Origin of the sequence: Enterococcus sp. DIV1767, from assembly GCF_050542585.1 — a bacterium.
In the GTDB taxonomy this organism is placed as follows: Bacteria; Bacillota; Bacilli; order Lactobacillales; family Enterococcaceae; genus Enterococcus_D; species Enterococcus_D innesii.
On sequence record NZ_CP172936.1, the window covers coordinates 2,591,281 to 2,648,951 of the forward strand.

The 57,671-nt window shown below is 44.1% G+C and carries 57 protein-coding genes (2 of these 57 only partly in view); 17 read left to right on the forward strand and 40 right to left on the reverse strand.

Translation table 11 applies throughout. From position 1 onward, the window contains the following. Together IGI78_RS12215 and yidA are read left to right on the forward strand one after the other, a co-directional pair. Positions 1 to 892, forward strand: the 3' portion of a protein-coding gene (locus IGI78_RS12215) for an HD domain-containing protein (protein WP_077451793.1). The gene continues 479 nt to the left of window position 1, outside the view; only the last 892 of its 1,371 coding nucleotides appear in the window; its start codon lies off the left edge, out of view; it ends in the stop codon at positions 890 to 892. A 9-nt stretch (positions 893 to 901) separates the two neighbouring features. After that, positions 902 to 1,720 carry a sugar-phosphatase gene (gene yidA / locus IGI78_RS12220; RefSeq protein ID WP_016619757.1) on the forward strand — a complete coding sequence of 273 codons (819 nt, stop codon included), beginning with the start codon at positions 902 to 904 and terminating at the stop codon, positions 1,718 to 1,720. A 45-nt stretch (positions 1,721 to 1,765) separates the two neighbouring features. Here the strand turns inward: yidA and IGI78_RS12225 are convergent, their stop codons facing one another. Beyond that, a complete protein-coding gene (locus IGI78_RS12225) occupies positions 1,766 to 2,209 on the reverse strand; it encodes an NUDIX hydrolase (RefSeq protein WP_005234342.1) in 444 nt (147 codons plus the stop codon). A gap of 147 nt (positions 2,210 to 2,356) precedes the next feature. Here IGI78_RS12225 and gloA point away from each other — a divergent pair, with 147 nt between their 5' ends. Then, complete coding sequence (gene gloA, locus IGI78_RS12230) at positions 2,357 to 2,731, forward strand: lactoylglutathione lyase (RefSeq protein ID WP_005234340.1); 375 nt, start codon at positions 2,357 to 2,359, stop codon at positions 2,729 to 2,731. Between the two features lie 87 nt (positions 2,732 to 2,818). Further along, complete coding sequence (locus tag IGI78_RS12235) at positions 2,819 to 3,532, forward strand: gamma-glutamyl-gamma-aminobutyrate hydrolase family protein (RefSeq protein WP_195266606.1); 714 nt, start codon at positions 2,819 to 2,821, stop codon at positions 3,530 to 3,532. A 72-nt stretch (positions 3,533 to 3,604) separates the two neighbouring features. On the opposite strand, the gene IGI78_RS12240 is transcribed toward IGI78_RS12235, so the two are convergent. From IGI78_RS12240 to zapA, 9 genes are all read right to left on the reverse strand, one after another. Then, the gene (locus tag IGI78_RS12240; protein ID WP_194195075.1) at positions 3,605 to 4,858 is read right to left on the reverse strand and encodes an ABC transporter permease; all 1,254 of its coding nucleotides are present in this window, start codon (positions 4,856 to 4,858) and stop codon (positions 3,605 to 3,607) included. After that, positions 4,851 to 5,750 carry an ABC transporter ATP-binding protein gene (locus tag IGI78_RS12245; protein ID WP_195266605.1) on the reverse strand — a complete coding sequence of 300 codons (900 nt, stop codon included), beginning with the start codon at positions 5,748 to 5,750 and terminating at the stop codon, positions 4,851 to 4,853. The genes IGI78_RS12240 and IGI78_RS12245 overlap by 8 nt, the downstream gene beginning before the upstream one ends. Before the next feature lie 17 nt (positions 5,751 to 5,767). Continuing rightward, a complete protein-coding gene (locus IGI78_RS12250; protein WP_077451803.1) occupies positions 5,768 to 6,448 on the reverse strand; it encodes a DUF2812 domain-containing protein in 681 nt (226 codons plus the stop codon). Further along, positions 6,435 to 6,761: a PadR family transcriptional regulator gene (locus tag IGI78_RS12255; protein WP_077451805.1), complete on the reverse strand. Its 327-nt coding sequence runs from the start codon at positions 6,759 to 6,761 to the stop codon at positions 6,435 to 6,437. The genes IGI78_RS12250 and IGI78_RS12255 overlap by 14 nt, the downstream gene beginning before the upstream one ends. A gap of 120 nt (positions 6,762 to 6,881) precedes the next feature. After that, a complete protein-coding gene (locus tag IGI78_RS12260) occupies positions 6,882 to 9,116 on the reverse strand; it encodes a L,D-transpeptidase (protein WP_195266604.1) in 2,235 nt (744 codons plus the stop codon). A 179-nt stretch (positions 9,117 to 9,295) separates the two neighbouring features. Beyond that, a complete protein-coding gene (trxA, locus tag IGI78_RS12265; protein WP_195266603.1) occupies positions 9,296 to 9,610 on the reverse strand; it encodes a thioredoxin in 315 nt (104 codons plus the stop codon). A 96-nt stretch (positions 9,611 to 9,706) separates the two neighbouring features. After that, positions 9,707 to 12,070, reverse strand: a complete 2,364-nt coding sequence (locus tag IGI78_RS12270) for an endonuclease MutS2 (protein ID WP_194195078.1) — start codon at positions 12,068 to 12,070, stop codon at positions 9,707 to 9,709. Positions 12,071 to 12,148: 78 nt separating this feature from the next. Further along, entirely contained in the window at positions 12,149 to 12,703 is a 555-nt protein-coding gene (locus tag IGI78_RS12275) for a CvpA family protein (protein WP_005234314.1), read from the reverse strand. A 23-nt stretch (positions 12,704 to 12,726) separates the two neighbouring features. Next, positions 12,727 to 13,167 (reverse strand): cell division protein ZapA, encoded by a 441-nt coding sequence (zapA, locus tag IGI78_RS12280; protein ID WP_005228634.1) that lies wholly within the window; start codon positions 13,165 to 13,167, stop codon positions 12,727 to 12,729. 216 nt (positions 13,168 to 13,383) lie between these two features. Between zapA and rnhC the strand changes: the two genes are divergently transcribed. After that, entirely contained in the window at positions 13,384 to 14,310 is a 927-nt protein-coding gene (gene rnhC, locus IGI78_RS12285) for a ribonuclease HIII (RefSeq protein ID WP_195266602.1), read from the forward strand. Between the two features lie 88 nt (positions 14,311 to 14,398). On the opposite strand, the gene IGI78_RS12290 is transcribed toward rnhC, so the two are convergent. Beyond that, positions 14,399 to 15,379, reverse strand: a complete 981-nt coding sequence (locus IGI78_RS12290; RefSeq protein WP_288362768.1) for an ROK family protein — start codon at positions 15,377 to 15,379, stop codon at positions 14,399 to 14,401. Between the two features lie 170 nt (positions 15,380 to 15,549). Here IGI78_RS12290 and IGI78_RS12295 point away from each other — a divergent pair, with 170 nt between their 5' ends. The 3 genes from IGI78_RS12295 to IGI78_RS12305 are packed head-to-tail and all read left to right on the forward strand — an operon-like array spanning position 15,550 to position 17,453. Then, complete coding sequence (locus IGI78_RS12295) at positions 15,550 to 15,942, forward strand: VOC family protein (protein WP_016619764.1); 393 nt, start codon at positions 15,550 to 15,552, stop codon at positions 15,940 to 15,942. A gap of 13 nt (positions 15,943 to 15,955) precedes the next feature. Further along, positions 15,956 to 16,597, forward strand: a complete 642-nt coding sequence (locus IGI78_RS12300; protein ID WP_195266601.1) for a sugar O-acetyltransferase — start codon at positions 15,956 to 15,958, stop codon at positions 16,595 to 16,597. A 19-nt stretch (positions 16,598 to 16,616) separates the two neighbouring features. Beyond that, on the forward strand, positions 16,617 to 17,453 hold the full coding sequence (locus tag IGI78_RS12305; protein ID WP_194195081.1) for a histidinol-phosphatase HisJ family protein: 837 nt from the start codon (positions 16,617 to 16,619) through the stop codon (positions 17,451 to 17,453). A 117-nt stretch (positions 17,454 to 17,570) separates the two neighbouring features. On the opposite strand, the gene IGI78_RS12310 is transcribed toward IGI78_RS12305, so the two are convergent. From IGI78_RS12310 to IGI78_RS12325, 4 genes are all read right to left on the reverse strand, one after another. Continuing rightward, positions 17,571 to 19,295, reverse strand: a complete 1,725-nt coding sequence (locus IGI78_RS12310) for an ABC transporter permease/substrate binding protein (RefSeq protein ID WP_005228611.1) — start codon at positions 19,293 to 19,295, stop codon at positions 17,571 to 17,573. Further along, the gene (locus tag IGI78_RS12315) at positions 19,288 to 20,502 is read right to left on the reverse strand and encodes a quaternary amine ABC transporter ATP-binding protein (protein ID WP_005228609.1); all 1,215 of its coding nucleotides are present in this window, start codon (positions 20,500 to 20,502) and stop codon (positions 19,288 to 19,290) included. Before IGI78_RS12315 ends, IGI78_RS12310 begins: the two co-directional genes overlap by 8 nt. Positions 20,503 to 20,637: 135 nt before the next feature. Next, positions 20,638 to 21,291, reverse strand: coding sequence for a GntR family transcriptional regulator (locus tag IGI78_RS12320; protein WP_005234303.1), 654 nt, complete (start codon positions 21,289 to 21,291; stop codon positions 20,638 to 20,640). Positions 21,292 to 21,345: 54 nt separating this feature from the next. After that, positions 21,346 to 22,539, reverse strand: a complete 1,194-nt coding sequence (locus tag IGI78_RS12325) for an NAD(P)-dependent oxidoreductase (RefSeq protein ID WP_142425569.1) — start codon at positions 22,537 to 22,539, stop codon at positions 21,346 to 21,348. A 94-nt stretch (positions 22,540 to 22,633) separates the two neighbouring features. On the opposite strand from IGI78_RS12325, the gene IGI78_RS12330 reads away from it, so the two are divergent. Together IGI78_RS12330 and IGI78_RS12335 are read left to right on the forward strand one after the other, a co-directional pair. After that, entirely contained in the window at positions 22,634 to 23,257 is a 624-nt protein-coding gene (locus IGI78_RS12330; protein WP_142425568.1) for a DapH/DapD/GlmU-related protein, read from the forward strand. A gap of 194 nt (positions 23,258 to 23,451) precedes the next feature. Next, positions 23,452 to 24,990, forward strand: a complete 1,539-nt coding sequence (locus IGI78_RS12335; protein ID WP_195266597.1) for an AMP-binding protein — start codon at positions 23,452 to 23,454, stop codon at positions 24,988 to 24,990. A 73-nt stretch (positions 24,991 to 25,063) separates the two neighbouring features. Here IGI78_RS12335 and menC read toward each other — a convergent pair whose 3' ends face one another. From menC to menB, 6 genes are read right to left on the reverse strand one after another with little or no spacing between them, the layout of a single operon-like run. Then, positions 25,064 to 26,191 (reverse strand): o-succinylbenzoate synthase, encoded by a 1,128-nt coding sequence (menC, locus tag IGI78_RS12340; RefSeq protein WP_195266595.1) that lies wholly within the window; start codon positions 26,189 to 26,191, stop codon positions 25,064 to 25,066. A gap of 15 nt (positions 26,192 to 26,206) precedes the next feature. After that, on the reverse strand, positions 26,207 to 27,046 hold the full coding sequence (gene menH, locus IGI78_RS12345; RefSeq protein ID WP_195266593.1) for a 2-succinyl-6-hydroxy-2,4-cyclohexadiene-1-carboxylate synthase: 840 nt from the start codon (positions 27,044 to 27,046) through the stop codon (positions 26,207 to 26,209). After that, positions 27,043 to 28,755, reverse strand: coding sequence for a 2-succinyl-5-enolpyruvyl-6-hydroxy-3-cyclohexene-1-carboxylic-acid synthase (gene menD / locus IGI78_RS12350; protein ID WP_195266592.1), 1,713 nt, complete (start codon positions 28,753 to 28,755; stop codon positions 27,043 to 27,045). The genes menH and menD overlap by 4 nt, the downstream gene beginning before the upstream one ends. Next, positions 28,748 to 30,112: an isochorismate synthase gene (locus tag IGI78_RS12355; RefSeq protein ID WP_096741570.1), complete on the reverse strand. Its 1,365-nt coding sequence runs from the start codon at positions 30,110 to 30,112 to the stop codon at positions 28,748 to 28,750. The genes menD and IGI78_RS12355 overlap by 8 nt, the downstream gene beginning before the upstream one ends. Then, on the reverse strand, positions 30,090 to 31,589 hold the full coding sequence (gene menE, locus IGI78_RS12360; protein WP_195266590.1) for an o-succinylbenzoate--CoA ligase: 1,500 nt from the start codon (positions 31,587 to 31,589) through the stop codon (positions 30,090 to 30,092). The genes IGI78_RS12355 and menE overlap by 23 nt, the downstream gene beginning before the upstream one ends. Beyond that, positions 31,589 to 32,404: a 1,4-dihydroxy-2-naphthoyl-CoA synthase gene (gene menB / locus IGI78_RS12365; RefSeq protein WP_010749830.1), complete on the reverse strand. Its 816-nt coding sequence runs from the start codon at positions 32,402 to 32,404 to the stop codon at positions 31,589 to 31,591. The genes menE and menB overlap by 1 nt, the downstream gene beginning before the upstream one ends. Before the next feature lie 188 nt (positions 32,405 to 32,592). Here menB and IGI78_RS12370 point away from each other — a divergent pair, with 188 nt between their 5' ends. Beyond that, complete coding sequence (locus IGI78_RS12370) at positions 32,593 to 32,961, forward strand: PaaI family thioesterase (protein ID WP_005234285.1); 369 nt, start codon at positions 32,593 to 32,595, stop codon at positions 32,959 to 32,961. 203 nt (positions 32,962 to 33,164) lie between these two features. Then, the gene (locus IGI78_RS12375; RefSeq protein WP_060792815.1) at positions 33,165 to 34,364 is read left to right on the forward strand and encodes an AI-2E family transporter; all 1,200 of its coding nucleotides are present in this window, start codon (positions 33,165 to 33,167) and stop codon (positions 34,362 to 34,364) included. A gap of 46 nt (positions 34,365 to 34,410) precedes the next feature. On the opposite strand, the gene IGI78_RS12380 is transcribed toward IGI78_RS12375, so the two are convergent. The 15 genes from IGI78_RS12380 to IGI78_RS12450 all read right to left on the reverse strand — a co-directional run bounded on the left by IGI78_RS12380 (position 34,411) and on the right by IGI78_RS12450 (position 46,651). Further along, positions 34,411 to 35,355, reverse strand: coding sequence for an ROK family protein (locus IGI78_RS12380; protein WP_195266588.1), 945 nt, complete (start codon positions 35,353 to 35,355; stop codon positions 34,411 to 34,413). After that, a complete protein-coding gene (locus IGI78_RS12385) occupies positions 35,352 to 35,990 on the reverse strand; it encodes a GyrI-like domain-containing protein (protein WP_081117521.1) in 639 nt (212 codons plus the stop codon). Before IGI78_RS12385 ends, IGI78_RS12380 begins: the two co-directional genes overlap by 4 nt. 276 nt (positions 35,991 to 36,266) lie before the next feature. Then, positions 36,267 to 36,947 (reverse strand): amino acid ABC transporter permease, encoded by a 681-nt coding sequence (locus tag IGI78_RS12390; RefSeq protein ID WP_086291881.1) that lies wholly within the window; start codon positions 36,945 to 36,947, stop codon positions 36,267 to 36,269. After that, a complete protein-coding gene (locus IGI78_RS12395) occupies positions 36,947 to 37,798 on the reverse strand; it encodes a transporter substrate-binding domain-containing protein (RefSeq protein ID WP_015510211.1) in 852 nt (283 codons plus the stop codon). Before IGI78_RS12395 ends, IGI78_RS12390 begins: the two co-directional genes overlap by 1 nt. Positions 37,799 to 37,810: 12 nt before the next feature. Further along, positions 37,811 to 39,262 (reverse strand): amidase, encoded by a 1,452-nt coding sequence (locus IGI78_RS12400; RefSeq protein WP_195266586.1) that lies wholly within the window; start codon positions 39,260 to 39,262, stop codon positions 37,811 to 37,813. 259 nt (positions 39,263 to 39,521) lie between these two features. Continuing rightward, positions 39,522 to 40,364, reverse strand: coding sequence for a DUF368 domain-containing protein (locus IGI78_RS12405; RefSeq protein WP_077451846.1), 843 nt, complete (start codon positions 40,362 to 40,364; stop codon positions 39,522 to 39,524). A 121-nt stretch (positions 40,365 to 40,485) separates the two neighbouring features. Then, positions 40,486 to 40,995, reverse strand: coding sequence for a GNAT family N-acetyltransferase (locus IGI78_RS12410; protein ID WP_430618047.1), 510 nt, complete (start codon positions 40,993 to 40,995; stop codon positions 40,486 to 40,488). 113 nt (positions 40,996 to 41,108) lie between these two features. Further along, positions 41,109 to 41,735, reverse strand: coding sequence for a glycosyltransferase family 32 protein (locus tag IGI78_RS12415; protein WP_010749841.1), 627 nt, complete (start codon positions 41,733 to 41,735; stop codon positions 41,109 to 41,111). A gap of 175 nt (positions 41,736 to 41,910) precedes the next feature. Then, on the reverse strand, positions 41,911 to 43,014 hold the full coding sequence (locus tag IGI78_RS12420; protein ID WP_010749842.1) for an alpha-hydroxy-acid oxidizing protein: 1,104 nt from the start codon (positions 43,012 to 43,014) through the stop codon (positions 41,911 to 41,913). A 146-nt stretch (positions 43,015 to 43,160) separates the two neighbouring features. After that, complete coding sequence (locus IGI78_RS12425; RefSeq protein WP_195266584.1) at positions 43,161 to 43,580, reverse strand: NUDIX hydrolase; 420 nt, start codon at positions 43,578 to 43,580, stop codon at positions 43,161 to 43,163. 106 nt (positions 43,581 to 43,686) lie between these two features. Continuing rightward, positions 43,687 to 44,004, reverse strand: a complete 318-nt coding sequence (locus IGI78_RS12430; protein WP_005228559.1) for a DUF1292 domain-containing protein — start codon at positions 44,002 to 44,004, stop codon at positions 43,687 to 43,689. 22 nt (positions 44,005 to 44,026) lie between these two features. Next, positions 44,027 to 44,458, reverse strand: coding sequence for a Holliday junction resolvase RuvX (ruvX, locus tag IGI78_RS12435; protein ID WP_005234242.1), 432 nt, complete (start codon positions 44,456 to 44,458; stop codon positions 44,027 to 44,029). Beyond that, positions 44,458 to 44,724 carry an IreB family regulatory phosphoprotein gene (locus IGI78_RS12440; protein ID WP_005228556.1) on the reverse strand — a complete coding sequence of 89 codons (267 nt, stop codon included), beginning with the start codon at positions 44,722 to 44,724 and terminating at the stop codon, positions 44,458 to 44,460. Before IGI78_RS12440 ends, ruvX begins: the two co-directional genes overlap by 1 nt. Positions 44,725 to 44,869: 145 nt before the next feature. Then, on the reverse strand, positions 44,870 to 45,700 hold the full coding sequence (locus tag IGI78_RS12445) for a TIGR03943 family putative permease subunit (RefSeq protein WP_195266582.1): 831 nt from the start codon (positions 45,698 to 45,700) through the stop codon (positions 44,870 to 44,872). A gap of 3 nt (positions 45,701 to 45,703) precedes the next feature. Continuing rightward, entirely contained in the window at positions 45,704 to 46,651 is a 948-nt protein-coding gene (locus IGI78_RS12450; protein ID WP_430618049.1) for a permease, read from the reverse strand. 220 nt (positions 46,652 to 46,871) lie between these two features. Between IGI78_RS12450 and IGI78_RS12455 the strand changes: the two genes are divergently transcribed. After that, the gene (locus IGI78_RS12455; RefSeq protein ID WP_096741580.1) at positions 46,872 to 47,234 is read left to right on the forward strand and encodes a thioredoxin family protein; all 363 of its coding nucleotides are present in this window, start codon (positions 46,872 to 46,874) and stop codon (positions 47,232 to 47,234) included. 92 nt (positions 47,235 to 47,326) lie between these two features. On the opposite strand, the gene IGI78_RS12460 is transcribed toward IGI78_RS12455, so the two are convergent. Further along, positions 47,327 to 48,001: a redox-sensing transcriptional repressor Rex gene (locus IGI78_RS12460; RefSeq protein WP_005228549.1), complete on the reverse strand. Its 675-nt coding sequence runs from the start codon at positions 47,999 to 48,001 to the stop codon at positions 47,327 to 47,329. 217 nt (positions 48,002 to 48,218) lie between these two features. Between IGI78_RS12460 and IGI78_RS12465 the strand changes: the two genes are divergently transcribed. The 4 genes from IGI78_RS12465 to add all read left to right on the forward strand — a co-directional run bounded on the left by IGI78_RS12465 (position 48,219) and on the right by add (position 53,396). Then, positions 48,219 to 50,150 carry an ABC-F family ATP-binding cassette domain-containing protein gene (locus IGI78_RS12465; protein WP_195266578.1) on the forward strand — a complete coding sequence of 644 codons (1,932 nt, stop codon included), beginning with the start codon at positions 48,219 to 48,221 and terminating at the stop codon, positions 50,148 to 50,150. A 100-nt stretch (positions 50,151 to 50,250) separates the two neighbouring features. Further along, a complete protein-coding gene (locus IGI78_RS12470) occupies positions 50,251 to 50,973 on the forward strand; it encodes a C39 family peptidase (RefSeq protein WP_077451881.1) in 723 nt (240 codons plus the stop codon). Between the two features lie 147 nt (positions 50,974 to 51,120). Then, complete coding sequence (ald, locus tag IGI78_RS12475; protein ID WP_195266576.1) at positions 51,121 to 52,227, forward strand: alanine dehydrogenase; 1,107 nt, start codon at positions 51,121 to 51,123, stop codon at positions 52,225 to 52,227. Between the two features lie 152 nt (positions 52,228 to 52,379). Then, positions 52,380 to 53,396, forward strand: a complete 1,017-nt coding sequence (gene add / locus IGI78_RS12480) for an adenosine deaminase (protein WP_195266574.1) — start codon at positions 52,380 to 52,382, stop codon at positions 53,394 to 53,396. Between the two features lie 279 nt (positions 53,397 to 53,675). Here the strand turns inward: add and IGI78_RS12485 are convergent, their stop codons facing one another. The 3 genes from IGI78_RS12485 to IGI78_RS12495 form a co-directional block, all read right to left on the reverse strand. Beyond that, positions 53,676 to 54,515 carry a sugar phosphate isomerase/epimerase family protein gene (locus IGI78_RS12485; protein WP_288362785.1) on the reverse strand — a complete coding sequence of 280 codons (840 nt, stop codon included), beginning with the start codon at positions 54,513 to 54,515 and terminating at the stop codon, positions 53,676 to 53,678. Continuing rightward, positions 54,487 to 57,159, reverse strand: a complete 2,673-nt coding sequence (locus IGI78_RS12490; protein WP_195266570.1) for a beta-galactosidase — start codon at positions 57,157 to 57,159, stop codon at positions 54,487 to 54,489. The genes IGI78_RS12485 and IGI78_RS12490 overlap by 29 nt, the downstream gene beginning before the upstream one ends. Positions 57,160 to 57,352: 193 nt before the next feature. Next, on the reverse strand, positions 57,353 to 57,671 hold the final stretch of the coding sequence (locus IGI78_RS12495) for a helix-turn-helix transcriptional regulator (protein WP_288362788.1). 1,892 nt of this gene lie beyond the right edge of the window; only the last 319 of its 2,211 coding nucleotides appear in the window; its start codon lies beyond the right edge, outside the window; it ends in the stop codon at positions 57,353 to 57,355.

Below are 57,671 nucleotides of genomic sequence, written 5' to 3' on the forward strand. Positions count from 1 at the left end.
AAGTGTTATCACTAAAACCTATCCCAATCCCCAAGTCGTTCAAATGATTTCCAGTCAAATCGATGCTGATCGGATGGACTACTTGCTGCGCGATGCTTATTTTACCGGCACTGAATACGGCACCTTTGATCTGACTCGCATTCTACGAGTGATTCGTCCTTATGAAGGCGGTATTGCTTTTTCTATGAATGGCATGCACGCTGTGGAGGACTACATCGTCAGTCGTTACCAAATGTATGTGCAAGTTTATTTTCATGCTAGTTCTCGAGGGATGGAAGTGATCTTAGCCCATTTGCTGGATCGAGCTGCAGAACTGTATCAAGTGGATTCAGAATTGTTTCAAGGCCATTCGCAGCTGCTTCTCCCATTTTTAAAACAAGAATTCACTTTAGATGAGTATTTGAAACTCGACGATGGCGTATTAAATACCTACTTTACCCAATGGACAGAAGAAAATGATCCGATCCTCAGCGATTTAGCCAAACGGTTCTTAAATCGTAAACCGTTGAAATCCGCCCGCTTTGACGATGAGACGCAGTTGCCGATGATCGAAGAAATGCAGGGACTGGTGGAAAAAGTCGGCTTCAATCCCCGCTATTATACTGCCATCAATTCAAGCTTCGATCTGCCTTATGATTTTTATCGGCCGACTTCAGGCAAACATCGGACACAGATCGAATTACAGGAAAAAGATGGTTCCCTTGTGGAATTATCCCAAGCCAGTCAGCTTGTTGCAGCCTTAGCAGGACAAACCCAAGGTGACCAGCGCTTTTATTTTCCAAAAGAAATGATTGACCCCAACATCCAAAATCACTATGATTTATTTGGAGAGACGTATCAAGAGTTTGCCAAGCACATTCGCAATGGTGCTTTGATCAAACCAAGCCACTAGGAGGAACTTATGAGTATCAAATTGATCGCCATCGATATCGATGGCACCCTGTTGAACAACGACCGCAAGATCACCCCAGCCGTTTACAAGGCATTGAAAGACGCTGAAAAGCAAGGTGTACGCATCGTTTTGTGTACGGGACGCCCTTTAACTGGTGTCCAAGATTTATTAAAGGAACTAGACTTATTTACGGACAATGATTTCGTGATTACTTATAATGGCTCTTTGGTTCAAAAAACCAAAAACCAAGAGATCATCTCTGAATTTGGTTTGTCCCAAGACGACTATCTCTTTGTTGAGATGACTGCGAGAAAATTAGGGGTTCATCTTCATGTAGAAACCGAAGATACTATGTATACCGCTAACCGCGATATCAGTCCTTATACGATTTATGAAGCTTTCTTAGTCAACATGCCATTGAAATATCGGACACCAGAAGAAATGACTGCTGACTTGAATATCATCAAAATGATGATGATCGATGATCCCGAAATACTGGATCAGATCATCCCACAATTGCCGAGCAGTTTGACGGACAACTACAATGTGGTCAAAAGTGCTCCTTACTTCTTGGAAGTCCTAAATAAACAAGCCCATAAAGGAGCTGCTGTCAAAAAATTGGCGGAGCACTTAGGCATCAAACAAGAAGAAGTCATGGCGATCGGCGATAACGAAAATGATTTAACCATGGTGGAATACGCTGGTATCGGAGTGGCGATGGCCAATGCCACTGAAAATGTGAAAAATGCCGCAGATGTCCTAACCGCTTCAAACGAAGAAGACGGTGTGGCAGAAGTAATCAACAAGTATGTTTTAGCAAATAACTAAGTGTAAAAAAAGGCAGGTTTCCTTTTTATCGGAAGCCTGCCTTTTTTATTTTGCTAACCATTGTTCAACTGCCCATTTATGACTGCCGCGTTTTAATCGCTGAATCGCTTCTTCTGGCGTATGCCATGACAACTGATTGGTTTCTTCTGTCGGTTCGCAGACTTTTTTCCATTTGGTCATTAAATAGAAATAGCCGGGGTGATGGTAAAATGTATCGCGATGGCGTGAATAGAAGTATTCAACTGCTTCTCCTAAATAGGCAGCGATCTCCCCTTCAAATCCAAGTTCTTCTATTAATTCTCTCTGGATCGCTTCTTCTTTGGTCTCATTTGGTTCAATTTCACCGCCTGGTAAAAAATAGGCGCCATTGGGTGCTTGTACCAAGATCACTTCATTTTTTTCATTTGGAAGAACGACATACGCGCCATATCTTGATTTGTATGGTTTCCCCGCTTCTTTTTCCCCGAACACAATTTCCTTTTCTGGCATGATTCCCTCCACCAACACTTTCTTTCCATTTTACCCTATGCCAATAGTCTGGACAAGCTGGAAATAACGCCCTGTTATCTTTTATTCGTTATAAAATGAGAAAATATGTTATCATACAACTATCAAGATCGAAAGGATGATTTACCCATGAAAATGGCTCACACTTGTGTCCGCGTCAAAGACTTAACGGCTTCTCTAGATTTTTATCAAACTGCCTTTGGTTTTGAAGAATCTCGCCGTCGTGATTTTCCTGAACATCAATTTACTTTGGTTTACTTAACATTGCCTGGTGATGACTACGAGCTAGAGTTGACATATAACTATGACCATCCTGGCTATGAGTTAGGCGACGGCTATGGCCACATCGCCATCAGTACCGATGATCTAGAAGCGCTTCATGAGAAGCACCAAGCGGCTGGATTTGATGTCACTGACCTGAAAGGACTACCAGGAACTTCTCCTTCTTACTATTTTGTGAAAGATCCTGATGGCTACAAAATCGAAGTTATTCGCGAAAAATAAAGCGAAGGTGATCGATAAAAGGACCTCGTGTCCTTTTTTCTTTTTCGATCCATTTCGATTCATTTACTAGTAGAAAGGTTTGATCAAATGAAACCCATTATCGGCATCGCTGCTAATGAACGACCAATTATTGAAGAAGCAGAGCATTGGTTGTCCTATACACCCAAAAATTTTGTCACCCATATCCAACAAGCCCAAGGCATTCCCCTATTATTACCAATGGGTGTCGTGGAAGATGCTGCAACTTATATCAGCAAAATCGATAAACTCTTGTTAGCCGGTGGTCATGATGTCTCCCCTGACCATTATGGCGAAGATCCTCATCCTTTGATTCAAGGCATTCATCCTGATCGTGATGTCTTTGAATTGGCATTGATCAAAGAAGCAGTGGCTCAAAACAAACCGATCCTTGGAATCTGCCGCGGTATGCAGTTACTAAATGTCGCATTTGGTGGGAGTTTGTACCAAGATCTCTCTTTGATCGATCACCCAACGATCAAACACGTGCAATTGCCAACGTTCTTTCAATTCCCTACACATCGGGTGGAAATCAAGGCAGACAGTCGTTTGGCTGCTCTTTTAGGCACAACCTATCACGTCAATTCTTTTCATCACCAAGCAGTCAAAACAGTTGCAGATGATTTCAACGTGACCGCCACCGCTCCTGATGGTGTTGTTGAAGCCATTGAATCCACCGCCTATGGCGCACCGATCTTAGGTATTCAGTGGCATCCTGAGCTAGCCGCTCACAAGTTGCCTTCTGAGCAATCGATCTTCGACTTTTTTGTGCAGGAATTCTAAAGGCTTGCACCTTGTTTTCTAGATTCTAGCCAATAAAAAACGCCCGATTACGAAAAGAATCGGGCGTTTTGCTTATTTCTCGTTTTTCATTAACACTAGTGATTGTTTCAACGTTGCCAAGATACCATTGTCGTTATAGATCAAGACATTTGATTTGTACATTTTTGCAGAAACCAGCATCAGAACGATCGTAGTAACAGCAAGGATCCCTACTGAAATCAACGCTCCGCCAATCCCCACTGTATCATTAGCAAGCCGTACTGGCATAATATACGAGGACAAGAATGGGATATAAGAGGTTACTCGTAAAACAACGTTATGCGGATCCATACCGCCTAGTACGATTCCTAGCATATACCCGCCCAATGAAAGATACGTCACTGGAATAATGGCTTTCGCCGTATCTTCTGCTTTGTTCACTAACGACCCGCAAAGGGCTGACAAGACAGAATAGATCAAGATTCCTAAGAAGACGAAAACGATCGCAAACACCAGGAAAGGACCAAAAATGCCATCTGTCGAAAAGTTTGCCAACAAGTCTTTTACCATTGGGTTATCCTTGATCCAGAAATAGCTCCCACCAAAAATCGCAACATACGCAACTAGCTGGGTCGCTGCAACCATGATTACCCCAGTCAATTTGGCGTAGTAATGGGTTTGCGCCCGGGTACTAGACAAAATGACTTCCATGATGCGTGTGCCTTTTTCAGAAGCAATTTCTTGCGCAATGATTTGTGCGTAAGTAATGATAAAGAAAAAGAGGATGATTGTTGCGATCATACTTACTAGTGATTGCATCGCGGTATTGTCTTCTCCATGTGTCATTTCGCCATTCTCATCGAAGGAAACTTTTTGACGATCAAGCGGTGCGACTTCACTAAGGACTGCCACTTGCTCAGCAGTCAATCCAAGCTCACTAGCTCTAAAGGAGGACTGCAAACCCGTCAATAACTGTTGGATCGTCAGCTCTAAAGCTTGCCCCATCGAGGACTCGCTTAATAATTCCCCTTGCAGCGTATCCCCTGAAGCAGTAATAACTAACAAGGCATCGGCATCTTTGTCTGCCAGCTGTTGTTGCCCTTGCTCTTTGCTGTCAACAATTTCAAATTCAAAATCATCGCCGCTTTGGTCCACAAAAGTCTGCGCAATAGCTGGTTCATTCGCATAAACCGCAATTTTATCGACACTGTTCATACCATCAGCAAAATAACCAATGAGATAAAATGCCCCCGATGCAATAAATGGCACGAGAATCATAATCAAAAACGAAATTGATTTGATATTTTTCTTATAAACATCTAATGCGATTACCCAAAACTTATTCATTTGTTTTTCCTGCCTTCCGCTTAAAGATTTCTTCTAACGTTGGCGGTTGTTGATTGAACATAGGGATATAACCATCCGCCGTCGCTAAATCAAATAAGGTTTTTCCTACTGCAGGATCAGCGATCGTAATATCATAGCTGCCGTCTTCTCTAGCAATGACTTGCTCGACACCTGACACTGCCAAAAGCTGTTCTTTCGTCAAATTAGACTCTAAATAAACTTTCGTTCGTCCAAAGGATTCACGAATTTCATGGACCTTTCCGTTTAAGACCGTTTGACCATCTCGTAGCATAATCAAGTGATCGCAGATTTTTTCTACATTATCCATATTATGGCTGGAGAAAATGACGCAAGAGCCTTTTTCTTTCAGTTCAATGATCCCGTTTTTCAACAGTTCCGCGTTGACTGGGTCTAAGCCACTAAACGGTTCATCTAAAATCACTAATTTTGGTTCATGGATCAATGTTGAGATTAGCTGAACTTTTTGCTGATTTCCTTTTGATAAAGATTTGACTTTATCAGTTTTCTTGCCTTTGACTTTAAATTTGTCCATCCAATAGTCAATTTTAGGTACGATGTCTTCTTTCTTTTTGCCTCGTAAACGCGCGAAGTAGATCAATTGATCTTCAATCGTGACTTTTGGAAACAAGCCGCGTTCTTCTGGCAGATAGCCGATAATATTGTATTCTTTTTCACTAATTTTGTGACCATCCCATAATACTTCTCCTTGATCGGCTTTCAAGAAATCCAAAATCAATCGGAATGTCGTTGTTTTTCCTGCTCCGTTTTGACCAATTAAGCCCATGATCTGCCCATCATTGATGGTAAAGGATAAATGATCAACTGCTGTATAATCCCCAAATGTTTTTACTAATTGTTTTGCTTCTAACACATGCTCACCTTCCCTGTCTAATAAAATATATCACTAAAGAAAAAGCCGATAACGGCACCAATGATTGCTCCGACAAACATCAAAATGACTGTATCACGAATTACCCGTTGTCGCTTCGCCAGTTTCTCTGGTTCATTGTAATAACTTGCTCGATTTTTATATAAGAATTTCATAATGATCGTGGTTACCCCGATACCAATCGGAATAAACACAAGACCAGTGAGTACTCCTAGTCCGAAAGATTTAAACGGATTTGTACGAATATTGAAATAACTAGCAATAAAATATATTGCTGCTAGTATTGCGAGACTGATTACCGAAAACAGAATCGATTTTTTCATCAAATATCGTGTCTCGTTATCAATCCGTTCTTGATAGCTTTCTTGATCACTGAAAATCGCCGGTGTATCTAGTGACGCTTTAAAATAAAAATAACGATCTTTATAATTGCTAATGTAGGTCCAGCCCCCAGCTTGGTACATCGCTAAGTAGTCAACGATCTCAGATGGTTCCCCTTCGAAAAAGTCCACTGCATATTTGGTCGCTTCTGGTTTTCCTTTGATAAACTTCAAAAAACCTAAACGATTCATCTTTACAAAATGCCAGCCTAGTGACGCTTGTTTTTGCAGACGAACCATTTCCTTTTCTGGATAGTAGGCGACGCCAAGAGAAAGAAGATATTTCTTATTGATGCCCATCTTGATCCCCTCCTAACGCTTCGAAGACTTGTTCTCCGATTTGATAAAATAATTTGCGTCGCTGAATATCTTTTTCCAGAATTTGTCTTCCTTCTAATGTAATCTGATAGATTTTTTTTCGATCAACGCTTTCTTCTAAATCGATCCACCCCTTTTTCGTCAGCTTTTTCAAAATCGTATACATCGTTGCGGGACCAATCTCAAACGTCCCTTGGCTTAGGTCATCAATCTGTTTCATGATGAGATACCCATGTTTTGGCTTTAAAAGCGCTAATAAAATCAAATAGGTCGAATCTGTCAATGCCTCATCCATTTGATTCCTCCATCCATCACCTATATCACTTAATGATATATTATCGAATGATATAGCCAGCGTCAATCTTTTTTTTGGAAAATAAAAGCCGTCTCCGTTGACGGAAACGACTTTTGATCATTAATTAGCAATTTTGACAGGTGTATTATAAGGCATGTTATAGTAAAACCATTTGGCATCGGGGACTGCTAAACGAATACAGCCATGAGAAGCACGGGTACCTAGTTTTCGTCCTTCAACAGAACTAAAAGCATTGGTGGACCAAGCGATACTTGTTGGAATCGTATGGAATAAATAGACCCCATGGTCTTTAAAGGAACGGTAGTAGGCGGCTCCTGAAAAAGCTAAGCCTTTTTCTGCTTGAATGCGGAAATTCCCTAAAGGTGTTGGTGTATTAAAGGCACCGGTCGAGCAAAGCATCGTATAAATCACTTTATTCCCTGATTTGATATAAACCCGCTGTTTGCTGATGGATACTTCAATGTTTAAGTTTTGAACGTTTAATGAAGGATATTTCCCTCCTGTAGTATACATCCAAAAATTGCTATTTACATTTGTGGTTTGATTTTCCTTGACCCAACCGATTCGACCAGCTGGCGAAACGAGATACAAGTAATTGCCATCACTTGTTTTTGCTAGTTTAGTCGCTTGTGCCATATAGCCTTTGTAAGCACTCTTTTTCCCAAGTTTCGTACTATTTGGATCGGCTTTTTCAAAGAAATTGCCATCTCCATTCTTAACGACCACATAGCGGCTAATGTTGCTTTGAGAAGTGATCGTATGGGCATTGGTCACTCCGCTTGCATTGATGTAGCCCAGCCATTTGTTGTTGAGATAGAGTGAGTAGTAGGTGGAGCCGTTGAAATGTTGATATTTCCCAGTAACTTGGATATTCTTATTCATGTAATTTGCGCTACTGCCTTTTTTCTTCGTAAAAGCTAAATCTTGCCATAAGGTATAATTCTTGCTTTTAAGGCGGACTGTGCGTTTTTCGCTTTGCCAAGTACCACCTTGATTGTTGGCGACCGTTGCTGCATCGGCATTTAAGTAGCCAATCCATTTTCCGTTAGCATCATAAAGGGACAAGTAGACACCGCCATTGACGTGGTTATATCTTCCTTTTGCAAGATAGGTTTTTCCCGCTAATTTCGTGGTAGTGTTTTTCTTACTCGACCAACGGAAATTTCCCCAAATCGTGTAATTTTTCTTGGTCAATGTCACATATTTTCCGTAGGATTGATAGGCGCCTTGTGCATCCGTCGTTAACTTAACACCCGAGGCATTGATATAGCCCAACCATTTATTGTTATTTGTATAAAGGGAATAGTACGTCGACCCATTCAAGTGACGATATTTCCCAGTAACTTTGACTGTTTTGCCATTTAAAGCGGCTGTCGTTCCTTTCTTCGCTGTCCAATTAAAATTTTGCCATAGCGTATAATTTCCGCTGATGATTGTGGCATATTTTGATTCAGATTGCCATGCACCCCCGGGTGAAGTCGCTAGCTTAACACCGGCGGCTTTTATCCAACCGATGAGAACATTTTTATTTGAATACAATGCGTAATAGGTCACTTTATTATTCGTCGTGAATACTTCTTTGATTTCAAAGGTTTGACCATTAATGCTTGAAGAGGTGCTCGTTTTTTTATCTAAAAACACATCTTGCCAAAGCGGTTCTTTCGCACTTGTGATGGTTGCATATTTCTTCTCGGTTTTGAAGGTTCCGCTGGCAACTTTCACTGCTGCTTCTGCTACGACACCGACAACCTTTTGATCGTCGCGAATTTCAAGATAGGTCTGCTTGTCGGTACCTTGATACTGTTTGACACTACGATATACCCTGCCAGCTAATTCATCGATCGTTCCTTGTTCGATCAACTGACCATTTTCTAATCGGTAAAGGATTTTTTGTGTTTCTGGATCCGTTGCGGCGATCGACTTGATTTTTACATATTGGTCATTATCTTCTACTTTCTTAACATCGATTTTCGCAACATCTGGTTCTTCAGAAGATTCTTCCGTCGATTGAGTAGATGAATCTTGTGTGGTCTCGGTCTGACTAGTCTCAGTCGTAGCCGTGCTAGTACTTGACGTTGTTTCTGATGAAGAGGTAGACGTTGATGAGGACTCTGTTGCCGTACTTGACTCTACACTCTCAGTGCTGGCCTCTTGAGATGATGCTGCGCTTTCTTCTGAGAAACTTTCTGACGTCGTCTCTTGCGCAGCGAAAGAAGCTGTTGTCGAATCCCCTTCATTTGCTGCATAAACTTGTGTGATCGTTCCTACAATGGGTGCGATCAGTACCCCAACAATCGCAACGCCTTGAAATAACCCGCATTTTAACTTTTTCATTTTTATTCCCCCTTTAATCCTATTTTGGTATCACTTTCTTACTATATGAACGAGATATTTTTTAGTGCCACTCCCCACTTTAAGTATACCACTGCCTAAAAGAAAATTTGAAAAAAACGTCCCCAAAAACAAAAAAGCAATAGCCTCTTTCGGCTATTGCTTAAAAAACATTTCTTCTATTACATATGTTCTGCAACTAAAGCTTTCAATTGATCTTTTGTATGAACCCCAATTGCTTTATCAACCACTTGTCCGTCTTTTTTCAACAACAAAGTTGGGATAGACATGATTCCGAATGAAGCAGGTGTTTCAGGATTTTCATCCACATCCATTTTCACGATCTTCAATTCGTCTTCATCATATTCATTCGCTAATTGTTCCAAGATCGGTGCTTGCATACGACAAGGGCCACACCAAGTTGCCCAAAAGTCAATAAGGACTAAGCCTTTATCGGTTTCTTCTGAAAAAGTTTTATCGGTAATTTCTTTTGCCATCGTACTTCCCCTCCATTTTTAAAACTAAAAAAAGTATACCACGTATCGGAAGTTTTTTAAAATCGTCTGCTTACAAAAGGTAAGGGTTCTTAACGTTTAGTTAAACTTCACAATGGTCGCTCCATTGCCTCCTTGATTTGCTGGGGCAAATTCAAAACTTTTCACCGAGCGATGGTTTTTTAGGTAGTCAGTGATCCCTTGACGCAATGCGCCGGTTCCTTTACCGTGAACGATCGTCACCTGCGGATAACCTGCCAAAATTGCTGCATCCAAATACTGATCCACTTCATTGAGGGCTTCTTCGTACCGCTTGCCGCGTAAATCCAACTGATTGACCACTGGACTGCTGTCAGCAGAACGAATCGTATTAACGATACGCTGTGTAGGCTCCTTCACTGGCGCTGCTGGTTGGAGATCTGTTTCTGGCAAATTCATTTTCAGAATGCCGATTTGGACTTGCCACTGATTTTTACCGGCTTTTTTCAACAGTACCCCGCGCTGCCCATAAGAAGTTACGAGTACCTCGTCTCCTTCTTTCAGCGTCTTGGCTGCTTTGGCTTTTTGCAGAACCTTGTTTTTTTGCAGATGTTCTTCTTGCTGCAGTCCTGATAGCTTGGTGCGCGCATCGATCAGTTCGTGTTCTTTGACCTTCGTTTGACCGCCGGCTAATTGCATTTTACGAATATCAGCAATGATTTTTTCAGATTCCTCTTTGGCTTCTTCAACGATCTGATTGGCTTTTTGCCGAGCTTTCGCCAATTCTTTTTCGCGTTCTTCAAAGAAATAACTATAGGCTGCTTCTAGCTCTTGGTGCAAGCGGGCTGCTTCTTTTACATGATGACGAACTTCCAGATACTCCGTTTCCGTCATTTTGCGTCGATTTTCCAAATCAGCGATCATTTCATTCAGATCTTGACTTTCTCCATCCATGATCTCTTTGGCTTGGTCAATGATGGTATCTGGCAAGCCAAGTCTTTTCGAAATCTCAAACGCATTGCTTCGTCCTGGAACCCCGATCAACAAGCGATAGGTTGGACTTAAGGTATCAACATCAAATTCCATAGAGGCGTTGATCGTATTGGATCGGTTATAGCCATAAACTTTCAATTCTGGATAATGGGTCGTCGCCATGACATAAGCCGACTTAGCCCCAAGTTCGTCCAAAATCGCAATCGCTAGTGCCGCCCCTTCTTGAGGATCGGTCCCAGCACCTAGTTCATCAAAAAGCACCAGACTTGTTTCGTCGACTTTTTTCAACACATCAACGATCGTTGTCATATGTGAAGAAAAGGTCGATAGGCTTTGCTCAATGGATTGTTCATCACCAATGTCCGCAAAAATTTCATTGAAGACCCCCATTTGGCTTTCTTCTTCTGCCAGAATTGGTAAGCCGGCTTGGCCCATGATCTGCAACAGCCCTAATGTTTTTAAGGTGATGGTTTTCCCACCGGTATTCGGCCCAGTAATGACAACAGCTTGATAGTCTTTTCCAATCGTAATATCGTTAGGAACGACTTTTTCTTGATCGATCAATGGGTGACGTGCTTGTTTAAAAAAGACATGGTTATCTTGATTGATCGCTGGTACGACCGCCTTCATCTCTTTCCCAAAGCGAGCCTTGGCATTCATGAAATCCATGATCCCGATCACATACGCATTATGGAGAATCTCTCTTTGATATGGGGCTAACTCTGCTGATAATTCTGCTAAAATACGAGTGATTTCGTCCCGTTCCGCAATTTGATGTTGACGCAAACGGTTATTTTGTTCCACTACTTGTTTTGGTTCGATAAACAAGGTTTGACCAGAGGAACTTTGGTCGTGAACCACGCCGCCAAAAACACCTCGGTATTCTTGTTTGACTGGAATCACATAACGCTCATTTCGCATGGTTACGATCGTATCACTTAGATACTTTGCATTGCCACCTCGGACGATGCCATCCAATGTCTCGCGAATCGTCCGTTCTGCTCGTCGGATCGATTGGCGAATTCCCCGTAGTGCTGGAGAGGCATCGTCTGTGACTCGGCCATCCTCATCGATAGCTTCTTTCAAGCGACGATTCAAGGTTGGCAAAGACACCAACTGTTCTTCCCAGTGATACAAGCGGGAAAATTCAATCTCACTTTCAGACAAATCAGCAAAAAAGCGTTTCAATTCCTGCGTGGTTGATAAGACGCGGGCAACTTGTGCCAATTCAACGCCGTTTAAATCTGCGCCGATTTCGATCCGTTTCATTTGGGGACGAATATTCTCAATTTTTGGTACAGGGATTCCGCCTCTTAAACGCTGGATCTTGATCGCGTCTTCTGTTTCTGCTAGCCAAGAGGAAATAACTTGCGCATCACTTGATGGCACAAGCTTTGCTAAGGCTTCTTTTCCTTGGGCTGTTACGATATACTGACCGATTTGACTCTTTACTTGTTCAAATCCTAAAACATCAAGGATCTTAGTATTCATTCTTTTCTCACCTGCTTTGTTTTAACTTTTTGTTCCTAAGAAAAAGGCAGAATGGCTCTGCAACCATCTGCCTGCTTTTTACCCAATCACATCTGTGATCCACAATCGATAGAAGTAATCTGAGAGAATCGGTGACCGATCAACGATGAAATTCGCAGTTCCGCTCGTTTCAAACAGATTTTGAATCGTGGCAAACGGGATCATTGAGAGAATCATGAAAAACATATACAAATTGATATACATCAAGATGACATTCAAAACACCCGCAACTGCCCAGTCATAGCCGCCTAAAAAACGTAGGCGTTTGTAACGCAAACTGTCTGCAAAAATCACTAATAGTTTGGTGATCAGCCAACCAGCAAAGAGTACCATCACAAAAGCGATGGCCGCATAATAGGCTTTGTCTAAATCTAAAGCCAGTTCCATATCGTAGTATTTTAACTTTGAATCCGCCGTTACTGACATATAAGGAACATAGAGCTCAATTTTTTTCGCAATTTCTTGGTAATTCGCAACTGCAAAGAAAAAAGAGATCAAATAGCCCAAAACTGAGACCAATTGTAAACTGGTTCCGCGCCGCGCGCCGCCATAAAAGGCTGCCAACAACAAAACCAAGACAAATAATCCAATCATTTAGGAATCCTTTCTACGCCGCACTACCCATGGGCTGTCTTTTCTTGAATTTTTCGTTTCCTTTGTTCATTTAAGATCTGTTGTGCTTCCACATGATTATGGATCTCCACATCACTGCGACCTGTCTCATCGAGAACTTTCCGTGCTTCGGATTCGATCGCTTCGATCCGCTTGATACGATTCTCAAGCTCCGTTGCTTTAATGGCTTGTCCCCGCAATTCGTCCACTTTTTTTTGTAGGACCAACAGCTGTTCTTGTTTTTTCAGCTGGTCGGAAACAGCGTTGATCGCTAATAAGATCGACGCTTGTTCTTGATCGGTTTGTGGCGACAATTGCATGATCTCAAGCAGTTGGTCATTGACCAATCTTGTCACCATATCCATGTGTTCTTTGCTTTCGCGTCCAATAATCGTGTAACTTTGATTCGCGATAACTGCTTTATAGCGTTTCTTTTGCTCCGTCATAGGAATATTTCCTCCCATTGCTTACATTCTGCTCTATTCTATCACTTATTGAACATGTGTCGCAAACTCTTAACTATTATACGTGATTTTCTTATGAATTTCCATGCCAATCGTTTGTTTGCTGATCGTCTTAGTAAAAAAGAATAAGAAGTATGGTAAAATCTTAAAGTATCCTTTTGTCTACCTAAAAAAAGACAAAAAATCAGGAGGAATCAAATGAGTACGATCGTTATCAAAGTACCAACTTCAACTATCCAAAGAATGCAGCAATTTTATCAACGAGAATTGCTGGCGAAGAAAGTTCCTTATACAGTGTTTGTCGCCAAAAAAGGGGCAACGACGATCACTGCTTATACGTCTGGAAAAGTCATGTTTCAAGGAGCGACTGCTGAAAAAGAAGCTTCCTTATGGGGCGATACGGCTAGTGCTGTACCGGATAAGAAAAAAGCGCCTGTTTCAACCACTGCGTTGCCAGCAGGATTTAGCGAAAAAAGCGTCGTCGGCAGTGACGAGGTCGGCAACGGCAGTTATTTCGGTCCTTTGGTGGTCTGTGCCGTCTATGCCAAAAAAGAGCAATTACCACAGCTGAAAGCCTTAGGTGTCAAGGACTCAAAAATGCTGACAGATCCAGAGATCCGTAAGATGGCGCCGAAAATCAAAGAATTGGTTCCTTACCAATTGCTCACTGTCACGCCCAGCAAATACAACGAAATCCAACCAAAATACAACACGGTCCGAATGAAAGTTGCTTTGCATAATCAAGCCATTCGTTTGCTTTTGCAAAAAATTGCTCCTGAGACACCAGATGCCATTTTGATCGATCAGTTCACAAGCGAAAAAAATTATCGCACCTATTTAAAGTCGGAACAAGCAGCGGTCACCGAAAAGCTCTATTTTGCAACGAAGGGTGAACAATATCATCTAGCAGTAGCGGCAGCCTCTATTTTATGCCGTACAGTCTTTTTGGATGAATTAGAGGCAGCCTCCAAAGAAGTCGGTATGCGTTTGCCTTCTGGCGCCCACACAGCTGCTGACCAAGTTGCCGCAAAATTACTACAACAAGGTGGCATAGCACTATTGAGCAAATATGCCAAACTGCATTTTGCGAATACCGAAAAAGCACAGAAACTCGCTAAGCTGTGAGTTCTCGTATTTTCAAAAAAACTGCCACTGCTTCTGATAAAGGAAGCGGTGGCAGTTTTTGTCCTATGTACCAGGTGAATGCTGCGAATCAAAGCCCTAAGCCAGCTGCTTCGATTCCCATCGTGATCAACCCAGCTAAATAATTTTCTGAAAACCGATCGGAAAAGTGTAATTTTGGCAAGACGCCATACTGAAACACTGCTGCCAGCTGCTTTTCCAAAAAGGAGCGCGACACGAGCGCCTGCCACTCAGAGGGTAAAAACAAAATGACTTGATGCGGGTCCGTCACTGCCACGATCGCTTGAAGTGTGGCAGTCACTTGTTCTGGGATCGCCTCTGTTGCCAACGGGTAAGAAGCCGTGTAAAGATGCGGAAAATGCTTGATTTCGCCACTTAAATGGTTGGCTCCTTTAAAGAGCTGTTGGTCGATGACCAGTCCCGCACCTGGCGGATAATTTTTCGGAAAATAAATGCCAGCCACGATTTTTTTCTCTTCTTTGAAATGAAATACCGCAGCATTCACGTCATTCTCAATAAGCGCTTTTACAGCGATCTCTTTTTCAATCAATTCTCCTAACGCCATGTCCTTAAATGCCGGAGCATCCATGATCTTCAGTCTTCCAGCAATTTCCACGCCCGGAATCCCCACGACTGCCAAGCCGATTTTCGGGTATTCCTGTTTTATCTGACGAATCACTTGCAAGAACTGCGGCAATCGGCCCTCTGCTGACTGCTCATGATGCAAAATGTTCCCCACGAGATCAACAACTGAAAAACGAATCACGATCTGCTGATCTTCTTCGATAAACTGAATGATCAACAACAGTGTCCGTTGTGCATTGTACTGGTAAGCCGCAGCTTGACGTCCCCCCGTTCGTTGCGGTTGATCCGTCGTCAAAAGTAGTTGCTTTTCAATCAATTCAGGAAGCAACTTGTTGATCGTTACCACGCTTAATTGAGAGGCATCTGCCAGTTGGCGCTTGGTCATAGGCGCTTGCTGCTGTTTTAGCAAATTCAGCAAAACTGCCTGATTATGTAATTTAATGGTCGTTGGCTGATAAGCTTTCATTTTTCTCCCCCTCAACGCTCCTATTTTAACAGATAAAAAGCTGGGAATATACCTTTATTAATTTTGTTAACAAAGGTATAATAGAAGTAACTTATTAAACAAAGTTTACTAAGTTCAAAAAGGAACGAAGAAAGAACGACGCATGTTGCTTATTAAAGGAGTTGTCGATAATGAAAATTGAACACATCGCACTATATGTCAATGATTTGGAAAAAATGAGGACATTTTATGAAACCTACTTTCAGGCGGTCAGCAACCCAAAATACCATAATCCGAAAACAGGCTTTCAGTCCTATTTTTTGACCTTTGATTCTGGAAGTCGGTTAGAATTAACGACCAAGAAATTTTTAAGCCCTCGTGTCAGTGAAAGCTTAGGCTACACTCACCTTGCGATAGCAGTTGGTGATCAAGCTGACGTCGATCGATACGCTCAACGGTTTGTTGAAGATGGCTACCCTCTTTTAAATGGTCCTCGTACAACAGGCGATGGCTATTATGAAGCTGTTGTCCAAGACCCCGAAGGCAATTTGATTGAATTAACCACCGACGATTTACCGTCTTAGAAAGGATTTTGCAATGAAAGAAGACTTTGATTATCAAGCGATGTTGGCTGGTCAATTGTATCAAGCTGCTGGCATTCTCCCTGAGAATGGTTCAGCGGAGGGAAAAAAACGGGCCCAGGAAATCAACCATTTACCAGTCGATGACCGAGAAGGAATCATCGCCAAAGAAAAAGTACTCTTTGGCAAATTTGGGCAGCATTGCTTTGTCCAGCCACCCCTTTTTGTTGATTATGGTCGCCATGTTGAGATTGGTGATCACTTTTATGCCAATATGGAGTGCATTTTTTTAGATGTCAATAAGATTCTGATTGGTGATCATGTGATGGTGGGACCACGGGTCAGCTTCTATACCGCCGGCCATCCGATCGATTCTGTGATCCGCAGTCAAGATTTGGAATTTGGTCTACCGATCACCGTCGAAGATTACGTTTGGATCGGGGGCAACAGTACGATTTTACCAGGTGTCACGATCGGCAAACATGCCATCGTCGCTGCTGGATCCGTCGTCACAAAAGATGTGCCGCCGAATACGATCGTCGGCGGCAATCCAGCCCGTGTGATCCGTGAGATTCAGCCGGCTGACAAAGAACATTGGGAGACTGCCGCCCAGCTCTATCATCAAAAACGAGCAGACTGGCAGAAGCAGCAAAAATAACGAAACAAAAGGAGACGCCATGATTTTTACAGACTATCACGTTCATAGTGATTACAGCGATGATTCTTGGTATTTGATGGAAGATGTAGTCAAAGACGCCATTAAACTAGGCTTAGCAGAAATCTGCTTTACCGATCATGTTGATTATGGGGTCAAAGAAGACTGGCAAGCGACGGATACATACCTCGTCGGAGCCAATAAAGTCGTAAAAAATGTCTACTACGACTTGTATTTTAACGAACTGGCACGCTTAAAGGAAACATACAGTGACCAAATCAAGCTAAAAACTGGGCTGGAATTTGGGATGCAAATGCACACGATCCCACAATTTACCCGTCTTTATCGTTCGCATCCCTTTGATTTCATTTTACTTTCCGTTCATCAGGTAGACGATCAAGAATTTTGGACCGGAGAATTTCAAAAAGGACGCAGCCAACAGGAATGCTACGAGCGCTATTATGATGAAATGTATCAACTAGTCACGACATATAAAGAGTATTCCGTCTTAGCCCATATGGATTTGATTCGTCGTTATTTAGATAAAGAGAAGGACGCTTTTAAACAAACGAAAGAACAAATCGCAGAGATCTTGAAAGTCGTGATCAAAGATGGCAAAGGCATTGAACTGAATACCTCTTCCCACCGTTACGGAATCAATGGGTATACGCCATCGATCGAGATCCTCAAGCTTTATCGTGACTTGGGGGGAAGCGTGCTAACCATCGGCAGCGATAGTCATAAACCAGAGCAGCTCGGGTTTCAAATCAAAGAGGGACAAGATCTTTTACGATCATTAGGATTTACTGAACTCTGTACGTTTGAACAGATGCAGCCGATTTTTCATCGTTTTGCTTAACTTGCACAAAAGCTCCGTCTTTTGCAAAAATCATCCCCTCGTCTTTCGTTACGAACCTAAGTATTTTAAACAAAAAAAGAACGACCGCTTTAATCTGCGGTCGTTCTTTTTTAGACATTAGTTCGTCCAAGCAGCAACTTCTTCTGGGTGATTGGCTACCCAATCTTTGGCTGCATCTTCGGCTGACGTTCCGTCATTGATTGCTAACATGACTTCTTCCATATCTTCTTGTGTCCAGTTGAAACGATCAAGTACTTCGTAAACTTCTGGCATGTCATCTGCTAATCCTTGGCGTACAACAGTATTGATGCTTTCTGCTTCACCCATTGTTCCTTCGGGATCATCCAGATATTTCAGATCATATTTCGCAAACATCCAATGTGGAGACCAACCAGTAATAACGATCTCATCTTGGTTCTTGATGGCTTGTCCTAATGCTACTGTCATCGCTCCTGAAGAAGAGGTAGCGACATTCCAATCTGAAAGGTTGTCATACGTCGCAACCGTATTTTCCGCTGCATTCACGACACCAGCGCCTGGTTCGATACCAGTGATGGTTTTGCCAGCTTCGTCAGAAAGGTCGGCGATGGAATCTACATCCATATAACTTGGGACAACGATCCCCAGTTTTGCCCCTTCTAAGTTAGGACCTAAGTTCTCGACTTGGTCTTGGTACTGTTCATACTGGGATTGATGCGTAGATGGTAACCAAGCAGCAACCATCCCGTCAACTTCCCCTTTTGCCACCGATTCCCACATGATGGCATTATCCAATGGCGTCGTATTGACTTCGTAGCCCATTTGCGACAAAACTTCTGCCACCACATGGGTAGATGCAACTTCCGTATCCCATTCGACATACGCCAAGTTCACCGTGCCTTTGCTATCAGAAACATTTCCAAAGGCAAACGATGCTCCAATCAAAGCAACGACTGCCGCTGCAGCAATCCCGCCAAAAAGACGTTTTTGTTTGCGACTTGTCTTGCTGGCTGCTTTTTGATGTGCCGAACGATTCAAATTCTGGGTAAAGCGATCCATAATGATCGCCAAAATAACTAAGGATACCCCACTGACAAATCCGTTACCGACTTGTGCTCGTTGCAAGGCGGACAAGACGCCGCGCCCTAACCCAGGAGCACCGATCATTGACGCGATCACGACCATTGATAATGCCAGCATCGTGGTTTGGTTGACCCCAGCCAAAATAGTGCTTTTGGCTAGTGGCAATTCTAATTTGATCAGTTTTTGCCAGCCAGTCCCACCGAAGGAATCAGAGGCTTCCACCAATTCACGAGAAATTTGGCGAATCCCTAAGTTCGTCATCCGAACGGTTGGTGGTAGAGCAAAGATCACTGAGGCGAAGACCCCAGGAACCATCCCGATCCCAAAGAAAGCAACCGCAGGAATCAAATAAACGAAACCAGGCATCGTTTGCATAAAGTCTAAGATCGGCGTCACGATACTTTGCGCTTTTTCGCTTTTCGCCATTAAGATTCCTAGTGGAATCCCAATGATGATCGAAACCAAACTCGACAATAAGACCAACGTGACGGTGTTCATCAAGTCTGTCCATAACCCTTGGTTATAGATGAACAGCAACCCGACAAAAGTAAAAGCTGGCAAGCCGAATTTTTTGCGTGAAACGAAAAAGGCAGCAGCCGTCAATAAGACGATCATTAACAACGGTGGTACAAACAATAATACATTTGTAATAGCGTCCATGATAAATTGTCCGAAAGACTGTAAGGCTGAAAACAATCCACTGAAAGTTCCTGTTAGCCAATCAGTAAAGTTTTCGACCCAATCAGCTACCGGAATCGTATGTTGTAAGAAATTATCCATTTGTCACTACCCCTTCCTCTGCTTGAGCGGCTGAATCGGTCTCAGCCAACGCTTCAATCACGCTTCCGCGGATCACGACTCCGATCAAACGATCGTTTTCTACCACAGCTAAAGGTGTAGGCGAATCATAGATCAAATTGAAGATATCCGTTACTAGCATATCTTTATCAATCTTTTTAACATTTTTATCAATAACTTCCTTCAAGGTCAGATTGTTTTTCCGTGCCTCACGAGCAGACTCGGCTGTCAAGCTTCCTTTTAGGTGACGACGTTTGTCAACGGCTAACAACATGCTGACTTCTTCTTTCCGCATCCGGTTCAATGCTACGCTTGGTCCATCGATCTCGATGTTCGTCGTCAATGCTGGAACCATGATGTTTTGCGCAGTCAAGACTTTGGAACGATCGACATCTTCCACGAAATCACGCACGTATTGGTTGGCAGGATTCGTCAAAATATCTTCTCCTGTACCGATCTGCATGATCTGGCCATCTTTCATTAAAGCGATCCGGTCACCGATCCGCAAGGCCTCGTTCAAATCATGGGTGATAAAGATAATCGTTTTTTGAACATTGGCTTGTAGTTCTAAAAGTTCATCTTGCATTTCACGGCGAATCAGCGGATCTAATGCTGAAAAGGCCTCATCCATCAAGAGGATCTCTGGATCATTGGCTAACGCACGGGCAAGTCCCACACGCTGTTGCATCCCTCCAGACAGCTGGTCAGGGTATTGGTCTTTAAAAGAAAGCAATCCTGAGTTTTCTAACGCTTTTTCCGCTTTCGCTGTTCGTTCTTCTTTCGAGACCCCACGGACTTCTAGTCCGTATTCTGTGTTCTCTAAAATTGTCCGATGAGGGAAAAGGCCAAAGCTTTGGAAAACCATGTTGATTTTGTGACGGCGAACTTCTCGTAGTTCCTCTTTACTCATTTTGGCAACATCCACGCCATCTATGTAAATATCTCCGCCAGACGGCTCGATCAATCGATTCAATAGTCGAATCAATGTTGACTTCCCGCTTCCAGAAAGGCCCATGATGACGAAAATCTCGCCTTCGTTGACTTCGAAGTTCACATCATAGACGCCGACGGTGGCACCCGTTTTTTCTAAAATCTCGTTTTTGCTACGTTGTTCTTTGACCATGGCAAGAGCTTGCTGCTTTTTCTTACCGAAGATTTTGGTTAAATGTTCCACTTTAACTTTGCTCAAATGATTAATACTCCTTTTTCTGAAAAATTTCACGAAAGTGACCATACTATCTTAACAAGATGTGGTCACTTTGTCAAAAAAAAATTCCCAATGCTTTTTCTTTTACAAAAAAAGCATGGGAATCAAGAAAAAGAATTACGCTGAATGGTCCGTTGGATAGAAGAAATTGGTCATGCGCTGCAACGCCAGTTCATTTCCGACAAAATAAATCGTATTGCCTGCACTAAATTTCGCATAAGGTCCTGGTGACAACAACAATTCTTCGGTTGTTTGGATCGCAATGATCGTCGCCCCTGTGGCTTGCCAAATATTCAATTCATTGATACTTTTTTCCAAATGCTGCGCTTGTTCCGTCAACTGAAGTTCAAAGGGCACAAACGGACTCATGTGGTGTACCTTTTTGGTCTGCTGCACTAACGTGTTCAACAAGTCAGAAAAATTATCCAGCTCTTGCTGCTGCCGCTCCACACTGTCTAAAATATCTTGTCTAATTTCTTGGATCGACTGCACATCTTGGTATTGTTCCACAAAGGCCTGTGCTTTTTCCTTTGAAGCAATATAGGCGCCGCTGCCATGACGGACGTCCATGATTTCTAAATCAACTAATACATTGATCGCTTTGCGGGCTGTTTCAGGAGAGACATTGAAATTGCTGGCTAACGTTGAGCGTGCATGGATCTTTTGCCCAACTTGGTAGCGATTTTCAACGATTCGTTCCGCGATCGCCACGGCAATCTGCTGATAACGAGGCAAAGCGACCTTCTTTTTATCTTGAAACTTATTCGTCATGATGAACTTCCTTTACTTTTTTTTCATCATAACAAGAAACATTGTTGGTGGCAACTATTCACTGATTCGCGGATTTTTGATCAAACGTACACGAATGATTGCCCCTGCCTGCTGCATCTGTTTTTGCAGATCTTGCAGCAGCGTTTCATTTGTCTCATCAAGATCGATCAAGGTATAGGCGACTCCGGCTTTTCTTTCACTTGTCAAATTATCGATATCTACACCTGCTTCAGAAATGATCCGCAATAATGGGGCAAAAGCACCAGGCTTGTCGTGATAAAACAGCGCCAAGCGATACGGTGCCAAAAAAGGCAACTCTGCATGAGGAAAGTTGACCGATTCTTGAATCGTCCCAGCGCGCAAATAGGCATGCATGCGATCAAAAACTACGTGATCCCCTTTTTCCAAGGCATTGGTAGTACTACCGCCAATATGCGGATAGCACAATACTTTCGGTTGGCCGATCAAGCCCGCACTAGGAAAATCAGTGATGTATTGTTTGAGCTGATTTTTGGCTAATGCTTCTAAGACGGCTGTTTCTTCCACGATCTCCCCACGACCAAAATTCATCAGCACTGCATTTTTTTTCATCTGCTGAATCGTTCGTCGATTCAGCAAGCCGTGGGTCTCTTGACTCAAAGGAAGCAAAACCACCACAAAATCTGATTCGGCCAACAGTACGTGCAAGTCACTGACTTGTTCGTAATCGTGGGCCGCTTTTTTCGTACGGGCATAGCCGAGGACTTCCATTCCTAACTGGTGACAGGCTTTTGCCACCCGTTCACCGATCTCTCCTAAGCCTAAAATACCGATGGTTTTTCCAGCTAATTCTTCGCCGATCACTTCTTTTCGCCGTTCTTCAGCTACCTTCAACACATCTTCTGCTTCAATTTGACCTGACGTTAGCTCTTCTTGCAAATCGGCTACCGTCTGGATGGCTTTGAATAAGGGGCGAACGCTGAGAAACAAATTGGAGAGCACCAATTCTTTGACTGCATTGGCATTGACACCGGGACTATTGAAGACTACTGTGCCATTTTGAGTACACCGTGCCAAATCGATCGTATTGGTGCCTGTTCCTGAGCGAGCGATCACAGCTAATTCTGGTGTGATCAATTCGTTAGGAACCGTTGAACTGCGTACAAACAGCGCCTCTGGGGCCGCTTGATTTTTTAACGTGTATCCTTTTTTGATTGCTCGCTTACCTATCGTTTCGGTCATCTTATCTAACTGATAAATCGTCTCCATAACGCAGACCTCCTTTTGTCTTTAGTGCGTATTAGTCAAATAGTACAAAAAAGTGCGGTAAAATGATAGCAATACGCAAGAGAGGATGATTACTATGCACCTATCGATCACAAATTTTCCAGATAAACAGCCGATCGTCGGCAAAGACTCGCAGCTTCAAGACACAACTTTAGGAGACTATGTCGAAATTGGCGAAGCCAATCACATTGATCATTCTTCCATCGGCAATTATACCTATACGGGGCAATATTGCTTTATTCAGAACAGTCAATTAGGACGTTTTATCAGTATCGCAGCGATGGTCCGCATCGGCCCCACCAATCATCCCTATGAACGCCCTAGTCAGCATCTTTTTGCCTATAATGGCGAAGGCTATGGATTTGCGCCAAAGGACGAGTCCTTCTTAGAAAAACGCAAAGCAAAAACGACCGTCATTGGCAATGATGTCTGGATCGGCCACGGTGCCGTGATCCAATCTGGTTTGACCGTCGGTGATGGTGCCGTGATCGCCTCAAACGCAGTCGTAACCAAAGATGTGCCGCCTTATGCGATCGTCGGCGGGGTTCCAGCAAAAGTGATCAAATACCGCTTTGATCCAGAAACGATCACTGCTTTAAAAGAAATCGCTTGGTGGAATTGGAGTCGTGCAGAATTAGAAGCACGCTATCCGGATTTCCGGCTCCCAATCGAAGATTTTGTAGTAAAATACACCCGTTGATTATGCGCTTTTTCCGCTTAGTACGAGGAATGAATGATAACACATCACAGTCATTCATTCTTCGAAAGTCTTTGAGGGAAGGATTTTTTAGAAATAAATAAAAAACACTGAAAATCTATTGTATCGAGAAATTCCTGTGCTAAAATGGAGAAATCAAATGAAGTTTTTCACGAACTTTTAAAGGAGTGTTCTATTTGACCATTTTAGACTATCGTCCATTAAATCTTTACACCAATTACCGCGAAGCTGCCGAGGCATTTCCTGACACAACCATCATCCACGATGAAGTGCTGCCAGCATTTCCTGAACTTGGCTATCGTAGTACCTACGGTTCGAGCCATGAAATGATTTTAAAACGTGCGTACCAACTTGCTGCACTAGGCGTGCAAGCCGGCGATAAAATCATTCTTTACAAATCTTCAAAATTCGATACCTATTTATTAGCAACGGCTGCTTCTTACCTTGGTGCCGTTCCTGCCATGATCTCCTATCATTTTCCTGCTGAAACCATCGAAGTGTTTGTGGATCGCTTAGAAGATCCATTCATCTTATTTGATGAAGAAACCGAAGGCCGCGTCGCACAAGTGAAAAATAGCAGTACTGACAAACAGATTGCTGTTCGTCATCTGCTGCAACAACCAGCGGAACCAGTGGCCCAAACTGAGTTACCGGTGGATCAAATTTCTTATATGACCCACACTTCTGGAACAACGGGTATTCCAAAATTGATTTGTCATTCGGCAAACTCCATGGGCTGGCGGACAAAATGGCAAAAAACGATCTTCACCAAGATTGATCGCACCAAAGCAGACTCTGATTTAATTGCGTTCCATATCTCACCGGTGCACTCCCGCTTCAATATTGGCATCTCATCCTTGATGGCGATGGGCTTTCCGATGATGCCATTAGCCAATGCCAACGGCGCTCATGTCGTAAGCATGCTAAAAGAATACCCACCAATCGCTTTGGAAACTCATCCAAACAATTTTGTCCAATGGAGCTTTGTGGCAAAAGAACAACCAGATGCTTTCGCCAATATTCGCTATTACCATTCAACTTTTGATGCCATCAACAACCAAACAATGGCCACTTTTTTAAATACTTCAGCAACAAAAGAAGCAATCTTTTTGCAAGTCTATGGTCAAAGTGAATGCGGGCCAATGATCCTAAAAGCACATACCTTAGAAAGCATCGCTACCAACGATGCCCGTGATATGGGTGTGGGTCTCGAGGACTTAACGAGAGCACGGATCGCCGATGCAGAGGGCAACGAGCTACCAGCCAATACCGATGGGCACATCCATTTCCTCTCAAAAGGACGCGCGTTGACCTATTATAAAGAAGATCAGCGTTTTGCTGACAATGTCTATGGCGCTTGGTGGGACAGTGGTGACTACGGCATGATGGATGATCAGGGCCATCTTTACTTAAAAGACCGACAAGTGGACTTGATCAAAAATATTGAAAGCAATCTTGCCTTGGAAGACCTTTTGCTGGATCATTTAGACTTCCTTGCCGAAGTTGTGATTGTTCGCGACAAAGAAAACTCACCACAACCAATCATTGCTTTAGCGCCAAATCGTGAAATGGATTGGGATGCTTGGTGGAAAATGGTGGAAGATCTCCCTCACCTCAATCAACCAATTTTACGCGACTACGAAGATATCCCACGAACAGCAACCATGAAAGTTCAACGACTACAAATTGAAAAAGAATTCAAAAACGCAGACTAAAACAAAAGAAACGGCCAGCAGATTTCTCTGCTCGCCGTTTCTTTTGTTTTCGCTGTGTTTTCTTTCGCTGCGGTTATTCTTTCGCTGACCGTTTTCTTGAGTAGATACGTTCTTTAGATTGCCCATATTGACTTAGCTTTGTTTCAGCTAATGTGATACCAAAGCCCTTTCCATCAGGTACCAGCAGCTTGCCTTCATGCAAAGTTGCAGGCTGTGTAATGACATCATCATAAAAGTAACGGTCAGAAGCGGAAAGGTCCCCGGGAAAATGGAAAATATCTTGACTCGCAAATTGCAAATTCATGGCTCGTCCCACACCAGACTCAAACATGCCGCCTAACCAAACAAGCAGTCCATGGGTTTGACATCGATCAAGGATCCGCAAAGCTTCGGTGATCCCACCGACACGAGGGATTTTCAGGTTGATCGCACGGCAGCTGTCCAGTGCTGCGACTGTATCGACGTCTTCTGCCGTTCGAATATCTTCATCCAAACATAGAGGCGTCTTCATCTGTCGCTGTAGCTGACTGTGCCCCACCAGATCTCGTACCATAAGGGGTTGCTCGATCATCACCAAGCCTAAGTCATCAAGTGCCAAAATGCGTTCAGGCTCACTTTGATAGGCCCCGTTCGCATCTGCCATCAAAAGCAATTCTGGAAAGGCTTGTCGAATCGCTCGCAAGGGTGCCACATCTTGCCCCGGCTTGATTTTTAACTTGATTCGTTGATACCCTTGGGCGACATAAGCGGCAACAAGAGCCATTAGTTTTTCGACAGAGTCTTGTATGCCGATACTAACGCCAACCGCGACACTCGGTCGGGTCGCGGTATACAGCTCTTTCACACTTTGATGCGTTTGCTTGCCATATAGATCCCAAATTGCTGTTTCCAAAGCCGATTTTGCCATGTAGTTTCCTTGGACCGTTTGAAACAGCTGCCAAACTTCTTGCGGATGCTCGATCTCTTGGTCAATCAATAATGGGATCAGTGCTGTTTCAATCACTTGTCGAGCAGAAAAGAGGGTTTCTTCAATGTAATCTGGCTGCTCAAAAGCGACCAATTCACCAATGCCAACCGTTCCCTCCTCTGCCGTCACCAAATAAAGATCAAAGGCTTTTTCTGTTAATTGTCCGTAACTTGTCACAAAGGGTTGTTTGAGGGGCAAGCGACAGGCGATGCGTTCAATTTTCTCAATCTTCATTGCGTTCTCTCCTTGTCAATCAGCTGACTGTGGCCCCGATCCTTTTACAAACCATTGATCGATTTCATGACGAACCTGTGTCGGCTGTTCTAAATGGATACAATGTCCAGCATTAGCAACGACTTTGATGGTCATCTCTGGTTGCAGCTGCTTCATTTGGTGGGCGATTTTACGAAACTTTAAATCTTTTTCCCCCGCTAAATAAAGAATTTTACAAGCTAGCTGCGGAAGTGCCGACCAACAGCTTGGCTGTTTGCCAGTACCACCGTAAACCAAGCTTACTGCCAAGCCAAATTTATTTTGCTGCAAGCGACCTTGCCGTACAACAGCCTGCTGCACTAAGGGTAGCTCCTTTTGACTAGCAAACAACGGCAGTTCTTGCCAGTAATCGACAAAATCGACCAGAGGCTCCCTTAGTAAGCGCAACGCTAACCGACGATCGTGTCGCTGACGAGCGAGTCGTTCCGCTGGATCAGCTAACCCGGGGGAACCACTCTCAAGCAATAGATGGGTCACTGCAGCTGGTTCCATGACCGCCCAAAAAAGTGCGATTCGTGCCCCCATCGAGTAGCCATAAAGGCCATAACGTTCAATCCCTAGCTTCGCTAAAAGCTGTGCAAGATCCTCTACCAGTAAAGGAAGTTCATAACGCATGGGATGGACATAAATCGATGACCGTCCATGTCCAATCAAGTCGACTGCCAATACATTATAAGAACCTTCCTCTGCAAAAACCGGTCGAAAACTTTCCGAAGAACCCGTGAAGCCATGCAATGCCACAAGGGTTGGTAAGGCTGGTCGGTACGGTTGCAACCACTGATAAAAATAACTGACGCCATTTATCGTGTCCCTCATTGCTGTGCTCCCGCCTCGCTAAACTGCTGTTGCAGTGCTTGCCAAGTGTTGACCGGATCTTTTTGCTCACCCTTCACTTCGATTATTTGAAAGCGCGGCTGTTGACTTGTTTCCGCTAAAATCGTTTGAAACTCTAGCAAAGAGGTCGGTGTGTGCCAATCTGCCTCATATAAGGCCGCCACTTTTTGAAACTCAAGATCTAACGGAGTACCAAAGAGCGGGACAAAGTCGTTTGGTTCTAAGGTGTTTTGTGACAGAAAGGAAAAGATCCCACCACCGTTATTATTCAGTAAAATGATCGTTACTGGCAATTGATACTGGCGCAGTAGTTGTAGGCCGTTCATATCATGGTACAACGCTAAATCACCAATCAACAAGTAGGTAGGCTTTTGACTGGCGGAAGCAATACCAGCCACGGTCGAGACAAGGCCGTCGATCCCATTGACGCCTCGGTTTCCATACACGCGATAAGTGGAGGTAGTTTTGCTGCCGTAGCGATCAAAAAAACGGATCGCATTGCTGTTTGCCAAAAGAATTTGCGCTTCTTCAGGCAAACATTGTTGGAGCATGCGCACAGCGCTGCTCTCATCCCAATGTTGCAACTGGGGACTTGCAGCAATCACCTGATCTGCCCGCGCTTGAAGTGCTTGCCATTGTTGTTGCCACGCCGTATGTTTGACGATCGGCAACTGGGTGATGGCCGCCACGAAGGCGCTGATCGCTGCTTCGATCAAATAGTTTGCCCGATGCAGCTGATCTTGCCACTGCCCTGATGGATCAACAAAGAGCCACGTCGTCGTATCCGCTGCTTTGTTCAACCATAATAGGACATTTTTAGTGACTGGTAAGCGACCAAAACGCACGACCACTTCTGGTTGGAAGGCAGAAGTCAATTGCGGGAAAACAAGATCGGCTTGGCTGATAAATGTTCCTACTTTGGTACCGGCTGTCGCCAAATTGGTCAATGGATCGCCGACAATCGGCCAGCCTAATTTCTCTGAAAAAGTCAGCAACTGCTGCGCTTCTTCGATCGTAAGGCTTTCTCCAGCAATCAGAATACCTTTTTTACCAAAGTAAGGGGCTAGCTGGGTGATCATTTCTGCTGACAGCTCTTGTTGTGGTGCCAGATAGTTCACGTCTTGCTGAATACTGCATTGGCGACTAAAGTCAGGCAACAGCGGCTCCCGTAATGGAAAGTTGATTTGGACAGGGCCTCTCGGCTGCTTTTGCGCTTCGATCGTGCAAGTTGCAGCTTGCCAAAAACTATAACGCAACAAAGCTGGATCGTTTTCTGGCACCGTCATCTCTACCATCTTTTTGACATGAGAGGCATACAAATTCTGTTGATCCATTGCTTGTGGCGCCCCAACGCCCCGCAGTTCTGGCGGTCGATCAGCCGTTAAGACGATCAATGGCAAGTTGGTGGCCTCTGCTTCACATATTGCTGGATAATAATTGGCTGCTGCAGTTCCAGAAGTACACAGTAAGATTGTTGGCTGGAGATCAACTTTGGACATCCCTAAAGCAAAAAAAGCAGCCGAACGTTCATCGACAGCCACCGTACAGGTGATCTCAGGATCACGATGCAATAGTAGCGCCAATGGCGTTGATCGTGAACCGGGACTAATAACCGCTCGCTTCGCACCCGCTGCTTTTAGTCCCTGGATTGCCGCTAATAAATAGTCTGTCATGACTGTCTGATTATTCATCTCCTAAGATCCCTCTCCTCATCGGTTGAAATTTTAACCGTGTTTCTTGACGTTCGGATTCCGCATCTGAATCGGCAACGATCCCACAGCCTGCATACAGCGTTGCTTGATTGCCGCTAAAGAATCCTGAGCGGATCGCCACAGCAAACTCGCCAATATCTTCTTGAATACCCAACCAACCGATCGGTCCACCGTACATCCCTCTGCTGGCTGGTTCATGAGTACGAATCCATGAGACGGCTGCTTCTTTCGGTTCTCCCCCCAATGCTGGGGTCGGGTGTAGTTTTTGCACGGCGCTCAGAAAATTGACTCCTGCTTTTCTTTGCCCTGCTAAAGGAACAAACAAATGCTGAATGTCACGATTCTTGATGACGGAGCGGGCTTCTGATTGAAAGCCGTCAGCTAATAAAGTGGCCAATGCCGTTTCTAAGCGATCGACAACTACTTGATGTTCATGGGTATTTTTTGCGTCCGCTAAGAGGGCTTGTGCCAGTGCCTCATCTTCTTCTTTTGTTTGGCCTCTTGGTGCGGAACCTGCGATACTTACCGTTTCAAATTGATCGACAGTCGCTTTTAGCAAGCGTTCTGGCGTCGCACCAGCAAAAACATGGCCCCCATGTTCGATGGCAAAAAGATAGGTATTCGGCTGCTGTTGCGCCAACCGTTGCAACACCCCAGCACTAATGATCGACTGCTTCGTTTCTATCTTCATTCTCCTAGCCAGAACCACTTTTTTCAACGGTGTTTCGTTCGAGCGAATGGCTGCCACTGTCTCTTCGACCGTTTGCAGCCATTGGGGCACCTCTAGTTCCTCTTGTGCCTGAAAAGCAGGCGTTTCTGCTACAAGACTCTTGTCCGGGTTGGCATTCAACCAGCTTGCGACTTTTTCCTGTAAGGCAGCGACTTTTTGTTGTCGTTGTTCCTCGGAAGAAGCGGCTACTGTATAAACGACGCCACACTGATCGCCAGTTTTGCGGACCAGTATTTCTGGCAACGCAAAGAGACCGGCACCTAGCTCAGCCCAATCCTGACTGACTTCTGCCTGTTCATCAAAAGCAAAGCCCCCAACCAGCTGCGCCTGAAAAGGTGCCTCTGGTTGATAATGGGCTTGCTTTAAGAGAGAGCGGACTTCTGAAAAGTCTGCAAGTTTGGGTTGCGAAAAAGTGACTAACCAACCCAACCCTACCATACTAGTCGTTTCATCAGGAGTACGCCAGAAATAGCGTTCCCCTTGATATTCTTGTGCCGCTGCATAAAGAGCCAGTAAGTCACACCTTTCTAAAGGCTGATACTCACTCAAATAGGTTTTCCCGGCAGCGATCGCTGCTTCATAATTACTTGTTGATTTGCTGTTCAATGTAGTTCACTCTTTCTTCACTCAGCAATAGCCGTTTTAAAAGTTTGCCGCTTGCTGTGCGCGGCATTTCTCGCACGTGATAAAAACGGCGCGGAAATTTATAATGGGCGATCTGCCCTTCTAATGTATCCAACAACGCTTGAAGTCGGACGGACTCATTTAACGTTAAATAAGCCGCGACAGATTGTCCCCACTCCTCGTCTGGTTCCCCTACCACAGCTGCCTCTTTGACCGCTGGATGCTGCAACAAGGCTTGCTCCACTTCTGCGGGATAGATATTTTCTCCACCAGATATGATCAGTTCGCTTGCACGACTGACTACATACAAAAAGCCCTCTTGATCAAGATAACCTAGATCTCCTGTGGCAAACCAGCCCTCTTGGTCCCACTGCTGTGGACTGCGATCGTTCAAGTAACGAGTCGTGATCGCAGGTCCTTGCAGTTGGATCTCTCCGATCGGCTGGGTACTTGCAGCAGTCTGATGATCTGCCATTTTCGCATCAGCCGCAATTCGTAAATGGACACTTTGCAGGGGAACCCCTGAGGAGCCGATTTTTTCTGAAGCTTTTTCTGGTGGCAATGCCACCACTTGTGAACAAGTTTCTGTCATCCCATAGGATTGGATCACAGAAAGCTGTTTTTGCTGGCATTTTTCCAATATACTTTTGGCAATGGGCCCGCCGCCTAGCAGTACATAACGCAACGAATCAAAGCCATGTTGGGGCACCAATGGCAGCAAGTCCATCAACATTTTTGCCACCAAAGAAACGATCGTCCCTTTTCCTGCTTCAAGATCTTTTGCCATTTCTACAGTATCAAAGCGCTCATACAAACGAACACTCATTCCAAGTCGCAGTGAACGCAAGAGAATTGATAATCCACTGATATGGTACAGCGGAACTGCACAAAGCCAACAATCCTCACTAGTGATCGTTAAGTTCTTTTGAGTCGCTTCGGCACTTGCTAGATGATTCCCAAAGGTTTGCGGCACACCCTTTGGATTGCCAGTCGTACCGGATGTATACATAATCGAAGCTACCTGTTCTGCTTGATAGATTGCTTTATTAGGAACAAACGAAGGATCAAAAGAACTGGCAAGAGCCTTCGCCTGCTCCATCACTTGTCCAAAGGTCATGCTGCGAACACCTGGGACTGCAGCTTGATCTGCCGTGATCAGCCAGTCGCAGTGGGCATCTTGCAATTGGAAGGTGATTTCAGCGGCTGTCAATCGCGTATTCAACAGCTGGACTTCGATCCCCAACTCCCACAACGCAAGGATCGTAAAAACCATTTCAGGGGAGTTATTGCTAAAAAGGGCTACCCGGTTTGGCTGATCAACGAACTGGGCTTGATAATAAGCAGCGTAAGCATAAACCTCTTTTTGCAAGGCAGCAAACGACCAGCTTTTTTCATGCCAATAAAAAGCTGGTCGTTCTGGATGAAGTTGTGCTTGCCTTTGCAGCCAACTCCCAGTCATTATGGGAATTTAGGGAATTGGTCGAAGTTTGGTTGACGTTTTTCTTTAAACGCGTCACGACCTTCTTTGGCTTCATCCATCGTGTAATACAATAAGGTTGCATCGCCGGCTAATTGCTGAATGCCAGCTAATCCGTCCGTATCGGCGTTCATAGATGCTTTGATCATGCGTAACGCCAACGGGCTCTTTTGCAGCATCGTTTCTGCCCATTCCATCGTTTCATCTTCTACTCGATCAAGAGGAACGACTGTATTGATCCAGTTCATCGCCAATGCTTCTTCAGCAGTATATTGTTTTGTCATGAACCAAACTTCCTTGGCTTTTTTATGTCCGATCGTCCGTGCAAGATAGCCCGAACCATAGCCACCATCAAAACTGCCGACATTTGGTCCTGTTTGACCAAATTTAGCATTGTCAGCGGCAATCGTTAAATCACAAACCAATTGTAAAACATTTCCGCCGCCGATCGACCAGCCTTTGACCATGGCGATCACCGGTTTTGGCAACGTGCGGATCAAGCGTTGCAGATCCAATACGTTTAAGCGAGGAACCTGATCTTCCCCAACATAGCCACCGTGACCACGGACTTTTTGGTCTCCGCCTGAACAAAAGGCTTTGTCGCCGGCGCCTGTCAAAATAATCACGCCGATGCCTGGTTCATCGCGACTGATTGAAAACGCATCAATCATTTCAAACACCGTTTTTGGTGTAAACGCATTGTGGACTTCTGGGCGGTTGATCGTGATTTTCGCCACTTTTCCATGTTGTTCAAATAAAATTTCATCGTACTCTTTTAAGGTTTTCCATTCTCTCATTACTTGTTCCTCCTCAATTCACATAGCTCTATTATACACATATCTAGTCGCTTTTCGTTAGAAATTGCTTTGTTTAAGGGAATTTCTTAAGACTTCTCCACCTGTTGCTGTCTTTCTTAGAACTTCGGCTATTTCTACCAAAACTCGTGCTATAATCATGGTAACTTTCTTAGAAAAAGGAGCAAAAAATGAACTTACTAGAAGCTTTAGAAATCGAAGTAGAAGCAGCAACAGCCGATTTTGTTCGTTTACGAATGCCGATCAAAGAACAGCACAAACAGCCTTTTGGTCTCGTTCACGGTGGCATTAACGGCGTTTTGATCGAGACTGCCTGCAGCATCGGTGCCAATCAAGCTTTGGCTCAAGAAGAAGCCTTCGCCGCCGGCGTTGACCTACAAGTCAACCATCTAGCCGCCGCCCAAGAAGGAACCCTGATCGTAGAAGCTAGTCCTGATCGCATCGGCGCCCGTATCCAAACTTGGCAAGCCACTATTTGGTTAGCTAGCGGGTTAAAAACTGCCGTTGGTCGCTGTACCTTGACGACAGTGCGCAAATAATTCTTTTCGCTCCTGTGTTGTAAACACGGGAGCATTTTTGGCCTGCTTTATTAAGAAGAGTTTCACCAGACAACTCCTTATGGACGAGCTTCTTTCAGTAAAGAGGATTCTAAAAGCGCGACAGTGTTTTTTCAAAAGATACGTTGTTTTTTTACAGAATAGAGGTCTTTCGTTATAATGTAGCTAAGAAAGCGAGGTTTATTATGAAAAATAACCGATTGATCCACTTTTTAGGTGGCAAAACAAGCTATTATGTCTTAGGACTGATTATCTTGTCGGCAGTTGCTGTCTTTTTGCTAAATCAGATTTCTTTTTTATTTACACCCTTTTCAGCCATACTTACAGCTATTATCCCACCCTTTTTATTTGGGCTGATCCTTTACTATCTGTTTAACCCGGTGGTCGATAAATTGGAATCGAAAAAAATTCCCCGCAGTGTTTCGATTGCTGGGATCTATCTTTTGATTCTTTTATTGATCGTCTTTGCTGGTTTCCAGCTTTACCCGATTTTGGAGCAGCAAACCACCGATCTGATCAACAGTTTACCGAGTTTGGTCAGTGACTTTGAGAAAAACGCGACCGCCTTTTTAGAAAATACCCCGTTTCAAGATGAGATGGCACAAATTACAGACACATTGCAAAATATCACCAACAACATCATGAGTTTTATTGGGGACTATTGGGAAACTGGTGCTGCTGGGCTCAGCAGTTTGTTTTCAACGATTTCGACCTTGTTCATTGCTTTGTTTACTGGACCGATCATTGCCTTTTTCTTATTGCGCAACCCCAACAAGTTTTATTTTTCAGTTCTCTCATTAGTGCCACCGCGTTTTCGCAAAGACTTTAATGAAATCGTCAAGATCTCTGACATACAAGTCGGTGCCTTTTTGAAAGGACAAATCATTTCTTCCTTGATTTTAGGGGCGATCTATTGGGTCGTTTTCCTATTGATTGGCTTAGAGTATGCCAGTATTCTGGCGATCGCCGCTGGTCTGCTTTGCATCATCCCCTATATTGGTCCTTTTATCGTCTTTTTCCCAGGACTTTTCATTGCCGCACAAGACTCCACCGGGATGTTGGTTAAATTTTTGATTGCTTGGTTTGCTGTACAGTTGCTTCATGGGGATTTAGTCGTGCCCCGTGTGATGGGTGACCGATTAAAAATTCATCCTATTACGATTCTGGTTGTTTTATTAGTGATGGGTGATTTGATGGGGATCGTTGGGGTGATTTTCGGGATCCCAATTTATTGTCTGCTAAAAGTTCTTGTCGTTTACGTGTTCCGCAAATTCAAGCAGCGCTATAACCGCTATTACGGTCAAGAGGGCAAATACTTCCACAGTGCCTTCACTAGCAAAGATTACCTAGGTGACGAAGACAAAGACACCAAGAAAAAAGCCTAAAAAAACTGTCGCGAATCGTTGGTTCGCGGCAGTTTTTTGGTCTATTTTATTTCAGCTCATGTTCCAAAAAGAAATGATAGAGCGCCCCTAATAAATTGGCGTCATTTTGAAATTTGCAGGCTTGGATTTCCGGCTTCGTCAAGGTCTGCTGCAAAATCGGTAAACTAGCCAGCAGTTGCTGATACTGACGGTCGATTTCTTCCACCACGATCGCTTGGGCACTGATGCCACCACCAATCACGAAGCGCTCTAAGTCAATCACGGCTTGAACATTGAGTATGACACACGCGATTTCTCGGCAATACGCTGTAAACAGCGCCCAGACCTGTGGCTCTTTTTGATTGATCGCGTCAAAAACTGCTTCACCATCCGCAAGATCAGCTAAGCCTAGCAGTTGGGCGCTACGGCGAATCATGGCGACCGCTGAACCGCTAAAACCTGCCAATTGCTGCAGGGTCAATCCCTGATTAGCTGGTTGCTCAGCGTTTTCTGGAGCATCGCTTCTCTTAGTGGCATTTAGTAGAAAACTTAACTCCCCGGCTTGAAAATGTGCACCTTGGATCAGTTTTCCCTCAACGATTACGCCACCGCCCAAACCAGTACCTAATGTTATGGCAGCCCCATTTTTAATCCGTTTAAGGTTTCCTAGCCACCATTCAGCTAATGCGGCTGCCTTGCCATCGTTGGTCACAGCAAGCGGCACTTGATACTTTGCCAGCAGCTGTTTTAAGGAGACCCCATCTAAAAAAGGCAATGCCCCGCCAAACGAGATCGTCCCTGTCTCTGGGTTGACTTTTCCTGGGGTACTAACCGCAATGCCCCGAATGCTTCCATGAACGTCCTCAACGATCGTTTCAATCCCCGTCAAAAATTCCGCAAGATTTTTTGGCGTATCCATCCGTCCTCGTGTCAGAATATTCCCCGAGCGATCAATGACAGCCGATTTGATTTTCGTGCCACCGATGTCGATGCTTAAATAGTTTTTATTCACTGAATCCCACCCTCTGCTTCTACTGCCCATCGCAGGACGGTTTTGGCTTTATCTGGTGAGACTTTTCGCGGATCAGACAAATAGATTTCTCGATGCTGGAACGTGTCCATCGTTGGACGGATCACTAACTGTTCTTGTTTTAACAGCTCCTTCATTTGCGCAAAGGTTTCCGCTTCAGTGTCAAAAGAGCCTGTATGCATCGCTTGCAGGCACAATCCTTCTTCATAGCGCTCAAAGATGAGCTTTTCTAGATTTGGATTGTCTTTCTTCTCTTTGACGGCCAAGAGCTGTTCTTGAAACAGTGTTTCCGTAACGGGCTCTGGTTGGCGAATCATGATTTTGTAGATCAATTCTTCTTTGTTAACGGCACCGTCTGGCTTTGTCAGCGAGGTCCATACGCCTTCCAAAGGAAAGACCGTGTATTCAAAGGGTTCATTGCCAAAAGCCCCTTTTTTCAATCCCATCCTGAGTGAATAAGAAATCGTATATAAAGCGGCGATCTCTTCGCTAAATTCAGGACGATTCGGATTGCCGCTGCCGCTCAAACTAATAAATTGATACGTTGGCACCTCGATCACTGTTGGTTTTTTGGGAAGATAAAGCTCTTTTTCTAGTTTGCGCCATTCATACTTCATAAAAGACCCTCCTCGATTTGCTTTTCTTTATTTTACCATGAATCACTTGAGCCGAACGAATGAAATATAGGCCGATTAAGTGAAGGAAAATAATTGGTGTAGCACCATTTTAATACTGAACCCAGTTTGACATTCCAGAAATCCCTACATCTTCCTTGCTTTCGCTTATTGTTTTATTATGACAATCTCCTTTCTTTTATCTTTTCAAATACAAAAACTGCAGAAAACATTTCCAGAAGAAATTGATTTCTGCAGTGATCGAGCCTCGGCTCTTTTTTATTGTCTTACGGTCTCATTAGCAGCAAAACGTTTTGAAAAATGTTGTTCTAACCGCTTTTGCCCGGCTTCAATCAAAATGCACAACAGCCAATAGATAACGGCAACTAGCACGTACATGGACATGTAATCAAAGGTTCGTCCGCCAACGATCTTGGCTTTTTGAAAAATATCAGGAATCGTGATCATTGCTGCCAAGGACGTCCCTTTCAACAAATCCATTGCCACATTACTCAATGCCGGTACAGAAATACGAAAGGCTTGCGGTAAAATAATCAGACGCATCGTTTTCGTAAATGATAACCCTAACGCATAGGCAGCATCAAATTGCCCACGATCCACACCAGCAATTGATCCTCGGTAGATTTCCCCGATAAATGCGCTGCTGGTCAATGTAAAACAGATGATCGCAGCACTAAGCGCCGACAATTGATAGGGCAAGCCAAAATACAGTAGGAACAACAAGACCAGCGCTGGGACGCCTCTTAGAAATGAGAGGTAGCCCCGCACGAACCCTCTAATGATGGGGTTTTCCAGCATTCCTAAGAAGGTGAGCATGATCCCTAAGAGGTTGCCACCTAGAAAAGAAACGACAGCAATACCGACCGTATAGGACAAGCCCGACAGCAAATAGGGCAATGAGTCCCACATCAACGGCAAATCAAGGGTTGGAATATACATTAGTCTGTTTCAACCGTTTGGATCGCTTGATCAGATTTTACTGAAATATCGGTTTGAAAATACGTTTCCGCAAGTTCTTTTAAACGGCCGTCTTCTTTCATTTCTGCTAAAACAGCATCCACTTTTTCCTGCAATGCTTGATGATCTTTCACAAATAAGAAGCCCGTTTCATTCGGATTAAAGTAGACATCTTCTAAAATTTTAACAGGGATATCTGGCAAAGCAGCAACCGCCATTTTTTGCAAATAGTAATCATTCAAGATCACATCCGTTCGACCATTCGCAACATCTGTCAAATACTGATCATTCGTTGCGTTGTCGTAAGTCACTAATTCTGCCCCATAGGATTCGGCTAAGCGCATGTAGCTGGTATTCGGTTCACCAGCAGCTTTTTTGCCATCCAAATCTTCTAAAGAAGCAATCCCAGAGTCATCACTTTTACGCACGATCATACTATCGAACGAGTATTTAATAGGCGTTGAGAGACTGAATTTTTCCGCCCGTTCATCCGTCAAACCAAAATCGTTGGCAGCAAAATCGGCTTCTCCACGTGTTAAAGAAGAAACTTGTCCATCGACATTGTACTCTTTAAATGTGATCTCTACGCCTAATCGTTTGGCGACTTCTTTTGCCACATCGACATCATAGCCCACTAATTCATTTTCATCGTTATAGTAAGACGATGGATACAAGGTTCCCGAAGTAGCAACAACCAATGTTTTGGCTTCTTCCACCTTGCTTAAACTGGTGTCTTCTTCCGTTGGCTTGCTGCAGGCACTTAACAAGACTCCCGCAAATAAACCTAAAAAGCCAACCATTGCAACGATTTTCCCTTTTCTAACTTGTTTCATAATATCCTCCTCTTAGTTTCCTTGTTTTGGCAACAGAAATCGTTGCTGTGTTTCAAATAAATAGCCGACTTGGAAAAGTAGATCTTCTCTGCCTTTAGACGCCATAAATTGGATCCCTAGCGGCAACCCTTCCTCACTAAGAGCAGTTGGCAAGCTGATGGCTGGCTGCCCGGTTAAATTGGCTAATTGAGTGTACGGTGTCAGAGCATAGCTCTTGGCAAACATTTCTTCGATCAACTCACCCGCAGCACTTTTTCCAAGCGTCTCGATCTCATGCAGTCTTTGGCGAATGCTATCGCTTTGTAAGTCTTCCTCAATCAAAGGGGCTGGAAAAGCCGTCGTCGGTGTTAAAAAGAGATCATAGGTCGAAAAGACTTCTTCCATTTTTTCTGCCAGCTGATCCCACCACTGCAAGGCAAGGACGTAATCGGCGGCAGGCAGTTTTTTGCCATATTGGTAAAGTGCCCAGGTCATCAATTCCATCTCTTCCCGTCTGACCGGTTCTTGACGAGCAGCATTGATTTCAGCAAACATCGCAGCTGTTTCGCCGCCATTCATGGCGTAATAGGTGGTCATCATTTGCTGACCATCCACTGGATAGCCCACTTCAACGACTTCGTGCCCCTGCTTTTCTAAAAATGCGGCTGCACTTCGGACTGCTTGGATGGCAGTTTCAGACACTTGGCCACCGGTCGGCGATGCGGTAGTAAAAGCAACCTTCAACCGCGGTTTTTGACTCGCTTGCTGATGATGCCATTCTACTTGCGGTGCCTGATAAGGGGCAGTCGGCTGTGACGTTCGCAACGCATAAAACAACTGTTCCGTATCACGCATAGAAAGCGTCAACGCAAAGTTGATGGAAGCGCCTTGCCAGCTGCGCCACTCACTAGGACCCACTGGCATCGTGCCACGGGTTGGCTTCAAACCAATCAATCCGCTAAAGGATGCTGGAATGCGGATCGATCCGCCGCCATCACTGGCACCCGCAATCGGAAACATCCCCGAAGCCACTGCCGCTGCCGCACCACCACTGGAACCACCAGCTGAATAGGCAGGATTCCACGGATTACGTGTAGGCCCATACAATGTTGGATCAGTGATATTTTTGAATCCAAATTCTGGTGCATTGGTTTGCCCTAACGGCACAAAGCCCTTCTCTTCTAAACGAGAGACAAAATGAGCCGTGCGACTGGCCCGTGCTTTTGCAAACAGTTTGGCTCCTGATGTTGCTGGCCACCCTGCTTTGTTTTGGCCGAGTATTTTTAATGGCATGGGTTGTCCACCAAAAACCGTTTTTTGAAGATGCTGCTCGTAATGCTGAATCGCTGCTTGCGGATCAAATGTTACAAGCGCATTCAAAAGCGGATTTTGTTGATTGACTTTTTCTTCGATCATCGCCACCCGCTCGGCAAAGCTAATTTGTCCTTGCCGAAATTGTTCCGCCCAATAGGTCGCATCTTGCATGCTTGTCCCTCCTTTCCCTCAAAAACCTCAAACAATTATCTAAACTGTAACACATGAAAAATTCTTCTTTATATAGACTACAATATACCAAACACTAGGAAATCTTTCAACAAAAATAGAACAGTTTCCAAACCTGTATCATATCGTTCTCAAATGTTCCCATCTTTTTACTACCAGCTGTCGACCAGCGCTTCTTCTTAGCTGCCCTCATCATTACCTAACAAAAACGGCACATCGCCAAACGATGTGCCGTTTTGATTTACTTGTATTTTTCTTCCAGCTTGCTCATCCAAAGACCTAACCAAGCCCCCAAGACAAACAAGATAATTCCGATGACGGCCGTTATCCAAGTAAAGCCGCTATAGTTTGCCACAGGAGGAATCACGATCAAACCCGTTGAGGCAATAACGATCCCTAAAATGAAGTGATAGACTTTTGAATGATAATGGGTCAATAGCCACTCCATCAATTTCGAAAACAACAGCATCACTGCCAAGCCGCCAATGGCGATCGGTAGAAAGACACCCATGATGTCAAAGCTCTTAAAGCCTTTCAACATCGGATCATAAAGGCCCAGAACGAGCAAAAGGTTTGAAGGACTCAAGCCGGGAACCAAAACACCTAACGCGATCAGACCGCCGGCGATCACAAAACCTATGAAATTGGCAGGGATCGTTCCTAAGATATCGCCCATAAAATAGAGGAACAAGAAGCCGATGACCATACTGCCGAAGAACCAAATCAAATCACCGGTTGTTCGTTTGCTTTTTAAAGTCGATTCTTTGGCAAGTGCCGGTAATGTCCCAATAATTGCCCCCGCAAAGCCCCACAAAACGATGATTTGATAATTTTGCAGCAGCCACTCTAATGGCTTCGATAAAAGACCGATCCCTACGATTCCCCCAATCCCTACTGGTAGGAAAAAGAGGAAATTCTCTTTAAAATTCTTCGTCAGATGTGCCATAAAGCGCAGCATCCGCTCATAAATGCCTAAGATGGCTGCCAATACGCCTCCTGAAACACCAGGCAAGATAAAGCCCAGGGCAATCACCACGCCTTTAAAAAAACGTGACAAAATACTTTCGTTTCTCTGTTTTTCCATTTACAATTGCTCTCCTTAGCGATGGTTTTCACCAATCGTTCTTTTTTCATCAATCCCTTTAACTATACTTGATTGCCAAAAAAATGGAAAGTAATTTCTAATTCCTCATACAAGGCGGCACTCAAAGCTCTTTCAGCATCAAGAAATCCGTCTGCTCATCATCCCCCATAAAAAAGGAATGACTGCCAACTCTTTCAAAGCCCATCGTTTGATAAAAAGCCAACGCATTGTCGTTGAATTCCCAAACGCCTAACCAGATCGACTTTTCCTGCAGCTCTTTGGCGGTCTCTTGGGCAAACAGCAGCAGTGTTTTGCCATAGCCCCTGCGCTTATGTTCTTTTTTGATATAGATTCGTTCAATTTCCAACCCCTCTGGGGCGATTGCTTCCGTCTGTGCCTCACCCCAGTTAAGTTTGATATATCCTACGGTTTGATCATTTTCTTGTAAAAAATAAAACGCCGATTGCGGATTTTCTAACTCTCGGGTCAGTTTCGGCAGATTGTAGGCTTCTTCTAGATAGATGCGGGTATTTTCCTCCGTATTGAAAGGAGCAAATGTATCGTAATAGGTGGATACGCTGATTTCTCCCAATTCTTCTAAATCTGCCAAAGTACATCGTTTGATAGCCATCAAAACGCCTCCTCATTTTTTCAAGCTATTCTATCACATCTCCATTATCCCTTGCAAAAGCAAAAAGGACCGACAGCTTTCCCCACTGTCCGTCCTTTCATAGACTTACTCTTTTATAACCAAGACCCAGAAAACTGATGGATCACCATCGTACTCGGATCTTCCTCGACCTCACCAGTGATATAGCTTTTTGGTGAAAACGTCATTTGCGGGAAGATTTCTACGCCTTTAACGGTTTGTCGTTGATTATTCAATTCTAATCCGTGGTTTTGCAGCAGTTCCGTCACTCGGATCACATTGGTGACGACATCTTCCGTTTTTTCTGCCCGGACAAATTTTCGGTCATCGTAATCGTGGTACCATTCTTCCATAAAGGGATGGTGCGGCACCGCTCCAATGATCCCAGTAGAAATCTTGGTTTCGATCTCAAAGCCCATAAATGCCTCCAGTGTCAAGAGCTCATCTAAAGGTTTGACCACCTCGATATCGGTATCCATATAAATACCGCCTTCTGTCACTAACGCATACAAACGAACCACATCTGACACAAATGCCCATTCTTCTTGGTCATAGGCCTCTTTTAGATAAGGACCGAATTTTGAAAGGTCGATCGTTGATTCATCCCAACGTTTGATCTCATAATCCGGACAATATTTTTTCCAGGTATCCATGTATTTCTTTTCTTGTTCACCTAATGGATTGCCGCCAAACCAGCAATAATGAATAATTTTTGGAATCATCAATCTCTCTCCTTTAGTTTATTGGTTTCTTTTAAGTGTAGCGGATTTTGCAATTGTTTCAAAATCATATACACTTTTTACGGCGAAAAGAACTGTTTCCTCTGCTCTTCAGGATCAGAAAGGATCATTGAAAAAGCACCTGAGTCAACGACTCGAGTGCTTTTTGAGGGATTGCTTATAAATAACGATTGTCCCGTAAAACGGCTTTTTTGATATCTGCCACCGTTTGCGTCCCCGCAAGCTGCATGACCATCTCCAATTCTTTTTTGAAGAAATCAAAGACTTGTTGAACACCGGTAGCACCACCTAGAGCCAACCCATAGATCACTGGGCGGCCGATCGCCACTAGATCTGCTCCGCAAGCAATCGCTTTAAAGACATGCTGTCCACGCCGTACCCCGCTATCAAAGACGATCGGCGCCCGACCTGCCACTGCTTCAGCCACGATCTGTAAGGAATCAAAGGAAGCTGGGCCACCATCCAATTGGCGTCCCCCGTGATTTGAGACCCAAATCCCTTGTGCACCTGCCCCTAAAGCTCGTTCCACATCTTCTTCTGATTGCACCCCTTTGACATAAACTGGCAAGTCAGATTCTTTGGCGATAAAAGCGACATCCTGGGGACTTAATTTTTGTTTTGAGGAGCCGTAAACGGCATCCATCGTTTGTCCGATCCCTGATTGATAGGCCTGAACGATCGGCATTGCCAACGGAAAGGTGAAGCCATTGCGGCGATCCGTTTCTCGATTGCCCCCAACAGTTGCATCTGCGGTCAAAACGATCGCTTTGGCGCCATTGCGTTTTGCCATCGCCAAGATGTCTTTATTGATGCCATCGTCTTTACTCATATAAAATTGGAACCACTGCGGCGCTTCTTGGCCACCAGCTGCTCGGATTTCTTCCAACGTACAAGAGGCATACGAACTCGCCGTATAGATCGTGCCAAAACGTGAAACACCTTTGGCTGACGCTTGTTCTGCCGCAACATTTGCTAAGCCGTGGGCAGCCACAGGCGCCATAATGATTGGCGCTGACAACGTATCACCGCCAAAGGACAACGTTGTGTCCGGTAATTCAATGTCCTTTAAGACATGAGGAATGATCAATTTGTGATTGAAGGCGCGTTCATTTTCTTGATAGGTAAAAATATCCCCCGCACCACTGCTGATATAGCCATACCCACCTTTAGGAATCACTTCCTCTGCCGCGATCTCCAAATCGCGCATATTGATAAAATCAATTGCTCCTTCTGCTGTACTTGCTTGATAAATTTTTTCCATGCCTTTCCCTACTCTCCAATAAGATAACGTTTACATTCTCATCCTACGCCTGATTGTAGGATCACGCAACTCATTCGCTCACTCTGTCAAATAAGCTTCTTTTACTTTCCCACTCAAGACAGCCCTCCATTGAGCTGGCTGAATTATTATTTTGCTCGTTTAACATATTCTGCCAATAACAACGGCTGAATCGTTGGATATGTCCAGCTGGTAGGCGGCTCTGCCATTACATAGATTGCTTCGATCTCTGAGGTCAATTCATCCTGCAAGTCCGTGATCTGGGCTTCAAACACCAAGCCGTAATCGGTCTCCCCGTCTTTTTCTACCCCATAGATAAATAACGGCTCTAGAATAAAGTGCTTAGCGCCTGTTTCTTCTTTTAATTCACGGGCGGCACACTCTGTGATGCTTTCTCCTAGTTCTCGCTTACCTCCGGGTATTTCTAATGTGTCTCGTTCTTTGTGTTTGACATAGACGAGCTTTTCTTGATACTTGCTGATGATCACCGCAAAAACTAGCTGCTCTTCTGCGATCTTTTCAAGCTCAAAAATCGTTACGTGATTCATTTTACTCATTCCTTTCAAAAAAGCAGGCTTGCTTCTATAATAAACAGTCGTTAAAAATCAAAAAAAGTGCTGATCCCTTATGAAAAGGGCCAGCACTTGCAGCTTATTACTCTTCTTCTTCCGCCATGAATGTGTTGAAGACTTCTTCAATCATATCCCATTCTGCTTCTGTTTCGATCTGTTCTAATTCACCTTCAGAACCGTCTTCGTTTTCAATATAAGCGTACGCTTGTAATTCAACATCTTCTTCTTCTGGTACGCCTGCTGGATAAAGCAAGACGTAGTTGCGGCCGAATTCTTCCGTACCGTCAACCGTTAATAGAATTTCGTATAATGTTTCATTTCCTTGATCATCGATTAAAGTAATGTGTTCATGTCCTTCATGATCGTGATCGTGGTTATGATCGTGTGTATGTTCTGACATTTATTTTCCTCTTTTCTGTAAATTAAAACAGCTGTTTCCCAGCACCATCTAAATAATTCTGCAAAATCATGACTGCTGCTAATTTATCAATCACTTTTTTTCGTTTGGCACGCGAGGTATTCGCCTGTTCTACCAGCATTCGTTCTGCTTGAACGGTCGTCAGACGTTCGTCTTGGTAAACGACCGGCAAACCGAATTGCTGTTCGATCGCTGCGCCGTAAGCCATAGAAGCTTCCGCTCTAGGTCCGATCGTATTATTCATATTTTTAGGTAGTCCTACCACAAAACGTGAGACTTCATATTCTTTCACCAATTCAGCAAGTCGATCATAACCGAAATTGCCTTCATCTTCATTGATGCGAATAATCTCAATCCCTTGTGCTGTCCAGCCCATTGGGTCACTGACCGCCACGCCAACTGTCCGCGAACCAACATCCAATCCCATGATTCTCATTATAGGTTGATCCCGTGATTGCCTAAATAATAACGGATCAGAACTTCCATGATCTCATCCCGTTCGTGACGACGAATCAAATTCCGGGCATCCCGATAACGAGGAATGTAAGCCGGGTCGCCAGAAAGGAGATAACCGACGATTTGATTGATCGGATTGTATCCTTTTTCCTCTAATGCTCGGTAGACGATAGCTAATGTTTCGCTGACTTCTTTTTTACGGCTATCATCAAAATCAAAGCGAACTGTTTCATCTGTAAAACCCATTTCACGACACCTCTCTTTTGTATAGATTTTAGCATATGTTCCTTCTATATTGTACTAAACGTTTGATAAAACTACAAACATATGCTTAGATTTTCTCCATTATAACAAAGGTTTATGATGTTTTTATGAACTTTCTTAAAAAAAGCTAGAAAGCGCGATAGACATACTGATTTTCTGGTGCTTCAATCGTCTTCTCTTGGTCTGCTACCACCATCGGCAAGTCCCGTTTGAAGGGTTGATAGTACTTCGATTGGATCGTCCCTTCCACGTGGAGCCACTGGTTATTTTCTGCCGTTGTTTGTTGAGGTAATTCCACTCGCAAGCCAAAAACGCCTGAATCAGCCACACAATGGATAATGCCAAAACGAAACAAAAAGATTTCATTGGCATCATCTTGATCTGCATGGTACACAAATCCATCATAGGTGATTTTCTTACCAATGAATTCACTCGGGTACGTATAGATCAACTCCATGACTTCCAAGTAATTTTCTTCCGTTACCGCAATCGTCTCATCTTTGGCGTAACGTGCCAATGCGGCATCCATCTGAGTGTCATAATCTTCTTTGTTAAAATAAAGACTTGTATCGGGTTTCAGATATTGGGTCGTCATTTCTGGATCCCCTACAGATTCTTCACTTAGGGGGAAATTAAACCCTTTTGCTTCAACGATCGTCGTATCCAAGCTAACGGTGGGGAAAAAGAGCCCCACGATGATCGGTAAGGCTAATAGAAAATACGCAATCACTCGTTGGTATTTTTTCTCTAATCCATGCTGGTGCTCGTCGTCATGATGATGATCGGGCTCTTGTTTGACCCAAAAGTACAGCTGGACCAAAGCCAACAATAAAGAAATGATCATAGATAAAATAGCGAGATAGCGATAATGAATGTTGATAAACTGATTGAGTTTGCCCGTCACTTGCAAATACATCATTAATTCAAAATAGCCTGATAAGATCAAAAAACGAATCATTCTTTACACCACCCATGCATAAATTGAAACGACGATTGCGACTAAACCAACTAAAGAAGCGATAAAACGCCCCGAAAAGTACCGCTTCATCATCAACAGGTTTTTAATATCTACCATTGGACCAAAAACCAGGAAACCGACGACTGGTCCCGTGCCGAATAAACTCAACAACGAAGAGCCGATAAAGGCATCTGCTTCGGAACATAGGGATAACGTTAGTGCCAACAGCAGCATGACGAAGACCGCTAACAGCTTCGTGGAGCCTAATGTCAGCATCAAGCCAGTTGGCAGATAGGTCTGCATCGCTGAGGCGATCAACGCACCAATGATCAAATAACGCCCAGTATCGAAAAACTCATCCAAACTATGCTGCAGCAAATGACGAATCTGCCGAAGGAGCCGATGACTGGTCTTTTCTGTTTGATGATGGGCGTGATCATGCCCATGATGGTGTGGGTGAGCTGCCTGCTCATTCCCGCCACTTAATTGATTGGCAAGCCGTGTTTTTAAGACCTCTTGTTTGTTAAAATACGCCAGCCAGATCCCCACGACCATTGCGACCAATAAGCTGCCCAGTACACGCAAAAAGGCGAATTTCGCGGAATTTCCAAAGGCAATGAATGTAGAAAAAATCACGATAGGATTGATGATCGGTGCAGTCAGCATAAAGGCAAACGCCGTATACACTGGAACCTCTTTTTTTACGAACTGATTAACGATCGGTACGATCCCACATTCGCAGGAAGGAAAAAAGCCCCCCAGACCACAACCAACTGTGATCGATGCCAATTTGTTTTTTGGTAAGAGTCTCGTGACTCTTTCTGGCGTCAAGAAGACTTGTAAAGCACCTGAGATCAAGCAGCCCAATAGGACAAAGGGCAAGGCTTCAATGACGATAGATAAAAAAATAACACTCATTTGCAGGACAGAATTCGGTAATGCCTGAAACATAACTTTAACCTTCTTTATCAATAAATTCGAAACGCTGGAATTACTATACGTTTTTTCCTTTTTTTATACAACGTTTTTTTTAAAGCAGCCTATTTTTTTAATCGTTGCTTTAGATTTCCCTTATCTTTGAATCCTTCTTACTCATTTAAGCGATCAGCTGCTAGCAGATATTTTGACTTTTCCTCAAGAACAGCGTACATTTTCCATGGAGGAATGACTTATGCAAAAAAATCAACCGATCCAAGAGCAGCTCGACCAACATCCGTTGGCACTACTCTATCTCTCTCAACCGAATTGCAGTATTTGTGTTGCAGACAAACCACGCATCCAAACACTGGCACAAACCCAACAACTCCCCCTATTTACCATCAACACGCTGGCAGAGCCAGAAGCAGCCAGTTTATTTTCGGTCTTGACGGTTCCCGTCGTCCTCTTGTTCGCGAATGGGAAAGAAGTGCATCGTGAAGCCCGCATCATCGATTTCACACGTTTGACTCAACAAATCTTGCGGTATCAAAAAGCGCTCACAAGCGTTGAGGAGCAAGATTCCTACGAATCACTTTTTGACCAGTTAGACGAGTAAGTTCAGTGAATAAAAGTCAAAAAAAGCTGTCAGATCGTTGTGTATACTACGATCTGGCAGCTGTTTTGCTGGTTCCTATTTATGTGATGCGATTATTCGCTTAGTGATGGTTCTTCTACTGGTTCTTCATGTGACAAGACGTTGCCTGAATGCAAGAAATAAATCAATGTTTGCAATTCATTGGTTAAGTCAACGTTTTGAATCAGCACGCCTTTTGGTGCAGTGATTCGTGCAGGTGTAAAGTTCAAGATTCCTTTAATGCCAGCTTTCACAAGCTCGTTCACTAAATCTTGTGAATGTTGTGCGGGAACCGTCAAAATAGCCACATCGATCTGCTGGATCTTCACTTGTTCCTTCATGTCATCCATTGGATAGACCGGCACACCATCTACGATTCGACCAACTAGATCTTCGTTGACATCAAATGCGGCACTGATCCGAATGCTGTTGCTTTGGTGAAATTTGTATTTCAACAAGGCGCTCCCCAAGTTTCCAACACCGACTAAAGCTACATTCGTCATGTGGTCTTCGTTCAATGTCTTCGCAAAGAACTGCATCAAGCTTTCAACATCATAGCCGTAGCCGCGTTTTCCTAATTCACCAAAGTAGGAAAAGTCGCGGCGGATCGTCGCACTATCAACTTGAACAGCTTCACTTAGTTCGGTCGAAGAAACTTTTAATTTGCCAGCTTGGTGCAAAATACGCAAGTAACGATAATATAAAGGCAATCGCTTCGCTGTTGCCTTTGGAATTTGATGATCTTTCAAAGAATACTCCCCCATTGTGAAAAATTCACTTGTGATGAAGCTATCATAACAAATACATTGTTCAAAAATCAATTTGAATGCTCATAATTTGAAATATAAATTTTATAATGGTAAAATCAACCTTTTTCCCAATCGCCGTTTCCCTTAAAATATGATAGACTTGTAGTATTGCAACCTTGATACAGACAAGTTTCTTAAAGATAGGAATGACATACACATGATTTTATTACAAGCCAACCAAATCGCCCGTCTTTTCGGAGCCGAGGTTTTATTTGAAAATATCCAATTAGAGATTGCCAGCAATTCCCGAATCGCGCTTGTTGGGCGCAACGGTGCTGGTAAATCAACGCTACTGAAAATTATTGCTGGACTCGAAAGTCCTGATAAAGGAACGATCGCTAAAAACAAGACCGCTACGATGGGCTACTTAGCTCAAGATACCGGACTTGCTAGTGAGGCCACCGTTTGGGAAGAAATGCTAGGAGCTTTTGCAACGGTTCGACAGATGGAGCAGCGCATGCGTACCTTAGAGATCGCCATCTCCGAAGCAGATCCTGCTGCTGACTCTGGCAATCTCCTGAAAGAATACGACCAGTTGCAACATGAATTTGCAGAAAAAAACGGCTATGGCTATGAAAATGAAATTCGCTCCGTCTTGCACGGTTTTCAGTTTGATCCTTCTTTTTACACGCAAGCTATCAATACCCTTTCCGGTGGTCAAAAAACCCGCTTGGCATTAGCAAAAATGCTGCTGCAAAAACCTGATATCTTGATCCTGGATGAGCCGACCAACCATTTAGACATCGAAACGTTATCTTGGCTGGAAAACTATCTACAAGGATATGCCGGTGCGTTGCTGATCGTTTCCCATGACCGTTACTTCCTAGACAAAGTCGTCAACGAAGTCTACGAACTGAGTCGCCAAAAAATGCGCTACTACAAAGGCAATTACAGCCGCTATTTGACCCTGAAAGCCGAACAGCTGCAAAGCGAATGGAAAGCCTTTGAAAAGCAGCAAGAAGAAATCAATAAACTGGAAGACTTTGTTGCCCGCAATCTTGTCCGTGCCTCTACCACCAAACGCGCGCAAAGTCGCCGTAAGCAATTGGAGAAAATGGACCGGTTGGATCGCCCGCAAGGAGATGAAAAGTCCGCCCACTTCCTTTTTTCCATTGAAAAACCTTCAGGAAATGTTGTAATGCAAGTAGAAAATGCCGCTATCGGTTATTCTGAAGAAGAAGTCTTATCGGCGCCCATCGACTTAGATGTTCGGCGCAAAGATGCGATCGCTTTAGTAGGACCGAATGGGATCGGCAAATCAACCTTGCTGAAATCGCTGATTCATAAAATCCCCTTTATTCAAGGAAAGGTGCATTTTGGCGCCAATGTCTCAATCGGGTACTATGACCAAACTCAATCCGATCTGCACTCAACCAAAACGATCCTCCATGAGCTTTGGGATGACCACAGTACCACACCTGAAGTCGAGATTCGCAATATATTAGGCAGCTTCTTATTTTCGGGAGAAGATGTTGAAAAGCCGATCACGCTGTTAAGCGGTGGCGAAAAAGCCCGTGTCGCTTTGGCAAAATTAGCCATGGACCATGACAATTTCTTGATTTTGGATGAGCCAACCAACCATTTAGACATCGACAGCAAAGAAGTCTTAGAAAATGCCCTGATCGATTATGAAGGCACGTTGTTTTTCGTATCTCATGACCGCTACTTTATCAATCGAATCGCCACCAAGGTCGTGGAACTGTCTGAAAACGGCAGCAAGCTCTATCTAGGCGATTACGATTATTATTTAGAAAAGAAACAAGAAGAAGCTGAGATCGCAGCGATGCTGGAAGCAAAAACAACCGAAACCACCATTTCAGCGGGCAAACAAACCTTTGTCCAAAGCAAAGAACAGCAAAAAGCCGTTAGAACCTTACAGCGAAAAGTCGCCCAAATCGAAGAAGAGCTTGCCACGATAGAAGAAACGATCCAGCAACTGGAACAAGACATGACCGCACCAGAAGCGTTGAATGATCATGTAAAATTGACCGCGTTGAATCAAGCGTTAGAACAAGCCCGCACTGAACAAGAAGCCCTATTAGAAGCATGGGAAAATACTAGCTTAGAACTAGAGGCATTTGACAGTTGATCGTGTCATCGGTCTGTAGGCCGATGACAATCGCCCCCTCCTTTGTTTTACTTAAAAGAACAGGATGAATACGTACAATTCGTAAAACAAGGAGGGAAAAATGCAAAAACAGACAGATGTTTATCGAAAGCGTCGGCCAATGATTGTTTTGGCAGGATTGGTGTTGATTTGGATAGGGTTCAATCGAATCTCTCATCACGTGTTGTACGGAGAGTTGTCCGAACACGTGTCTACCGCCGTTGCCTATGATGATAGCTACGATGACGAATATGTTTACTCCCAAGCTATTTTAAGTGAAGATATCAATGCTTACTTAGGGGAAATGGACATCACAACACCGATTTTCCTGCAGACGAACGAAGAATGGGCCGATAGATCCTATGGCAATGACGGCAGCCAGACCTTGGCAGAAAACGGCTGCGCGATCGCTTCTCTTGCGATGGTTCAATCCTACCTTGAAGGCTATCCCATTTCGCCACTGGAGGTCCTCGATTGGGCAGGAGATCATTATTACGTTGACGGCCAAGGAACGGACTGGCGGATTTTTTCTGACTTTGCCGATGCAAACGGCTACAACTATTATGATCTTGGCACAGATCTAGCCAGCGTTGAAGCTTACTTGCAACAAAATCATCCCGTCATCGTTTCTGTGACTCCAGGGGAATTTACAGATGGCGGCCATATTATGGTCTTAGGTGGAATGATGGACGATCAAGTGTTTGTCTTAGATCCCAATGATGATCCAGAAAAATCCCATTACTCTATCTATTACACACTAGATGAAATCGCTGATCAAAGCTTGCGCTTTTGGACCTTCAGCTGATTGATCGAAAAAAGTCCCATTGGGGGCTTTTTTCTTTGTCGTCCCGAAAGCAGCAACTGGATCTTACTTTTTTAATAAAAAAACCATTCTTTCTCCCCTTAGGAATCCGCTTTCTATTATAATGGAAGAAAGAAAGGTGTGAAGTCTATGAAAATCGGTATCCCCAAAGAAATCAAGAACAATGAAAATCGTGTGGCATTGCCGCCCTCCGGAGTCTATGAGTTAGTCCAAGACGGACACGAAGTCTTCGTTGAACAAGGCGCTGGTGCAGGATCAACCTTTTCTGATCAAGCGTATCAGGAAGTTGGCGCTACGATTACTACCGTTGAAGAGGTTTGGGCCTCTGAATTGGTTATGAAAGTCAAAGAACCTTTACCAGAAGAATACCCCTTTTTGCATGAGGGACTGGTTTTATTCACCTATTTCCACGTAGCCGCCAATCAACAGCTTGCTCAAGCATTGATCGACAGCAAAGTGATCGCTGTTGCTTATGAAAACGTCCAGCTGGCGAACGGCACCCTGCCTCTGCTATCGCCTATGAGTGAGATCGCTGGAAGAATGTCTGTTCAAATCGGCGCACAATTTCTCGAAAAAATATATGGCGGAAAAGGGATCCTGCTTTCAGGTGTTCCCGGCGTCCGTCAAGGTCGGGTAACGATCATTGGTGGTGGCGTTGCCGGTGAGAATGCCGCGAGAGTCGCCGTAGGTCTGGGCGCACAAGTAACGATTTTAGACGTTTCGATCCCACGCTTACAAGAGCTGGATCGACAATTTTCTGGTCAAGTCCAAACCTTGTATTCCAATCGCTTGAATATCGAACGAACGATCCAATCCGCAGACTTGGTGGTAGGAGCCGTCTTATTACCAGGACAAAAAGCCCCGTGCTTAGTGACCCGCGAAATGGTGAAACAGATGCCTGAAAAATCCGTGATCGTCGATATTGCCATTGACCAAGGCGGAATTTTCGAGACCGAAGACAAAGTCACCACCCACGACGAGCCAACCTATATCCGGGAAGAAGTTATTCACTATGCAGTGGCGAATATGCCAGGTGCTGTGCCGCAAACGGCAACCATCGCATTGAGCATTGCCACCTTACCGTATGCCCAGCAGCTAGCGAACGATCCTTTAGCAGCGTTGCGAGAAAATCAGGCACTTGCCAAAGGGGTCATCGCCTATGAGGGCGCATTTACTTCAAAAGAAGCCGCTCACGATCTGTCATTGCCTTTTACCGATCTATCGGAATTGATTTGAGCCACTCTCCCACAATAAAACCAGCAGCCGCACAAGTAATTCGCGGCTGCTGTTTTGCTTTCTATGAGAATTTCCTTTTTTGGGTAGCATGGGCTTTGGAAGTATGCTATATTCATACTTAAAAAAAATTCGACCTAGACAGGAGGAACACTGTGCTTACTCAACAACAAATCCAAGCATTTCCTAAAGTAGAACTTCACTGCCACCTCGACGGTTCCATTCGTCCAGAAACATTGATCGCCATCGCCAATCAGCAAGAACTACCGATCGAGCAAGACATAGAAGCGGTAAAAGCACAGATGCAAGCCCCCAAAGATTGTCATGACCTGAGGGATTATCTTCGCTGCTTTGATTTCGTTCGGCCGTATTTGCAAACACAAGAAGCGTTAGCAGCTGCCGCCTATGATGTGATGGAACAAGCCGCTCAAGATGGGGTCGCTTATATTGAGATCCGCTTTGCCCCCAGCTTATCGATGGACAAAGGACTCACTTGCAGCCAGACCATCCAAGCCGTGATCGAAGGCATCGCACGAGCAGAAGAACGCTACCCAATCAAAGGCAATGTTTTGGTCATTGGGATGCGTCAAGAAGACCTACCAGATATTACGGCGATTTTTGATGAAGCGATCGCTCTTACCGATGAAAAAGTCGTCGGCATTGATCTGGCAGGTCCAGAAGAAGACGGGTACGTCCCTGATTTAGCTGCCAGCTATCAAGTGTTCCTCAAGAACCAAAGTGTCCAGCTGACCTTACATGCAGGCGAATGCGGCTGTGTGCAAAACATTTATCAAGCCATCGAAAGCGGTGCGCAGCGGATTGGCCACGGCATCGCCTTAAAAGGAGATCCTACTGCTCAAGCATTTGTTCGAGAACAAATGCGCTGTATCGAAGGCTGTCCTACTAGCAATGTTCATACGCGTGCGATTCCCACATACTCGGCATACCCATTAAGAGAATGGCTGGAAGCCAAGGTCCCTTTTTGTTTGAATACCGATAACCGAACGGTCTCCAACACGACATTGACCAATGAATACCTGCAAATGGCTCATCATTGCGACATGACCGAATCAGAGATGCGCTTCTTAAACGAAACCGCCGCTCAGCATTCCTTTGCGGAAGCTGCCGACAAAGCGGTACTCTTGAAAAAAATTCAAGAATGGCAATTCTAATAAACATGGACGCTAGTGATCCCCACTGGCGTCCATGTTTATTTCCAAAACGATCAACTTTCTTTCCTTTATGCAAAGAAGAGCCGATCGATCCGTGTTAATTCCACCTTACCTCCCATTTTCTATTTTTATGAAAATAAAAAAGCTGTTCAGATGAAATCTCACCATAAACAACTTTTCTATGCTAGATAAAAATTTGTATTCAATGTCAACGTTTTTGAAGAAAATAAGAAAAACACTCCCATGTTCTCTTACACAATCATCTACACAAGCACCCAGCTAATTTTTTAAATCTAAGTCTTCAATCAACGCCACCGCACGATCGATCCCAGCGTCTTTTGTTTCTTCTAGCACCACGTAACAGTATGGCTTGTGTTTGATCAGAAGCTGTAAAATTTCTGGATACCGTATTTGTCCTTCACCTAACGGGACAGGGATCACCTCTTCTCCCGAGAGTTGAAAATCCTTTAGGTGCAAGCAGACGATTTTCTCTCCGAAAAGAGTAAATGCTTCTTCTACCAATGCGACTTGATCAGCAGCCGTTTTTGCGGTGATCAAATTCGTTGGATCGTAAATGATGCCTAAATAATCAGAAGGAACACGTTCAATCAGCTCGGCGATGCGCTGATTCGAATACAGCGGATGATTCAGTCCAGCTTCGATCCCTACCATGATTCGATATTTTTCTCCCACTCGAACGAGTCGCTGGATCACATGGATCAAGTCTTCAAAAACCTCATCCGAAAAATTCTCTTCGCTATATCCCAGCGTGGCAATGACTGAGCCTGTCTCTGAAGCCACCATGCTGGCACCAAAATAACGGGCATGGAATAAATAGCGCTCAAATTTCTGTAAGATTTTTTCTCGTTCCCCTGGTTCGGGATGAATCAAGTTACTATAACAACTTAACAAAGCGATTTGAACGCCTTGTTCTTGGAATTCATTCTTGAAGAAGGTCCCCATACCTGGATTCATCTTTTCAGGAGCACTTAGGTCTGGAAAAGACGCATTCAAGGCAAACTGAACGTTTTTTATTTTCTTTGCACCTACCGCTTGTGCTAGCTGCTTTGGTGTATATTCTCCTGAAAGGTCATGCCCTCGGATGGCTAAATGAATCATCTGACTCCTCGCTTTCTACTGTTTTTTCCCATTCAATAATCAAATTTTCATAAGGTTTTAGCCTATGGTTACCGCGCGTCAGCGCTTCCCCTGACAAGCGTTCGAATCCGGGGAGAGGTAAGGTAAAGTCAGCTGTCGTCATACCTAAGTTACTGATCCAAAGTTGGACATGGGTCGCTGACTCTCTGCGATACTTCATCACACCTTCCGAACATTTGATCAACTGGTGATCTGATTCATAAGGGAAAAGTTCTTTGCGACAAAACGACTGCCATATCAAACTGTCTGTTAAATTGCTAGGTAGCGCACCTAAATAGATGATCTCTCCTTGAGCCAGTTGCTTCTTAGCTAGTAGCGTTTGGTCATTCCCTCGTCCAATCGTTTCCCAATCTTCTGGGCAGTGAAAAACTGTGACCAAATGATCCAAAGGTTCTTCTAGGCCATCATAGGTTAGCTGATAAGCCAGTCCTTTCACCGTAAGCTGCTGGATTTGATCAAACCCGAGCCATTCTCCTAAACGATCTAAGCCATTTGTCGCTGGCCACGCCAGCTCTTTGGTCCGATCCCCCGTCATCGGGCCTAAAATCAGCTTGCCTCCTGCTTCGGTAAAGGCGGCAAATTTTTTCAGCAAAGTAGGACTGATCCAACGAACAAATGGGGCAAGAACAACATCATACTCTTCTAACGGACTATTTTCTTGAATGATTTCTACACGAATCCCTTGGCGAATCAGACTGCCGTAAAATTCGGTAAATAGGCTGCGATAATCATAAACACCCCCATGATCGATCGTGTAAAAGCGTTTCGAGTAATCCGAGTACATGATGGCTATTTTTGCTGATACATACTTCGTTTCCGCTAAAAGTGGTGCGATCTGTTGTCTTAGTTCGCCAATCCGAACTACCTCTTCATACCCACGATCTGGCTCTCCCCAAGCAGTTAACACGGCACTATGGGGTTGCTCCACACCATAGCGATGTCCACGAAAATGCCAAAAGCAGAAGGATTTCAAATTACCTGCATAGCCAATGAACGCTTCACTTGTGACAAACCCATGAGGACGAGGTGCTGCATAGTTTTCAATATGACCAGCATTGGCAGTACAAGTTTCTAACAATAACATTTCCTTGTTGCGCGGTTTGACATTCCGCCAACGATCCAAGTTCATCGTATACGCTGGATAATTGTCTGCCGGTGCATACGTATCAAAACCAGCAATATCTAAATCAGCAAATAGCTCATCATTTTGCAAGTTAAACCCAAAAGCGGAGTTATGGGTAATGGGTAACGCGGTCTCCATTCGGATAAAATGACAAAGATCATGCGCAAACTCATTCAACGTATCGGTGGTAAAGCGGCGAAAGGCATTCATCAGGGAAGAATTATGCAAAAATGGGGTCGTTAGTGGCAAGACGACATCCTCAAATGCGTCATACCACTCACTCCACACCTTCGTTCCCCAACACTCATTGAGGTTGGTCACGGATTGATAGCTATCTTTTAAATACGTATTCCACCGCGTTTGGCACGTCCTACAGTAACATAGATCGACATGACATTTAAACTCATTGTCCAATTGCAACATAACGACATTTTCATGTTTTTCGGCAATCTCAGCGATTTTTCTCGTCAAACGATAGGCATAACGGCGAAAGTCCTCGTTGTTGGTACAGACATGCTGTCTTGAGCCATGATGCATCTTCGTCCCATCTTGATTAGTGATTAATGCTTCTGGATACTGTTTTGTAAACCAGCGGGGCGGAGTTGGCGTTGGAATACATAAGCAAACATCGATGCCATTTGCTTGGTACTGTTCTAGCGTACGTTCCAACAACGCAAAATCATATTCTCCAGGTTTAGGCTCCAAGTCACGCCACATGAATTCCCCAATTCTAGCAAAATTCATGCCCAACGTTTTCATCGTGTGACTATCACTTTGCATGATTTCTTCCGACCAGACTTCTGGATACATGCAGGCGCCATAATAAATATCAGGAAAAAGTGGTTGCTCATGGAAAAACGCCTGTAAACGAATCGCCACGTAGCGAGCGATCATATGCGCCCCGAGCTTTGAAAAGTGGGTATCATCTGCAAGACCTGCAGGATAATTAGAGTGCTCATTCGGTGCTAACCAAACAAAGAGTGCTTTGGAAGCTTCTAGTCCTAATGTGTCATAATAATGATAGGTATAGCGATTTAAATCAAACAAAACTACTTCTTCCGTTCGACTAAGTTCTCTTAAGACAGGTAAAAATACTGACAACGTATGCGCCAGTCGTCCCTCTTCTCCTACCCGCCGTTCAACAGGTGTACACAGGATCGGGATTCCTGCTTTTTCTTTGATCTGACGGATCATGTCTGTTAAATGAGCAATGTATGCCTCCATCGTGACATGGTTTTTCTCTTTTTGGTCATTATGTCCAAATTGCAGTAGGACGACTGTATTCGGTTCGACTTCTTGCAGGAGCTGCTCAAACAAACCTTCTTCGATAAACGAACGAGTCGTACTGCCGTTTTTTGCAAAATTGCGTACGTTTACTTCTGGGGATAGATAGCTTGGTAAGGCTTGTCCCCAGCCCATCATTGGCTGTTGATCAAGGGGATAATCCGCCACGGTTGAATCTCCGCCTAGAACGATTTTCATTTCTTTTCTTCCTCCATCTATTTACTATCAGATTTCCAACAGCTTTGACAAGTCCGCTGGTTTTCTTGTTGAACTTAAGCTGCATTAGAAATCGCTTTCTTTTCTATTATACAAAACATTCGCTGATGAAAACATGGAAAAATCAGAGCAAAAGCTGCGAAAATACGAGCTTTTCCGCAGCAACCAACAGTGATCAGCTCTGACCTTTTCGATATTGTCCTGGGGTCATTCCCGTGCACTTTTTAAATAAACGATTGAAGTAGCTGGGATTATACCCAAGGTTTTCGGCGATTTCATTGATTTGGTGATCGGTTTCGAGCAACTGCCGTTTTGCTTCTACGATGCGAACATTAGTTAAATAATCAATAAAGTTGACCTGCTTGGCACGCTTGAACTCCTTACTCAAAAAGATTGGGTCGACTTCGAAACGATCCGCAACATATTCTAACGAAATTTGTTCATTGCGAAAATCAGATTGGATGTACTCCGCTACTTTTTGGATCATTTCACTA

Excerpts from the sequence above, each read along its gene's own strand:
- rnhC (WP_195266602.1), top strand. The coding sequence starts at position 13,384 with ATGAGTACGATCGTTATCAAAGTACCAACTTCAACTATCCAAAGAATG.
- IGI78_RS12430 (WP_005228559.1), bottom strand. The coding sequence starts at position 44,004 with ATGTCAGAACATACACACGATCATAACCACGATCACGATCATGAAGGA.
- IGI78_RS12225 (WP_005234342.1), bottom strand. The coding sequence starts at position 2,209 with ATGCCAGAAAAGGAAATTGTGTTCGGGGAAAAAGAAGCGGGGAAACCA.
- trxA (WP_195266603.1), bottom strand. The coding sequence starts at position 9,610 with ATGGCAAAAGAAATTACCGATAAAACTTTTTCAGAAGAAACCGATAAA.
- IGI78_RS12465 (WP_195266578.1), top strand. The coding sequence starts at position 48,219 with ATGATTTTATTACAAGCCAACCAAATCGCCCGTCTTTTCGGAGCCGAG.
- IGI78_RS12275 (WP_005234314.1), bottom strand. The coding sequence starts at position 12,703 with ATGATTGGATTATTTGTCTTGGTTTTGTTGTTGGCAGCCTTTTATGGC.
- IGI78_RS12305 (WP_194195081.1), top strand. The coding sequence starts at position 16,617 with ATGATTTTTACAGACTATCACGTTCATAGTGATTACAGCGATGATTCT.
- IGI78_RS12420 (WP_010749842.1), bottom strand. The coding sequence starts at position 43,014 with ATGGAAAAAATTTATCAAGCAAGTACAGCAGAAGGAGCAATTGATTTT.
- IGI78_RS12240 (WP_194195075.1), bottom strand. The coding sequence starts at position 4,858 with ATGAATAAGTTTTGGGTAATCGCATTAGATGTTTATAAGAAAAATATC.
- zapA (WP_005228634.1), bottom strand. The coding sequence starts at position 13,167 with ATGACGGAGCAAAAGAAACGCTATAAAGCAGTTATCGCGAATCAAAGT.
- IGI78_RS12250 (WP_077451803.1), bottom strand. The coding sequence starts at position 6,448 with ATGGGCATCAATAAGAAATATCTTCTTTCTCTTGGCGTCGCCTACTAT.
- menC (WP_195266595.1), bottom strand. The coding sequence starts at position 26,191 with ATGAAGATTGAGAAAATTGAACGCATCGCCTGTCGCTTGCCCCTCAAA.
- menB (WP_010749830.1), bottom strand. The coding sequence starts at position 32,404 with ATGAGAGAATGGAAAACCTTAAAAGAGTACGATGAAATTTTATTTGAA.
- menH (WP_195266593.1), bottom strand. The coding sequence starts at position 27,046 with ATGAGGGACACGATAAATGGCGTCAGTTATTTTTATCAGTGGTTGCAA.
- IGI78_RS12485 (WP_288362785.1), bottom strand. The coding sequence starts at position 54,515 with ATGATTCATTTAGCCATCCGAGGGCATGACCTTTCAGGAGAATATACA.
- yidA (WP_016619757.1), top strand. The coding sequence starts at position 902 with ATGAGTATCAAATTGATCGCCATCGATATCGATGGCACCCTGTTGAAC.
- IGI78_RS12455 (WP_096741580.1), top strand. The coding sequence starts at position 46,872 with ATGCAAAAAAATCAACCGATCCAAGAGCAGCTCGACCAACATCCGTTG.
- IGI78_RS12470 (WP_077451881.1), top strand. The coding sequence starts at position 50,251 with ATGCAAAAACAGACAGATGTTTATCGAAAGCGTCGGCCAATGATTGTT.
- IGI78_RS12235 (WP_195266606.1), top strand. The coding sequence starts at position 2,819 with ATGAAACCCATTATCGGCATCGCTGCTAATGAACGACCAATTATTGAA.
- IGI78_RS12270 (WP_194195078.1), bottom strand. The coding sequence starts at position 12,070 with ATGAATACTAAGATCCTTGATGTTTTAGGATTTGAACAAGTAAAGAGT.
- IGI78_RS12405 (WP_077451846.1), bottom strand. The coding sequence starts at position 40,364 with ATGGAAAAACAGAGAAACGAAAGTATTTTGTCACGTTTTTTTAAAGGC.
- IGI78_RS12425 (WP_195266584.1), bottom strand. The coding sequence starts at position 43,580 with ATGAATCACGTAACGATTTTTGAGCTTGAAAAGATCGCAGAAGAGCAG.
- ruvX (WP_005234242.1), bottom strand. The coding sequence starts at position 44,458 with ATGAGAATCATGGGATTGGATGTTGGTTCGCGGACAGTTGGCGTGGCG.
- IGI78_RS12490 (WP_195266570.1), bottom strand. The coding sequence starts at position 57,159 with ATGAAAATCGTTCTAGGCGGAGATTCAACCGTGGCGGATTATCCCCTT.
- ald (WP_195266576.1), top strand. The coding sequence starts at position 51,121 with ATGAAAATCGGTATCCCCAAAGAAATCAAGAACAATGAAAATCGTGTG.
- IGI78_RS12415 (WP_010749841.1), bottom strand. The coding sequence starts at position 41,735 with ATGATTCCAAAAATTATTCATTATTGCTGGTTTGGCGGCAATCCATTA.
- IGI78_RS12330 (WP_142425568.1), top strand. The coding sequence starts at position 22,634 with ATGCACCTATCGATCACAAATTTTCCAGATAAACAGCCGATCGTCGGC.
- IGI78_RS12295 (WP_016619764.1), top strand. The coding sequence starts at position 15,550 with ATGAAAATTGAACACATCGCACTATATGTCAATGATTTGGAAAAAATG.
- gloA (WP_005234340.1), top strand. The coding sequence starts at position 2,357 with ATGAAAATGGCTCACACTTGTGTCCGCGTCAAAGACTTAACGGCTTCT.
- IGI78_RS12260 (WP_195266604.1), bottom strand. The coding sequence starts at position 9,116 with ATGAAAAAGTTAAAATGCGGGTTATTTCAAGGCGTTGCGATTGTTGGG.
- IGI78_RS12325 (WP_142425569.1), bottom strand. The coding sequence starts at position 22,539 with ATGGAGACGATTTATCAGTTAGATAAGATGACCGAAACGATAGGTAAG.
- IGI78_RS12390 (WP_086291881.1), bottom strand. The coding sequence starts at position 36,947 with ATGTATATTCCAACCCTTGATTTGCCGTTGATGTGGGACTCATTGCCC.
- IGI78_RS12445 (WP_195266582.1), bottom strand. The coding sequence starts at position 45,700 with ATGATTCGTTTTTTGATCTTATCAGGCTATTTTGAATTAATGATGTAT.
- IGI78_RS12255 (WP_077451805.1), bottom strand. The coding sequence starts at position 6,761 with ATGGATGAGGCATTGACAGATTCGACCTATTTGATTTTATTAGCGCTT.
- IGI78_RS12410 (WP_430618047.1), bottom strand. The coding sequence starts at position 40,995 with ATGGCTATCAAACGATGTACTTTGGCAGATTTAGAAGAATTGGGAGAA.
- IGI78_RS12395 (WP_015510211.1), bottom strand. The coding sequence starts at position 37,798 with ATGAAACAAGTTAGAAAAGGGAAAATCGTTGCAATGGTTGGCTTTTTA.
- IGI78_RS12450 (WP_430618049.1), bottom strand. The coding sequence starts at position 46,651 with ATGTTTCAGGCATTACCGAATTCTGTCCTGCAAATGAGTGTTATTTTT.
- IGI78_RS12370 (WP_005234285.1), top strand. The coding sequence starts at position 32,593 with ATGAACTTACTAGAAGCTTTAGAAATCGAAGTAGAAGCAGCAACAGCC.
- IGI78_RS12300 (WP_195266601.1), top strand. The coding sequence starts at position 15,956 with ATGAAAGAAGACTTTGATTATCAAGCGATGTTGGCTGGTCAATTGTAT.
- IGI78_RS12375 (WP_060792815.1), top strand. The coding sequence starts at position 33,165 with ATGAAAAATAACCGATTGATCCACTTTTTAGGTGGCAAAACAAGCTAT.
- IGI78_RS12385 (WP_081117521.1), bottom strand. The coding sequence starts at position 35,990 with ATGAAGTATGAATGGCGCAAACTAGAAAAAGAGCTTTATCTTCCCAAA.
- IGI78_RS12400 (WP_195266586.1), bottom strand. The coding sequence starts at position 39,262 with ATGCAAGATGCGACCTATTGGGCGGAACAATTTCGGCAAGGACAAATT.
- IGI78_RS12440 (WP_005228556.1), bottom strand. The coding sequence starts at position 44,724 with ATGGGTTTTACAGATGAAACAGTTCGCTTTGATTTTGATGATAGCCGT.
- menE (WP_195266590.1), bottom strand. The coding sequence starts at position 31,589 with ATGACTGGGAGTTGGCTGCAAAGGCAAGCACAACTTCATCCAGAACGA.
- IGI78_RS12310 (WP_005228611.1), bottom strand. The coding sequence starts at position 19,295 with ATGGATAATTTCTTACAACATACGATTCCGGTAGCTGATTGGGTCGAA.
- IGI78_RS12290 (WP_288362768.1), bottom strand. The coding sequence starts at position 15,379 with ATGAAAGCTTATCAGCCAACGACCATTAAATTACATAATCAGGCAGTT.
- menD (WP_195266592.1), bottom strand. The coding sequence starts at position 28,755 with ATGAATAATCAGACAGTCATGACAGACTATTTATTAGCGGCAATCCAG.
- IGI78_RS12320 (WP_005234303.1), bottom strand. The coding sequence starts at position 21,291 with ATGACGAATAAGTTTCAAGATAAAAAGAAGGTCGCTTTGCCTCGTTAT.